We start from the raw sequence: 56896 nt of genomic DNA, 5'->3' as shown, positions 1-56896 counted from the left end.
CGTACGACGCGCGACCGGGGTTGCTCGCCGAGGAGGTCACGGCATCCGGCGCATGTGTGCAGAGCATCGGTCCGGGCGCGGCGATCGGTGGCGCCGACCCCGACGGGGCGGTGGGTCCGACGTCCTCCGACACGCTGCCGACCAGCGTCGCCTGCCCCGTGGTGCTCGTCGACGGCGGAGCGCTGCCGACCACCGGGCCGGAGCGGGCGGATGCCGTGGCGCGCCTCGACGCTCTCGTCGCCCAGGTCGTCGGCGCGGCCCCCGGGGCGGACGTCGTCGTCGCCGGGCTCGGTGACGGCGACTCCAGCGTGCGTCCGAGGGCGGTCGTCGCGAGCGGCCCCTCGTTCGAGGCGGGCCTGCTGACCTCGGGCTCGACGCGGCAGCCCGGCCTCATCCAGCTCCAGGACCTCACGGCCACGGCCCTGACGCGGATCGGGGTCGAGGGTGCGCCGATCAGCGGGCGGGCCGTGTCGGTGGAGCCGGGTGCATCGTCGGCCTCCGAACGAGTCGATGGCCTCGTCGGGTTCGAGACACGGGCCGCGACCCTGCGGTCGGTGAGCCCCCAGGTGACCGGTTGGCTCGCGGTGGGTTTCGCGCTCTGGGCCGCGCTGGGCGCGCTGTGGTGGTGGCGTCGAGGGGCCTCGCATGAGCTGCCCCGGGCGCTGGTCACCGCCGGTGTCGCCGTGGCCGCCGTGCCCATCTCGACGTTCGCCGCGAACCTCGTGCCCTGGTGGCAGATGCCGGCCCCGGCCGTGGCGTTCGTCGCGATCCTCGGGGCGGTGACCGCGCTGGTGGTGGCGGTCGCGCTGGGAGTCGAGCGACGGCATCCGCTCGGTGCGCTGCGCACCGTGGCGCTGTTCACGGTGGTGGTGCTCGCCGGTGACGTGATCCTCGGGTCGCGGCTGCAACTCGGGTCGGTCTTCGGGCAGAACCCGACCGTCGGTGGGCGGTTCTACGGTTTCGGGAACACGAGCTTCGCCCTCTACGGGCTGGCCGCGCTCGTGCTCGTCGCGTGGGTCGCCGGTGCGCGGTGGCGCTCGCGCCAGGTCGCGGTGGGGCTGGGGTTCGGGCTGCTTGTCGTGCTCCTTGCGATCGAGGGGCTGCCGTCGCTCGGTGCCGACTTCGGTGGGCCACCGGGGCTGCTGCTCGGTGGGCTCGTGGTCATCGCCGGTGCCGCCGGCGTGCGGCTGACGGTGCGCCGGTCGGTGGTGGCGGTCGCCGCCGCTGGGCTGCTCGTCGCGGCGATGTCCTGGCTCGACTGGCGGCGCCCGCCGGCGTCGCGCACCCACCTGGGCGAGTTCGTCGACACGGTGATCTCGGGGGAGGCCGGCTCGGTGCTCGGGCGCAAGCTCGCGCAGAACCTCACCAACCTCGGGTCCCCGCCGCTGCTGGCCATCTCGATCGCGACCGTGGTGCTCGTCGTGGTGGCGTGGCGCACGGGTTGGCGCCCGGTGGATGCCGGGGTGCCGGTGCTGCGCGGGGCCCTCGTGCTCGCCGTGGTCGGGTTCGCGGTCAACGACTCGGGCCTGGTGATCCCGGCCTTCGTCGCGCTCGTCCTCGCTCCGCTGCTCGTCGCGGCTGGCCGTGCCCTGGCCGGTGTGGCGCGCTGACCACCCGCCCGGGTCATGGACCGGGCCGCGTGCCTGTGCCACGCTCGGAGCATGTCGAACATGATGCCGGGGTCGGCGCCGTGGAGGCCGACGAGCTTCGGGTCGCCCATCGCCATGGTGGCGCTCTCGCTCGCCTTCCTCGCCCTGGGGTGGTGGGCCAACGAGCAGGCCAAGGTGGTTCGCGCCACCGACGTGTGGGCGTACAACGCGCTCGCGGCGATGGCGCTCCTCGTCGGGGTCCTGTTCCTCCCCTTCGCCGGCGCCGGCTTCTACCGGGTCATCCACAACCGGCGTGCGCTCAAGCGCTGACCGGCGGCGGGGTCCGTCAGTGGGCTGACGCGGCGGGCTCGACGAGTTCGACGAGTTCGACGAGGATGCCACCTGCATCCTTGGGGTGGATGAAGTTGACCCGGCTGTTGCTGGTGCCGCGCCGGGGCGCGTCGTAGAGCAGGCGAAGCCCACGCTCGCGCAGGGTGGCGCTCACGGCATCCAGGTCGGTGACGCGGTAGGCCAGCTGCTGGATGCCGGGGCCGCTGCGGTCGAGGAACTTCGCGATCGTCGAGGCGGGGGTGAGTGGAGCCAGGAGCTGGATGCAGGAACCGGAGTCGCCGACGGCCATCATCGCCTCGCGCACGCCCTGCTCCTCGTTGGTCTCCTCGTGCAGCATCCGCATGCCGTAGGTCGAGGTGTAGAAGGCGATGGCCTCGTCGAGGTCGGGCACGGCCACGCCGACGTGGTCGATCGCGGTGAACAGGTCGGTGGGCAGCGCAGTCATGGCCCTCAGCGTAGGAAGTGCGGATGCCGTGCGCGCACCTGTCGTGGCGAGCATCACGACGGATGGCTGGGCCTTCCTCCCGTCGCAGATCCCTACTCCGGATGTGCGTCCTTGCAGCAGCGCAGATCGGGAGTAAGGACGCACATCCGGAGAAAGGCCCCGCGGTCCAGCCGCTGCGCCGATCGAGGGCTTCCGTCGGGGTACCGGACACGTCAAGTGACCTTGACTTTCGCTCCGATGTTGGTAAAGATTGCTTTACGTCAAGCACGCTTTACTTGGAGGGGATTGCCATGCGGGTCACGATGCGATCGATGGTCCAGAGTTGGTGGCGGTCAGCGGTGCTCGGGCTGGCTCTGGCCCTGCTGTTCGGAGCGCTGATGGCCAGCCGCAACCCAGACGATCCGGCGTCCGTCGTCGTGGTGGTTGCGGCGTTCACCACCTGGCCCGTCGTCGCCGTCGCGCTCCAGGTGCTGTGGTTCGACCGAGCCGCCACCGGGCGCGACATCGCCCAGGGTGAACTCGGGGTCGAGCACGCATGGTTCCAGGAAGCAGCCGCCACCGCCTTCGCGACGATGATCGGCGGGCTCCTCTTCCTCGAGGGCGTGGGCGACGCGCTGAACGTGTCGTGGATGGCGCCGGTGGGCCTTGCCCATGCGCTCGTGCTCGGGCTCGGCACGTTCGCGGGGTCCTACCTGTGGCTGCGATTCGGAAGGCGCTGACCGTGGAGAACAAGCTGGCCGAGCTGCGAGCCCAGCACCAGCTGTCGCAGGCAGCCCTGGCCGAGCTGCTCGGGGTCTCGCGGCAGACCGTGATCTCGATCGAGCGGGGGCGGTTCGACCCGTCACTGCCACTGGCGTTCACGATCGCCCGCCACTTCGGAACCACGATCGAGGACATCTTCCACCCGTAGTCCGCCGACCCCGTATCCCGTGCCCCCCGTGACCCCCCGTGGTGAGGGTCACGGCACGCGGGGGTCGGCACGGCATCCGCCCGTCGCTAGAGTCGAGCACGATCCCCGACCTGTTCGACACCCCGACACCGGAGGCCCCCGCATGTCCACTGACCCGACCGTCATCGTCGCCGGCGCCCGCACCCCCATGGGGCGGATGAGCGGCTCGCTCAAGGGCTTCAGCGGCTCCGACCTCGGCGGCTTCGCCATCAAGGGCGCCCTCGACAAGGCGGGCGTCGACCCGCAGGACGTCGACTACGTGATCATGGGCCAGGTCCTCTACGCCGGTGAGGGGCAGATCCCCGCGCGCCAGGCGGCGGTCAAGGCCGGCATCCCCATGAACGTCCCGGCGCTGAGCATCAACAAGGTCTGCCTCTCCGGCATCGACGCCATCGCGCTCGCCGACCAGCTCATCCGCGCGGGCGAGTTCGAGATCATCGTCGCCGGCGGCCAGGAGTCGATGACCAACGCGCCGCACCTGCTCGAGAAGAGCCGCGACGGGTTCAAGTACGGCAACGTCACGCTGCGCGACCACATGGACCACGACGCCCTCTCCGACGTGTTCACCGCGCAGGGCATGGGTGGCCTGACCGAGTCGGCCAACCACGGCGAGCGGGCCGTCACCCGCGAGGAGCAGGACGAGTTCGCGGCGCGCAGTCACCAGCTCGCCGCCCGCGCCTGGAAGGACGGCGTCTTCGACGACGAGGTCGTCACCGTGCAGATCCCGCAGCGCAAGGGCGACCCGATCGAGTTCCGCGCCGACGAGGGCATCCGCGCCGACACCACCGCCCAGTCGCTCGCCGGCCTGCGCCCGGCCTTCGCCAAGGACGGCACCATCACCGCCGGCTCCGCCTCCCAGATCTCCGACGGGGCTGCCGCGGTCGTCGTCATGCGCAAGTCCAAGGCCGAGGAGCTGGGCCTGACGTGGCTGGCCGAGATCGGCGCCCACGGCGTCGTCGCCGGCCCGGACTCGACGCTGCAGAGCCAGCCCGCCGAGGCCATCAAGGCGGCCTGCGCCAAGGAGGACATCACGCCCGCCGACCTCGACCTCGTGGAGATCAACGAGGCCTTCGCCGCCGTCGGCATCGTGTCCGCCAGGGAGCTCGGCGTCGCCCAGGAGCAGGTGAACCCCAACGGTGGAGCCATCGCCCTCGGCCACCCCCTCGGCATGTCCGGCGCACGCATCACCCTGCACCTCGCCCTGGAGCTGAAGCGGCGTGGTGGCGGGGTCGGCGCCGCGGCCCTGTGCGGCGGCGGCGGTCAGGGCGACGCCCTCATCGTCCGCGTGCCCGCGCAGGCCTGAGCAGGACCGACACCCCGATCACGCCACGTCCCGTCGACGTCCCCTCCCTCGTCGCGCAGGCGAGGCAGGGGCGTGCGCGTGCCGTCGCCCGGCTGATCTCCCTCGTCGAGGACGGCCACCCGGCGCTGCGTGAGGTCATGCGCGCGCTGGCGTCGGATGCCGGTCGCGCCCACGTCATCGGCGTCACCGGGTCGCCGGGCGTCGGCAAGTCGACGACCACCAACGCGCTCGTGACCCGCTACCGCGAGCGGGGCGCCCGGGTCGGGGTGCTCGCCGTCGACCCGTCGTCACCGTTCTCGGGCGGGGCGCTGCTCGGTGACCGGATCCGGATGTCCGAGCACGCCGCCGACCCCGAGGTGTTCATCCGCTCGATGGCCTCCCGGGGTCACCTCGGCGGCCTGTCGTGGGCCGCTCCGCAGGCGCTGCGCGTGTTGGATGCCGCGGGGTGCGACGTCGTGCTCCTCGAGACCGTCGGGGTCGGGCAGTCCGAGGTCGAGGTGGCCGCGACCGCGGACACGACACTCGTCCTCGTCGCACCCGGAATGGGGGACGGCATCCAGGCCGCCAAGGCCGGCATCCTCGAGGTCGCCGACGTCCTCGTCGTCAACAAGGGGGACCGCGAGGGAGCCGACCGGGCCGTGCGGGACCTGCGCCACGCGGTGGACCTCGGCGACCGCTCGGAGCCGGGGTCGTGGCGGGCCCCCGTCGTGCGGGCCGTCGCCACCACCGGCGACGGGGTCGACGACGTCGTCGCCGCCATCGAGGAGCACCGCGCCTGGCTCGGCAGTGACGGGCTCACCGCGCGCCGGGTGCGCCGGGCCTCCCACGAGATCGAAGGGCTGGCCCTGGCGACGCTGCGGGCCAGAGTCGGGGGGTTGTCCGGCGAAACCCGCCTCGACGTGCTCGCGGGTGAGGTCGTCGCGGGCCGCAGCGACCCGTACGCCGCGGCCGATGCGCTGGTGCGCTCCCTCACGTGAGATCGGCCGGCGTCCGGCAGGATGTCGGGGTGTCCCGCACGTCCCTCAGCGATCCTGACCCCGCTCCCGGCCCCGCGCCCGACTTCGCCACGAAGCCGACGTTGCGCGGCCAGCACGTGACGTTGCGGCCGATGACGGGCGAGGACGCCGAGGCGATGGCGCAGATCCTCTCCGACCCGAAGGTGCGTCTGCTGACCGGCAGCGTCGAGACCACCGCGCAGGCGCACGAGCCCTGGCCCCTCGACGACACGCTCGTGCAGTGGTACTCCTCGCGCCCCGACCAGGACGACCGCCTCGACCTGGCCATCGAGGACGAGGCAGGGACCCTCGTCGGGGAGGTGGTGCTCAACGACTACGACCCGCAGGAACGTACGTGCAACCTGCGCGTCCTCATCGGGCCCGCCGGGCGTGACCGGGGGCTCGGAACCGAAGCCGTCGCGCTCACGACGAGCTACGGCATCCGAGACCTCGGCCTCACCCGCATCACCCTCGAGGTGCTCGACACCAACCCGCGCGGCCGCCGCGTCTACGAGAAGGTCGGATACCGGCCCAGCGGCCACCGGGACCAGGCTGCCGTGCTCGACGGGCAGGACATCGGCGCCCTCGACATGTCGGTCGACGCCGACACCTGGCCCGGGTACCCGGCGTGAGGAACGGGCTGCGGCAGACGTGGGCCGCGGTGCGCCACCGGCGCAGCCAGTCGCTCGTGCTCGTCGTCGTCTCGGCCCTGGTGACGACCTGCGCCGTCTTCGCCCCGCTGTTCGTGCGCACCCTCGAGCAGGGGTTGCTCCAGGCGGGGCTCCAGCAGCGTGACGTCGCCGACACCACCGTCGTCGTGCGGGCGGCGCGCACCGCGCAGGACCCCGCCCTCAGCCCCGACGACCTGCGCGCGGTCATGCCCGAGGAGGCCACCCGGTGGTTCGACGACGGCGTCGGCATGACGACGGCCGACACCAGGGTCACGCCCCGTGACGGGATGCAGACCTCGCCCCTGCGCCTCGTGGCCCGCCAGGGCAGCTGCGAGCACGTCGAGATCGTGTCGGGCTCGTGCCCGACGGCACCCGGCGACGTCCTCGTCTCCGCGGCCGACGCGACCGCGTGGGGGTGGGCCGAGGGTTCGACCTTCGAGGTCGCCGACCCGTCCGCGGTCCCCGCAACCCCATCGGATGCCGTGGCACCGGTCGCGCTGGAGGTCACCGGGGTCTACCGCGTCGTCCCGGACCCCACCTACTGGCTGCGGACGGTGGTCGACGGCAAGTCCGGCTTCCTCATCGCCGAGGGAACCAACACCGTCGCGGCGATCGACGACTTCCTCACTGCTCAGGCCACCTTCGACACCGGCTGGTCGCAGGCCTCGACGTCGGTGGAGTTCCCGCTCGACCGGGACACCGTGACGCTGGCGACGGTGCCGCAGATCGGCGACTCCCTGCAGGGGCTGGAGCGGGCGAGCGGGAACGTCACGGTGACCTCCCCGGTGCCCGACATCGTCGACGCCGTCGTCGCCGGCCGCTCGATCGTGCGCACCCTGGTGCCGTTGCTGCTCGCCCAGCTCGCCCTGCTCGCGGTCACGGTGCTCGCGCTCATGGCCCATGCCGCCGTCGAGCAGCGCCGACCCGAGATCGCCCTTGCGCGGTTGCGCGGGCGCAGTCGTGACGGGGGCGGGCGCGTCGTCATGGGTGAGCTGGCGCTGACGGTGGCGCTGGGTGCCCCGCTCGGGGTCGCGTCGGCCCTTGCGGTCGGTGACCTGCTGCGCCGCACCGTCATGCCACCCGGGGTTCCCTTCGAGCTGCGCTGGCCGGTCGCGGTGGCTGCGGTCGTCGCCGTGCTGGGGTCGCTGCTCACGGTGTACGTCGTGTCCCGCCCGGTCCTTCGCGAGCCCATCGGGGCGCTGTTGCGCCGCGTCCCACCGCAGGCCAGCCGGGGCCCGGGGATGCTCGACGTCGTCGTCATCGTCGTCGCCGCTCTCGGGGTGGCGGCGGTGCTGACCGGCGACGTCGACGGACCCACGGCGCTGCTCGTCCCCATGCTGCTCGCGCTGGCCGTCGGCCTGCTCGGGGCCGCCGCCCTGCGCCGCCTCGCCTCCCGGGTTGCGGAGCGGGCCCTCGCCCGGGGTCGCCTGTCCGCCGGCCTCGCGGCCCTGTCCCTGGCGCGCCGGCCGGCCCTGCGCAACGTCCTCGTCGTCGTCACGGCGGCCGTGGCTCTCGCGACCTTCGCGGCGAACGCCGTGGTCGTCGGGGCGCACAACCGTGCCGCCCGGGCCGAGCTCGAGAACGGCGCCCCGGCAGTCATCACGACCGACGCCACCTCACCCGCCGCACTGGCGGCCGCGGTCGACGGGCTCGAGCCGCGCTACCGGTCGCTCGCCACCCCCGTGGTCGTCATCCGTCCCCGGGACCCCTCGGCCGTACCGACCCTGCTCGCCCGCCCCGCCGAGCTCGCACGCATCGGTTTCGCCCTGCCCACCGCGAGCCTGCCCGCCCTGACGCCCGAGGTGGCGCCGAGCATCCAGCTCACCGACGGCGTCATCACCGGCACGCTCACCTGGGCCCTCGAGGACTTCCGAACCGGCGACGAACCGGTCGGCAAGGCACCGATGTCACCCACCGGCATCCCCGGTGGTGACCTGTCGATCGACCCCACACCGGTGCAGATCGGCATCACCGTGTCGACGCCCGACGGTGAGCTCCTCGACCGTGACCTCGCGCAGGTGCCGCAGTCCTCGGCAGGGACGTCGGCGGTCCGTGCCCCCGTGCTGTGCCCGCAGGGATGCCGTCTGGCCGGGTTGTGGGTGCGCGGCACCGATCCGTGGGCCGAGCGGGTCGCCGGGCGGGTCACGCTCTCCGGTCTCAGCCTCGGTGGCGAGCCCCTCGAGCTCGGCGGCGCGCAGCGGTGGCTGCCGGCCCAGGGTGACCCGGGGGAGGGCACCCAGGCGTTGTCCGGCTCGGGCACCGACCTCGTCATCGACGTCGAGACCACCGGGCGCCGGGTGTTCTCGCCCGTCGCGGACGTGCCGAGCCCGGCCCCCGTGGTGCTCGCCGGCACCCCTCCTGCCGATGCCACCGACGACGGCTTCACCCTCATCGGCCTCGGTGGTCGGCCCATTGCCTCGCAGGCGGTTGCGACGGTCGACGCCCTCCCGGGGGTGACCTCGCGGGGTGCGCTCGCCGACCTCGACGCGCAGCTGCGGGTCGGTGGGGCGGCCCCGCCGGGGTCGCTGCTCCAGGTGTGGCTGGCCACCCAGGACCCCGACGAGCTGCGCGCCGTCGAGCGCTCGCTGGCCGCCGCCGGCCTGCTCGTGAGCCCGCCCACGACCGTGGAGCAGGCGCAGGCCCGCTACGACGCCTCGGCCACCGGGTGGGGCCTGCTGCTCGCGGTGTTCACGGGGCTGATGTCCCTGCTCGTGGCCGCCCTGGTCGTCGCGCTCGTGGCCGTGGCGTCGTGGAGGGGGGTGGCCCGCGACCTCGCCGGTCTCATCGTGGCTGGCACCCCTCGGGCGGTCCTGCGCGCCGCGGTGCGTCGGGAGCACCTCGTGACCGTGGTCGCGGGGGTGGCGCTCGGGACGGCGTGCGCAGTCGCGGGATCGCTGCTGGCGATGCCGCTCGTGCCGTTGTTCGACCGGCCCGCCCCGGTGCCGGTGCCGGACCTCACCCCGGTCTGGTGGGTCATCGCCGCGACTGCGCTGATGGCTCTCGCGGTCATCGGCGGGGTGGCCGTGGTCGCCGCCCGGGCGGTCCTGGCCCGTGCGCTCCCCGAGCGACTGCGGGAGTCACTGTGAGCGGCCTGCGCGTGGTGACGCGCGGCCTCGTGCACATCTACCACGCCGACGGGCACGACGTGGCTGCGCTGTCCGGCATCGACCTCGTCGTGGGGGCGGGGGAGCGGGTGGCGCTCCTCGGCCCGTCCGGTGCTGGGAAGTCGACGTTGCTCACCCTGTTCGGCGGCCTGCTGCGCCCGAGCGCCGGGCGCCTGCTCGTCGGCGACCGCGAGCTCAGCCAGCTCTCCGAGGCCGACCTCGACGAGGTGCGCGGCACCGAGATCGCGATGGTCCTCCAGGGAGCGGCACGCAACCTGCTGCCCTACCTCTGCGCGCGAGACAACGTCGCGTTCGCCCAGGGGGCAGCGCGCCAGCGCGGCCGTCAGGTTCCCAGCCCCGACGAGGTTCTCGACCTCGTCGGGTTCCCCACGGCATCCGCCGACGTCCCGCTCGCCACGTTGACCCCCGGCGCGCTGCAGCTGCTCGCCGTGGCGGTCGCGGTCTCGTGCCGACCGGGGTTGTTGCTCGGCGACGAGCCGACGAGCCAGCTCGACCACGGGGCGCGTGACGTCGTGCTCGAGGCGTTGGCGCAGGTCAACCGCCAGTGGGGCACCACCGTGATCGTCGTGACGCACGACCCCGACGTCGCCGCAGCGATGCCGCGCACGATCACCATCCGCGACGGCCGGGTCGGTGCCGAGGGCCGCGAGGGTGAGGAGTTCGCCGTCGTCTCGGCCGATGGCTCGGTGCCGCTGCCGCCGCACGCCTTGGCCGCCATCCCGCCGGGGTCGCTCGTGCGCCTGCACGAGGAGGACGGCCGCTGGGTGCTCGTCGTCGAGGAGGAGAGTCCATGACCGTGCCCGATCACGTCGCGCGCCCGGGCGCCGCGCCCGCCGTCGCGTGCACCGGACTGGTCGTGCGGTTCGGAGCCACCACGGCACTCGACGGGGTTGACCTCGTGGTGCGCCCCGGTGAGCTCGTCGCCGTCACCGGCCACTCCGGGGCGGGCAAGAGCACCCTGCTCTCGGTCGTGGCCGGCATCGTCACGCCGGATGCCGGGGAGGTGCTCGTGGATGGCCGCCGCGTGGGTGGGGTGGTCGCGGCGGGGGTGGCCGAGGCTGTCGCGGCCGGGGTGGCGCTCATCCCTCAGGGCAACGGGCTGGCCGCGATGCTGACGGCACGCGAGAACGTGCTGGTCCCGCTGCTCGCCCGTGGGGTGGCTGCCGCGCACGCGCCTGCTCGGGCGGACGCCGCGTTGGATGCCGTCGGGCTGGGTGAGGTGTTCTCGCACCTCGTCGAGGAGCTGTCCGGCGGACAGCAGCAGCGCGTCGCCGTGGCGCGGGCGCTGGCCCTGGACTGCCGCGTGCTGCTGGCCGACGAGCCGACCTCCGAGCTCGACCACACCAACCGCGAGGTCGTGCTGCGCCTGCTGCGCGCGCGGGCTTCGCAGGGGGCGGCGGTCGTCATGGCCACACACGACCCGGAGGCGGCGGCTGCGGCCGACCGGGTGGTGCACCTCGACGACGGCGTCCTCACCACCCCCTGACCCGGCATCCGCCGAGCCTTCTCGCCCGATGCCACAAGGTTCAGGTTCGCACCAGAACGGTTGTGGTGCGAAGGTGAAGGTCCTGGCACCGGGCGAGAAAGGTGATGCCGGGGTCAGGCCGGGGGAGGGTCGCCCGCCTCGGGCAGGGGAATGGCAGTCGGCACCCCGGCCGTGATGCGGCTGCCGTCGGTGCGGGTGCCGCCGGTCGGCGGGCGCTTGGGCAGCAGACCGGGGATCTGCGGGCCGTGCCCGTCGAGGGGCACCTCGAGCGTGCTCCCCGGCTCCACGACGTCCCGGATGCCGGCCACGCTCACCGGCACGGGCTGCTCGCCCTCGACCGAGCGCAGGCGCAGCCCGGTGGGGGTGAGGTCGACGACGAGTCGGGTGCCCCGCCACGTCAGCCGGTAGGTGAGCGAGCGCCAGTCGGCGGGCAGGCGGGGGTCGAAGGAGAGCTGGCCCTCGTGGTCGCGCATGCCGCCGAAGCCGTTGACCAGCGCGCACCACACCCCGCCGGTGGAGGCGATGTGCAGCCCGTCGACGGTGTTGGCGTGGGCGTTGGCCAGGTCGACGTACAGGGCGTCGACGAAGTAGGCGTGGGCGACCTCGTGGTAGCCGACCTCGGCTGCCACGACGGACTGCACCACGGCCGACAACGTCGAGTCGCCGGTGGTGATCGGGTCGTAGTACTCGAAGTCGCGGCGCTTCTCGTCGGCGGTGAAGCGGTTGCCCTGGAGGAACAGGGCGAGCACGACGTCAGCCTGCTTGAGCACCTGGAAGCGGTAGATCACCAGCGGGTGGTAGTGCAGCAGCAGTGGCCGAAGCTCGTCCGGGGTCTGGCTGAGGTCCCACACCTCGCGGTCGAGGAAGAAGTCGTCCTGGGGGTGGATCTGCAGGCCCTCGTCGAACGGGATGTGCATGCCCGCCGCGCAGGCCGCCCACTCGGTGACCTCGTCCTCGGTGACCTTGAGGCGATGAGCCAGGCGGGCGTACTCGTCGGCGTGGTGCTCCTGCGCCCAGCGCACCCACGACACCGCCTGCTCGAGGTTGTAGCGGGCCATGACGTTGGTGAACAGGTTGTTGTTGACCACGGTCGTGTACTCGTCGGGCCCGGTCACGCCGTGGATGTGGAACGAGCGTTCCCCGTTGCTGCGCCAGAAGCCGAGGTCGGCGTAGAGCCGAGCGGTCTCGACGAGGATGGCCAGGCCGTGCCGCACGAGCAGTTCCTCGTCACCGGTGGCGCTGACGTACTGCACGAGGGCGTGCGCGACGTCGGCGTCGATGTGCACCTGGGCGGTGCCGGCGGCGTAGTAGGCCGAGGCCTCCTCACCGTTGATGGTGCGCCAGGGGAAGAGCGCCCCGCGCTGGCTCATCTCCGCGGCCCGCTCGCGGGCGGCGGGCAGCATCCGGCTGCGGAAGAGCATCAGGTTTCGCGCCAGCTCGGGCCGGGTGTACGTCAGGAACGGGGCGACGTACACCTCGGTGTCCCAGAAGTAGTGCCCCTCGTACCCCGAGCCGCTGACCCCCTTGGCCGCGACCCCGAGGCCGTCGGCCCGGGCGCTGGCCTGGGCCAAGGTGAACAGGTTGAAGCGGATGGCCTGCTGCACGGCATCCGAGGTGTCCTCTCCGGTGTCGACCTCGACGTCGGCGGACGCCCAGAAGGCGTCGAACCAGTCACGCTGCTCGGCCAGCCAGTCTTCGTTGTCGACCCGGGCCGCCCGGTCCAGGGTGCGTCGGCACCGGTCGGACAGCTCACGAACGGGCAGGCCGCGCGAGGTGTGGTACGCCACGGTCTTCTCGATGCGCAGCGTGCTGCCCTCGCGCGCGTCGACGCGAAACACCATCTTCGTCAGGTCCGGTTCGTCGCTCATGACGACCTCGTACGGGTCCGGCGTCGACACGACGTGATCGGCAGCCACGGCGACGGTCATCCGGGAGTTGGCGCACTGGTAGCCCAGCATCATCCGGTCGTCCTTGGCCATCTGCAGGCGTGGCTCGAGCACCCGACCCTCGAAGGCCGCCGCCTTGCGCGGGTCGGCCAGCCCTGTGCCGGCGGCCGCCTGCCCGTGGTACTCGTCGACCCCGTCCTGGCGGTTGAGCAGCTGCGAGGACACGACGACCGGGGCGTCGCCGGAGAGCATGCTCACCTCGAAGGTGAGCAGGACGAGGTGGCGCTGGGTCATCGACACCATGCGCGTGGAGACGACCTCGACCCGCTTGCCCGACGGGGTGCGCCACACCAGGTAGCGGCGCAGCACGCCGTCGCGGAAGTCCAGCGACCGCTCGTAGCTCTCGAGGTCGGCCGTGCCGATCACCAGCGGCTCGTCGTCGACGTAGAGCTTCATGAGCTTCGCGTCGGGGGCGTTGACGAGGGTCTGCCCCGTGCGGGCGAACCCGTAGGCCGCCTCCGCGTGCCGGATCGGCCAGGTCTCGTGGAAGCCGTTGATGTAGGTCCCGTGCTCGTGGGCGTGGCGACCCTCCTCGGGGTTGCCACGCATGCCGATGTAGCCGTTGGCCACGGTGAACAACGTCTCGGTGACGCCGAGGTCGGTGCGGTCGGGGTCGCACTCCACGAGCCGCCACGGGTCGGCGGGGAAGCGGCTGCGGTCCAGCGGATCCGTCGAGGTCTGCGCGGTGCTCATGCCGGGTCGACGAGTTCGGCGAGGTCCGCGACGACGAGGTGCGCACCGGCATCCGTCAAGGTCTGGGTGCCCGCACCGCGGTCCACGCCGATGACGAGGCCGAACTCACCGGCCGCTCCAGCGCGAACGCCCGACACGGCATCCTCGACGACGACCGAACGCGCCGGCGTGGTGCCGCACGCCGTGGCCGCGTGCACGAACGTGTCGGGAGCAGGCTTGCCCGGCAGGCCGAGCTCGGTGGCGACCCGGCCGTCGACGACGGTGACGAAGCGCCCGGCCAGGCCAGCGGCCTCGAGCACCGCCGGGGCGTTCGCCGACGACGAGACGACCGCGAGCGGCATCCCGAGGTCACGCAAGTGGTCCAGCAGCGCGACCGAGCCGGGGTACGGGGAGACGCCGTCGCGCTCCAGCACGGCGTTGAACGCGTCGTTCTTGCGGTTGCCGAGCCCGCAGACCGTGTCGAGGTCAGGGGCGTCGCTCGGGTCTCCCTCGGGCAGGTCGATGCCGCGTGCCGTGAGCAGGTCGCGCACGCCGTCGTAGCGCGGCTTGCCGTCGACGTGAGCGAAGTAGTCGTCGTCGGTGTAGGCCGAGGTGTCGGCGGCGGGGCCGTGCCATGAGGAGAGGAAGGCGTTGAACATCTCGGCCCAGGCCCGCATGTGCACCTCCGCCGTGGGGGTGAGGACCCCGTCGAGGTCGAAGAGGACCGAGTCGTGGTCGGTCCAGGTCACCGGGTTCATACCGCTCATGAGGGGCAACGCTAGGGACTGCGAGAGCGCTTGCGCAATCCGTGGGTGCCGCCTTCCCGAGAGTCGGTCCGGTGCGCCGCTGGGCTACCGTGCTCGGTGTGAGCCAGCCGGTGCGTCTGCCCTTCGACCCGATCGCTCGGGCGAGCCAGCTGTGGCGCGACCGCTGGGGCCGGGAGTCGCACGCCTCGTCGATGGCCACGGCGACGTCGATCATGCGCGTCCAGCAGCTGCTCCTCGCCCAGTTCGACGCCATCGCGGGGCGCCACGGGTTGACGTTCGCGCGGTACGAAGCGCTGGTGCTGCTCACCTTCAGCCGCGACGAGCGCCTCTCGATGTCCCGCATCGGGGAACGGCTCATGGTGCACCCGACGAGTGCGACGAACATCGTGCAGCGCCTCGTGGCCCAGGGGTTCGTCGAGCGGGTGCCCAACCCCGCCGACCGTCGTGGTGCGTTCGCGGTCATCACGGATGCCGGTCGCGCGGCGATGGAGGCCGTGACCCGTGATCTGGAGGCGGCCGACTTCGGGCTCGCGATGCTCGACGCCGAGCAGCACGAAGTGATGTTCGGGTTGCTGCGTGAGGTCCGCGTGGGGGCAGGCGACTTCGACGGCTGACCCCCGTGGGATTTGTCGGGAGGGTGGGGCGTTTGTCATGGTGGAGGGACGCCGTCACGCGATTTCCGCGCCGGTGACCCCCTTGTCAACCCGAAGGATCCCATCCCCATGACCACGATCGTGAAGAGCGTCGTCGGTGCACTGCTGGCCGTTCTCGGCCTGGTGCTCACCGTCATCGGCGCGTGGTTCGCGACCCAGCTGGGGTCCTCGGGCACCGCGCAGTTCACCGCCCGACCGGCGACGACCGACCCGGTGATCCTCCGGCCCTCGGTGCTCAACCGCGTCGACTCCGACGTCGTCGTGACCGCCACCCCCGCCGAGGGCGCCACCGTCTGGATGGCCCTGGCCAACCCCTCGGACGCCGCTGACGTGCTCGGCGACGCACGCGTCGTGTCGGCCACGGGCGTCGGGGTTCGGGACTGGGTGCTGCAGACCCGCCCCGTGGGGTCCGGCGAGGCTCCCACCCTGGGCCTTGCCGACCTGTGGCGCCAGCAGGACTCCGCGCAGGGGCCGGTCACCCTGACGGTCAAGCAGGAGCAGGCGCCCGAGGCGCTCGTCATCGCCACCGAGGGCGGGCCGCTCGAGACCGTGACCTTCACGGTCACGAACAAGACGTGGTTCGTCGAGGCCGTCGTCGCCGTCCTGGCCGGCCTGTTCCTCGTCGTGGCCGGAGTGGCGTTGGCCTGGCCCACCCGCCGAGTTGCCGAACAAGCGACCACCGAGGAGGTCACCCGATGACCCGCCGCACGACATCCGCCATCGCCGCCGCCACCATGGTCAGCGCCCTGCTCCTCACCGGCTGCGGCACCCAGGACGCCCTCGTGGGTCTGCGCCCGGCGCCCGCTGAGAAGTCCGTCTCCGCACCGCTCGGCGACGAAGGTGCCGCCGACATCGCCGCCCGGGTCCTCGCGCAGGCAGAGGCCCCCGTGGAGGGTGACGCCAAGAAGGCGGCCGCAGCCCGCGCGGCCTTCCTCGCCGGTGACGCCCTGACCGTGGCCAACGCGAAGGCGGCCCGTGCCGGGGCTCCCGCGGCCACCCCTGACCTCGCGGTCGCCCCGAAGCCGACGATCGTCGCACAGTCGCAGGGTCGTGCCTGGCCCCGGGCCATCGTCGCGTCGACCCTCGACGAGGCGACGAACACCCAGATGCTGCACGTCCTGGTCTCCGAGAAGCCCGACCAGCCGTTCAAGATCGCCTCGAGCGTGCCGATGTTCGCCGGTGCCTCACTTCCCGCGGTGGCTCCCGAGAACGCCGGCTCCCCGATGGTGAAGGTCACCGACGGCGAGGGGCTCCCGGCCACGCCGGAGGCGCTCGTCACGGCCTACGCGGCTGCCCTGGCCTTCCCCAAGCCCAAGGCGACGAAGGCCGTCTCGGTCGACAACCCCTTCGCGAACTCGCTGAAGACCACCGCCGCGGCCCAGGCCAAGGCACTCGGCAAGCTCGGCACCCTGACCCAGGTGCACACCCCCGAGCTGAAGAACGCCGTGTCCTTCCGCCTCGCCGACGGTGGAGTCGTCACCTTCGGTCTCATGAAGCGCACGGACACCCTCGCCGTGACCAAGGCCGCCAAGGAACTCGTGCTGCCTGCCGAGTACGCCAAGCTGACCGGCAAGAAGAAGGTGACGAAGTCGCTCACCCTGAACAACCTCGAGACCTTCGTCATGGTCATCCCCCCGACGGGGCAGGCGTCGGTTATCGGCGGGGCCGAGCTGCTCGTGTCCGGCAAGGGCCTGTGACCGCGCACCCCCGCGCGTTTGAGAGAATCTGCACATGAGTGAGACCACCCCGCCCGCGGGCACCCGCGGCGCCGTCGACCTGTCCTCCGTTGCCGGCCTGACGGCGCCCTCCGCAGCCACGGCAGGCAGCGGGATGCCGGCCGGCCCGGTTCCCGGCCAGCCGCCGGCAGCGCGCCCCGCGGTTCCCGGGGGGCTGGTCGTCGAGGTCACGGCGAACAACCTTCAGGAGGCGCTGAACCGCACGCTGCAGGTGCCCGGCGTCCTGGTGCTGTGGGGCTCGGCCTACTCCGCGACCCGTGAACTGCTCGACACGGTCGTCTCGGTCGCGGCATCCCTCGAGGGGCGCGTCCTCGTGCTCAGCGCCGACCTGTCGGCGTCTCCCGAGCTGCTCCAGGTCTTCCAGCCGCTGCTCGTCCAGGCGTTCGGGCAGCCGAGCGTGCCCGCCACCTTCGGTCTGCTCCAGGGGCAGCCGGTGCCGCTCTTCCCCGGCATCCAGCCCGAGGCCGAGGTGCGTGCGGTCATCGACCAGCTGCTCCAGGCCGCCGTGCAGAACGGCATCGCCGGTCGGGTCGAGCTCGAGCCGGTCGAGGGTGCCGAGGACGACGCACTGCCGCCGCTGCACGAGGCTGCGTTCCAGGCCATCGAGCGTGGTGACTTCGCCGGCGCAGCCGCCGCGTACGAGCAGGCGCTCGCCGAGAACCCCAAGGACCACGACGCCGAGCTCGGCCTGGCCCAGGTGGGTCTGATGCAGCGCACGGCCGGAGTCGACCTCACGGCGGCCAGGGCCGCAGCAGCTGCCGACCCGGCCGACGTCGACGCCGCGTGCGTCGTCGCCGACCTCGACGTGTTCGGGGGCCACGTCGAGGATGCCTTCGCCCGGTTGCTCGACCTCGTGCGGACCAGCGACGGTGCTGACCGCGACAAGGCCCGCACGCACCTGCTCGAGCTGTTCGCGGTCGTCGGCAACCACGACGAGCGGGTTCGCAAGGGGCGCACCGCCCTGATGAGTGCCCTCTTCTGATCCTGGTGGCACCGACCCTCATCGACGACCACCTCCGGTTCCGGCTCGACGACATCGACCCGGCCATCACGGCCGTCGTCCTCCAATGCGAGCGAGCCGTTCCCGGCCCGCGCGAGTTCACCCGGGACGACGCGGGCTGGGCCCTCGACCTGCCCGTGACGAGCCTGCAACGTCTCGAGTACCGCTTCGCCGTCGGCCGTGGTGACGACATCGACGTCGTGCTCGACCCGGCCAACCCGCTGACCGTGGGCACCGCGTTCGGGGACCGTTCGGTGGTCGAGCTGCCGGGCTACGCGCCGCCGTGGTGGCTGTCGGCGCCTGCCGTCCCCGGACGGTTGGATCCGCACACCCTCACCGGTGAGACCACCCACGAGGTGCCCGTCACCGTCTGGATCCCGCAGGACCTGCCCGACACCGAGCCGGCACCGCTGCTGCTCGTCCACGACGGCCCCGAGTACGACCAGCTCGCGTCGATCACCACCTACAGCGCAGCCCTCATCGCGACGGGGGTGCTGCCACCCCACCGCGTCGCCCTCGCGGCCCCGGTGATCCGTGACGCCTGGTACTCGGGATCACCCCAGTACCTGCGCACGATCGCGGCCACCGGTCTCGACGGGTTGGGCGAACGGTATGCTGTGCGGGGGCCGGTCGCGGTCGCCGGCGCGAGTCTCGGCGGGCTCACCGCGGTGCTGCTCGGGCTCCTGGCGGCGCCGCGGGTCGGCGGGGTGTACTCGCAGTCCGGGTCGTTCTTCCAGGTGCGCCATGACCTCGACGAGAGCGGCTACCCCTTCTTCGGCCGGATCTCACGTCTCGTGCAGAGCGTGCTCGACATGCGCGAGACCCAGCACCCCTTGGTCATCGGCATGTCGTGCGGGGCCATCGAGGAGAACATGGCCAACAACCGCGACATGGCTGCGGCCCTGCGCCGGGCCGGCCACACGGTTGAGCTGACCGAGGTCGCCGACCTGCACAACTACACGGCCTGGCGCGATGCCCTCGATCCCGGCCTGACCCACGTGCTGCGCACCGTCTGGGGCGAGAGCGACTGATCCTCTCGCGGGCAGTGCTTGCGAGAGGGGGTGGCGACCGGCAGGGTGTGCGCATGGAGACGAGCGCCGTGCGGTTGCAGGTTCCCGGGCACGACGCCGACCTCGAGGTGGTCCGCTACGGAGCGTGGGGGCGGCCGGTGCTGCTCTTCCCGTCCGAGGGTGGATCGGCCCGTGACGCGCAGGGCAACGGCATGCTGGATGCCGTGCGCCCCCTCATCGAGGCCGGTCGCGTCAGCCTGTTCTGCGTCGACTCGATGGACGGGTGGACGTGGTCGGCCAATGACCAGCCGACCGAGGAGCGGGCCCGCCGCGCGCAGACCTACACGGCGTGGCTGTCGCAGCAGGTGCTGCCGTGGATCCAGGACCAGGTCGGTGGGGGACAGGAGGTCATCACCGTCGGCGTCTCGTTGGGCGCCTACCACGCGGTGCACCTGACCTTTCAGCGCGCAGACGTCGCACCGATGGCCATCGGCCTCTCCGGCAACTACGACCCGACGAGCTGGAACGGCTGGGGTGAGCTCGGCGACGCGACGTACTTCGCCAACCCCACGGCCTACGTCGCGAACATGGACGGTGACCACCTCGACTGGATCAGGTCGCGGGTCTCCGTGCTGCTCGTCGTCGGCGAAGGCCCCTTCGAGGTCTCGCCCACCCGGTCGCTACCCGCCACCCGCGAGTTCGCGGACCTGCTGGCGCGCAAGGGGATCCGCCACGAGCTCGACGTGTGGGGCCACGACAGCGCGCACGACTGGCCGTGGTGGCAGCGCCAGCTCGCTCATCACCTCCAGCGTTTCGTGTGACGTGACCACCGCGTCCGCCCGCGGGACCGCCGTGGTGCGCCACGGCATCCGACCAGCAGTTCCACCCGAGGAGTAGGAGACCACTCATGGCCACACGAAACGACCACCTCGTCGGCTTGCTGCTCGGTGCCGAGGAAGACTGGCCGACCGCGTTCGAGGCGCTCGCCCGGCGCCTCGGGGTGCTGAAGGCGCCCGGCGGTGGTGAACACACGGTCACCACGGAGCGGCTGACGATCGAGCCGTTCAACCTGCGTGACAAGGCCCGCCAGGAGCTGGTGATCGACCGGCTGGCCCACTGGTACTACCACCCCCGGGAGTGGCTGAAGAAGGTCGCGCTCATGGACGACGTGTACCTGCTCAACAGCCCGTTCACGTTCCAGTCGATGGAGAAGCACTCGGCCTACTGCGCGCTCATCCGGCTCGGCATGCACGTGCCGGAGACCGTGCTCGTGCCCTACAAGCACCCCGTGGACAACGCCCGGTGGGCCTACACGTCGTCGCGCTACAACCAGTCCTTCGACCTCGACGAGGTGGCGGAGCCGCTCGGGTACCCCCTGTTCATGAAGCCGTTCGACGGTGGGGGCTGGCGCGGTGTCTCGCAGATCAAGGACCGCGCCGACCTGCACCGCTCCTACGACGACTCCGGCGAGATGCTCATGCACCTACAGGCTTCGGTGCCCGACTACGAGCACTTCGCGCGCTCGCTGACCATCGGCCCCGAGACCATGGTCATGAAGTTTCGCCCCGACGAGCCGATGCACGAGCGGTATGCCGTCGCCCACGACTTCCTCTCCCCGGAGGTCGGGCGCGAGACCCGGACGATCTCGCAGACGGTCAACGCGTTCTTCCGCTGGGAGTTCAACTCCTGCGAGATGCTCGTCAAGGACGGCATGGTCTACCCGATCGACTACGCGAACGCGTGCCCGGACGTCGCGGTGACCTCGCTTCACTACTACTTCCCGTGGGCCATGAAGGCCCTGCTGCGCTGGTCGACATTCTGCGTGGTCACCGGGCGGGTGGCCAAGACCCAGGTCGACACCGGGCCGTGGTTCGAGATCGCCGACGACGAGGCCCTCGACTACCAGGCCAAGCTCGAGGCGTACCAGGCGCTCGCGGACGATCACTTCGAGACCGAGCGCTACGCCGAGTTCTGTGACAGCACGCTGGCGCACGTCGACGACATGGTGCTGGAGTGGATCGACGGGCCGGACTTCCGTTCGCTGCTTCAGTCGACGATCCAGCAGACGTACCCGCCGCACGAGTGGGAGCGGTTCGAGGGCCACTTCGGTGGGCTGCTCGGGATGTGGGTGTCCGACGAGCGGCGGATCCGCGGGTCAGGAGCCGAGGGCTGACGAGACGACGTCCTTGGCCTCGGCCTGCACCTGGGCCAGGTGCTCGGGGCCACGGAAGGACTCGGCGTAGATCTTGTACACGTCCTCGGTGCCGCTCGGTCGGGCAGCGAACCACGCCGACTCGGTGACGACCTTGAGGCCGCCGATCGCCGCACCGTTGCCGGGGGCCGCGGTCAGCTTGGCCGTGATCGGCTCACCCGCGAGGGTCTGCGCGCTGACGTCGTCGGGTGACAGCGCGCCGAGCTTGGCCTTCTGCTCACGGTTGGCAGCGGCATCGATCCGCGCGTACGCCGGCTCGCCGTGCCGGGCGGTCAGGGCCCGGTAGTGCTCGCTGGGGCTCTTGTCCGTGGTGGCCTGGATCTCGGAGGCGAGCAGGGCCAGCAGGATGCCGTCCTTGTCGGTGGTCCACACCGACCCGTCATGGCGCAGGAACGACGCCCCGGCCGACTCCTCGCCCCCGAACGGCCCCGACCCGTCGAGCAGCCCGGGCACGAACCACTTGAACCCGACCGGCACCTCGACGAGCCGCCGCCCGAGGTCGGCCGCCACGCGGTCGATCATCGAGCTGGACACGAGCGTCTTGCCGATGAAGCCGTCGGCCCGCCACTGCGGCCGGGCCCCGCCGTAGAGGTACTGGATCGCGACGGCGAGGTAGTGGTTGGGGTTCATCAACCCGGCATCCGGGGTGACGATGCCGTGACGGTCCGAGTCGGCGTCGTTGCCCGTGGCGATGTCGTAGGAGTCGCGCTGAGCAATGAGGCTGGCCATCGCCGAGGGGGAGGAGCAGTCCATCCGGATCTTGCCGTCCCAGTCCAGCGTCATGAAGCGCCACGTCGCGTCGACGAGCGGGTTGACGACGGTGAGGTCGAGCCCGTGGCGCTCACCGATTGCGCCCCAGTAGTCGACCGCCGCACCACCGAGGGGGTCGGCGCCGATGCGGATGCCGGCGTCGCGGATCGCGGCCATGTCCAGGACGTTGGGCAGGTCGTCGACGTAGGCGCCGAGGAAGTCGTAGGTGCCGACGGCGGCACGGGCGCGCGTGAACGGCACCCGCTTGACCCCGGCGAGGCCGCCGCGGATCAGCTCGTTGGCGCGGGCCGCGATCACCTTCGTGGCGTCGGAGTCGGCAGGTCCACCGTGGGGCGGGTTGTACTTGAAGCCGCCGTCGGCCGGGGGGTTGTGCGAGGGCGTGACGACGATGCCGTCCGCGAGGCCCACGCCGGCCGGCATCCCGTCGACGCCGGTGATCTTGCCGCGGTTGGCGGTCAGGATCGCGTGCGAGACCGCAGGGGTCGGGGTGTAGCGGTCGTCGGCGTCGACCAGCACGGTGACGTCGTTGGCGACGAGCACCTCGAGCGCGGTGGCCCACGCCGGCTCGGACAGGCCGTGCGTGTCGCGCCCGATGAACAGCGGGCCGTCGAAGCCCTGGTCGCGGCGGTACTCGCAGATGGCCTGCGTCGTCGCGAGGATGTGCGCCTCGTTGAACGAGGTGCGCAGGCTCGACCCGCGGTGTCCCGAGGTGCCGAACGCGACCTGCTCGTCGACGTTGTCAGGGTCTGGCTCGCGCGTGTAGTACGCCGTGACGAGCGCGGCGACGTCGACGAGATCAGAGGGCTGGGCGAGCTGTCCGGCACGGGGCGCGTTCATGCTGGTGATCCTGTCAGAGGTGTCTACGAGATCACACCCCGTGGGGCAGTCTTCCGCCGTTCCGGTCATACCCACAGGGGTATCGTCGACGTATGTCCACCACCACGAAGCATCTCGTGGTCCTGGGAGCGGGCACGGCCGGAACGATGGTCGTCAACAAGCTCCGCAAGCGGCTCCCGGCCACCGAATGGTCCATCACCGTCGTCGACAAGGACGACATCCACGACTACCAGCCGGGGTACCTGTTCATCCCCTTCCGGATGAACACGCCGGGCCAGGTCCGCAAGAGCAAGCGCCCCTACCTGAACGACGACGTCGAGGTCGTCATGGCCGAGGTCGAACGCGTCGATGCCCCCGCCTCGACCGTGCACCTCGTCGGTGGGCGCACCCTGCCCTACGACCAGCTCGTCATCGCCAGCGGCACGACCCCGCGCCCCGACCAGACCCCCGGCATGCTCGGCGAGCAGTGGCACCGCGAGGTCGGTGAGTTCTACACCTTCGACGGTGCGGTCGCGCTGCGGGCACAACTCGACGCGTTCACGGGTGGCCGCCTGGTCATGCACATCACCGAGCTGCCCATCAAGTGCCCGGTGGCGCCCCTGGAGTTCGTCTTCCTCGCGGATGACTACCTCAAGGGCAAGGGAGTGCGAGAGGCCACCGAGATCGTCTTCGTGACGCCCTTGGACGGCGCGTTCACCAAGCCGATGGCCAGCAAGCGGCTCGGCACGCTGCTCACCGACAAGAACATCACCGTCGAGACCGACTTCATGATCGAGAGCGTCGACCAGGACGCCAAGGTCATCCGGTCCTACGACGAGCGCGAGGTGCCCTACGACCAGCTCGTCACCGTCCCACTGAACATGGGCGCGGACTTCGTCGCGGCATCCGGACTCGGCGACGAGCTCAACTACGTTCCCGTCGACAAGCACACCTGCCGCTCGACCCAGTACGACAACATCTGGGCCCTGGGCGACGCGAGCAACATCCCGACGTCGAAGGCGGGGTCGGTGGCGCACTTCTCCGTCGACGTCTTCGTCGAGAACTTCGAGGATGCCGTCGCGGGCCGCCCGCTCTCACACTCCTTCGACGGGCACGCCAACTGCTTCATCGAATCCGGTGGGGGCAAGGCGCTGCTCCTCGACTTCAACTACGAGACCGAACCCATGGGCGGCACCTTCCCACTGCCCAAGGTCGGCCCGATGAGGCTGCTCAAGGAGAGCCGCGCCAACCACCTCGGCAAGCTCGCCTTCCGGCACGTCTACTGGAACGCCCTGCTGCCCGGTCGACCCCTCGGCCTGCCGGCCGACATGCAGACCGCCGGCAAGGTCCCGGTCTGACCCCCCTCGAGATCCACACGAAAGGACATCACCGTCATGAGCACCACGACGATCGCCGGCCACGAGGTCGAGGTCAACGAGGAGGGGTTCCTCACCAGACCCGACCAGTGGAGCGAAGACCTGGCCCCCGAGCTCGCCGCCCTCATCGGCCTCGACCTCACCGACAAGCACTGGGAGCTCATCCGCTTCCTGCGCACCGACCACGCCGCGATGGGTGAGACGCCCACGCTGCGTCGCGTGTCCACCCAGACCGGGACCCCGGTCAAGGAGCTGTTCGGCCTCTTCCCGGGCAAGCCCGCGAAGAAGATGGCCTACGTCTCCGGCCTGCCCAAGCCGAAGGGATGTGTCTGAGCCATGACTTCCACCCCGGCCAACGCCCCGGTCGTCCCGTCGTTCGACGCTCCCGAGAGCACCGGTCGCAAGCTCGCGATCATCTGCTCCAAGGGCAACCTCGACATGGCCTACCCCGGCCTGATCCTGGCCAACGCCGCTGTCGGCGAGGGCATCGAGACCCACCTGTTCTTCACCTTCTGGGGCTTCGACATCATCAACAAGGCCACGATGGGCGACCTGCAGTTCTCCTTCGTCGGCAACACCGCGATGCACCCCCCGGGTCACAGCGGCATGGGCGTGCACCACATGCTCGGTGCGCTGCCCGGGGCGACCAAGGCCGCGACGAAGATGATGAAGAAGCAGATCGCCGACCTCGACGTGCCCGAGGTGCCGGAGTTCCTCGAGATCCTCACCGCCTCCGGTGCCCGGATGTGGGCGTGCCGGATGTCGGCTGACATGAACCACCTGACCGAAGACGACCTCTACGACGGGGTCGAGGCGATCATCTCGGCGAGCGACTTCATGGAGCTCACCGAGGGGGCCCAGCTGCTGTTCATCTGACCCACTGCCCTGGGGCAGCGAACAGCGCGGGCCGGGCCCGGCGGGAGAAATCTCCCGCCGGGCCTGAACGTCACGCGGTGGGTGCGGCCTCTGAGGCGTCAGCGGCGACCTCGGACTCGATGACCTCGACGGCTGGTGCGAGGTAGATCGTCGAGAGCCGGGCGACCCGCACCGTGACGGAGAACGGCTGGTCGTGCCACGGCACGTGCTCGGCCTCGACGATCGTGCCGGCGGTGCTCGGGCTGCTGTGCTCGTCGTACCCGCTCGTGTCGAGCACGACCTCCCAGCGACCGTCGCGAGGCACACCGATGCGCACCCACGCCTTGTCCTCGCCGCCGTAGTTGACCACCGTCGCGACGACGTCGCCGCCCTGGTCGGCGCGCTCGAAGCGCAGGTAGGACAGCAGGTTTCCGGTGTTGTCGTCGGCGTCGAGCCACCGGAACCCCGCCGGCTCGGAGTCCAGCGCCCACAGGGCCGGGTGGCCACGGTAGAGGGCGTTGAGCTCCTTGACGAGGGCGTGCACCCGGTAGTGCGCGGCGTGGTCGAGCAGCCACCAGTCCAGCGATCGGCCGTCGGCCCACTCGCCGGGCTGTGCGAACTCGCTGCCCATGAAGAGCAGCACCTTGCCGGGGTGCGACCACATGTACGCGAGGAACGCCCGCACCGTCGCCAGCTGCTCGTCGCGCGAGCCCGGGATCTTGGTGAGCAGGGAGCCCTTGCCGTGCACGACCTCGTCGTGGCTGATCGGCAGGAGGTAGTTCTCGCTGAAGGCGTACATCAGCGAGAAGGTCAGCAGGTTGTGGTGGTACTGCCGGTTGATCGGCTCTTCCTTGAGGTAGCGAAGGGTGTCGTTCATCCACCCCATGTTCCACTTCAGGCCGAAGCCGAGACCGCCCTGCGAGGTCTCCTTCGTGACCCCCGGCCACGAGGTCGACTCCTCGGCGATGGTGACGATGCCGGGCACCCGCCGGTAGGCCGTCGCGTTGGCCTCCTGGAGCAGGCCGATCGCCTCGAGGTTCTCGCGCCCGCCGTGCACGTTGGGGATCCACTCGCCGTCCTTGCGCGAGTAGTCGAGGTAGAGCATCGAGGCCACGGCGTCGACGCGCAGCCCGTCGATGTGGAACTCCTCCAGCCAGTAGATGGCGTTGGCGACGAGGAAGTTGCGCACCTCGAGGCGCCCGAAGTCGAAGACGTGGGTGCCCCAGTCGGGCTGGTCACCGCGACGCGGGTCCGGGTGCTCGTAGAGGGCCAGGCCGTCGAAGCGGGCCAGGGCGAACGCGTCACGCGGGAAGTGCCCCGGCACCCAGTCGAGGATGACGCCGATGCCGGCCTGGTGCAGCGTGTCGACGAGGTAGCGGAAGTCGTCGGGGGTGCCGAACCGGGCGGTCGGGGCGTAGTAGCCGGTGACCTGGTAGCCCCAGGACGGGCCGTACGGGTGCTCCATGACCGGGAGCAGCTCGACGTGCGTGAAGCCGAGGTCCTTGACGTAGTTGACGAGGTGCTCGGCCATGTCGCGGTAGGACAGCCCCTGCCGCCACGAGCCCAGGTGCACCTCGTAGGTGCTCATCGGCCCGGTGTGCGGGTTGCTCTGCGCGCGCTGCTCCATCCACTGCGCGTCACCCCACTCGTGCCCGGAGGCGTCGACGACCGACCCGGTGTTCGGCGGGCACTCGGTGCGGCGGGCCATGGGGTCGGCCTTGGTGCGCACGACGTCGTCGGCGCCGCGGATCTCGTACTTGTAGATGTTGCCGGCCCCGACGTCGGGAACGAAGAGCTCCCAGACCCCGGACCCGCCGAGCATGCGCATCGGGTGGATGCGCCCGTCCCAGTCGTTGAAGTCACCGATGACGCGCACGGCCTTGGCCCGCGGGGCCCAGACGGCGAACGCGACGCCCTTGACCGGCCCCATCGGGCCGTCGTACTCGTGCAGCCGCGAGCCGAGCACGGTCCACAGCAGCTCGTGGCGACCCTCGTTGACCAGGTGCAGGTCGACCTCGCCCAGGGTCGGCGCGAAGCGGTACGGGTCGTCCTGGACGTGTTCGATGCCATCGGCCCAGGCCACCGCGAGGCGGTAGTCCATCGTGCGCTCCGCATCGGCCCGCACCGCAGTCCACACACCTTCGGCCTCGTGGGCGAGGTCGAGGGTCACGCCGTCCTCGAAGCGCACCTGCACCGACTGGGCGAGGGGTTTGAGGACCCTGATCCGCAGGCCGCCGGGCTCGAGGTGCTGCCCCAGCAGGTCGTGTGGCTGCTGGTGTCGGCCCTGGACGAGCGCGGTGATGGCGCCGCCGACCTCGGGGCTGGGTGTGGGGTTCACGTCGGCTCTCCTTGACTGGTGGGATCCTGCGAGAAGTGTGCCGTGAGGCGGCGGACGGCGGCGAGGGGGATCTCAACCCAGCCCGGGCGGTTGCGCGCCTCGTAGACGACCTCGTACATCGCCTTGTCCAGCTCGAACGCCGCGAGCAACGCGTCGAGGTCGCGCGGGTCGGAGCCCGACCCGTCGGCGTAGCCGTCGAGGAACGCCTGCTGGGCCGCGGTCACCCACGCGCGGGCGGACTCACCCCGGGTGAGCTCCAGGGTGCCGCCGACGTAGTCGAAGCTGCGCAGCATCCCCGCGACGTCGCGGGCGCACTGGTCCGGCAGCGACCGCTCCGCCAGGGGTCGAAGCGGCTCGCCCTCGAAGTCGAGCAGCACCCAGCCGCGCTCGGGCGAGTGCAGCACCTGGCCGAGGTGGTAGTCGCCGTGGATGCGTTGCAGCGGGGGCCACTGACCTCGGGCAGCGGCACGCAGCACCGACTCGATGGGTCCGCGCACGTCCTCCAGCGCCGGCACCGCCTCGGCCGCGGCCTCGAACCGGCCGCGCATCTCGTCGAGGATCGCCGTGGTCTGCTCGGCCCTCGTCGGCTCGCTGCCGAGCACCTCGGCCAGCGTGCGGTGCACCTGCGCCGTCGCCTCGCCGAGGGCGCGCGCCGGCCCCGCGAAGTCGGTGCCGGCCTCCGCAGCGCGTAGCGCCACCCGCCAGGCGTCCTCGACGCCGGGCAGGAACTCCTGCGCGAAGGTCAGGTGACCGGATGCCGGGTGGTCGCCGTCGGCGCCCGGGTGCGGCCACTGCCCGTGCACGGACCCGACCACGGCGGGAACGCGACGCGACCCGGCATCCACGAGGGCGCCCTGGAGCACGACGTCGGGGTTGTCGCCGGGGGAGAGCATCCGGAAGACCTTGACGATGAGCGGCGTGTGCTGGCCGCCCGGCAGGTCGCAGTCGAGGATGACTGAGGTGTTGGACTGCTCGCCGCTGAGCACCCGCGATGCCCGCACCCGCACCTCGTGGGGCCAGCTGGACTGCGGGACGCCGACGACGGTGTCGAGGACGGTGTCCGAGGCCTTGGAGGACTGGGCCTTCACCCGACCCTGCACGAGCTCGAGGAGCTGAGCGGCGTACACCGGGTCGTGGGGGGCGTCGTAGACCCAGCGGTGGCCCAGTGCCGTGTGCTCCATGGTGCCGACGAGGGCGTGGTCGGCGCTGCCGAGCGGCTCGCCCCGATACGTCAGCGGCACCTGGTAGACCACCGGCTCGGAGCCGGACTCGTCGGCGACGATGAGCGTCTCGACGCCGACCTCACCGGCGGGGTCGTCCAGGCGCCACGCCGCCAGCAGGCGCAGACGGGGCTGCTGACCCTTGGCGGCGTACCAGCGCTGCTCACCCATCCACCCCGAGACGAGCTCGAGCTTGCTCGGCCGCAGCGACGCGGTCGTGATGATCTCAGCCACGGGTGTCACCCCTCCGCGGGTCCAGGGCGAGCCAGAAGAAGTCGCGCGAGCCCAGGGTGATCGTCACGGTGCCGTCGTCGGCGATGTCGGGGAAGCCGCCACCGCCGAAGAGGTCGCGGGTCTCCCAGCCACGCAGCTCCTCGGGGACGGTGACGGTCGTGGCCTGGGGGCGCGAGGAGAGGTTGTTCACGCACAGCACCGCCATCGCCGAGCGGTCCTCCTTGTCCCGCTCGGACCGGTCGACCCGCACGAAGGACAGCACGCGGTCGTTGACCGACTCGCAGATCTCGAAGTCACCGATCCCGAACACCGGGTGCTCGCGGCGCACGGCGAGCATGCCGCGCACCCAGTGCAGCAGCGAGGAGCCGGTGGCCATCTGCGCTTCGACGTTCGTGTGGTTGTGGTGGTACACCAGCGACGTGATCACCGGGAGGTAGAGCTTTCCGGGGTCCGCCGTGGAGAAGCCCGCGTTGCGATCGGGAGTCCACTGCATCGGGGTGCGGACGGCATCCCGGTCCTCCAACCAGATGTTGTCGCCCATGCCGATCTCGTCGCCGTAGTACAGGCACGGAGAGCCCGGCAGCGACAGCAGGAGGGCGTGGATGAGCTCGATCTCGGGCCGGGAGTTGTCGAGCAGGGGGGCGAGGCGGCGACGGATGCCCACGTTGGCGCGCATCCGCGGGTCCGGGGCGTACCAGCCGTACATCGCCGCGCGCTGCTCGGGCGTGACCATCTCCAGCGTCAGCTCGTCGTGGTTGCGCAGGAACGTGCCCCACTGCGCGCCCGCCGGGATCGGCGGCGTGTCCGCGAGCACCTCGATGATCGGCGTCGCCCGCTCCTCGCGCAGCGAGTAGTAGAGCATCGGCATCACCGGGAAGTGGAAGCACATCTGGCACTCCGGCGCCTCCTCGGTGCCGAAGTAGTCGACGACGTCGGCGGGGGGCTGGTTGGCCTCGGCGAGCAGCACCCTGCCCGGGTACTCCTTGTCGACCATCGCGCGCAGCTGGACGAGGAAGGCGTGGGTCTTCGGGTGGTTCTCACCGTTGTGGCCCTCCTCCTCGTAGAGGTACGGCACGGCATCCAACCGGAAGCCGTCGATGCCGAGGTCCATCCAGAACCGCACGACCTCGAACATCGCCTCGTGCACGGCCGGGTTCTCGAAGTTCAGGTCGGGCTGGTGGCTGAAGAAGCGGTGCCAGAAGAACTGGCGGCGGATCGGGTCGAACGTCCAGTTCGAGGTCTCGGTGTCGACGAAGATGATGCGCGCATCGGTGTACTTGTCGTCGGTGTCGGACCACACGTAGAAGTCGCCGTACGGCCCGTCGGGGTCACTGCGGGAGGCCTGGAACCACGGGTGCTGGTCGCTCGTGTGGTTCATGACGAAGTCGGTGATGATCCGGATGCCGCGGGCGTGGGCCTGGTTGATCAGCTCGCGGAACTCGGGCAGCGTGCCGAACTCGGGCAGCACCTGGGTGTAGTCGGAGATGTCGTAGCCGCCGTCGCGCAACGGGCTGGCGTAGAACGGCGGCAGCCACAGGCAGTCGACCCCGAGCCACTGCAGGTAGTCGAGCTTGCCGATGATGCCCTGGAAGTCACCCGTGCCGGACCCGGTGGTGTCGTGGAAGGCCCGCGTGAGCACCTCGTAGAAGACCGCGGTCCGGAACCACTGGGGGTCGTGCCGCAGCCCGCCGGTGGCGGATGCGCTGGTCGGGAAGGCGGTCAACGAATCTCCTGCGAGGTCAGCGACGGTGGCGCGGGTAGTGGGCGTCCACGCGAGCGGCCGATCGGTCGATCGCCGGGTCGGTCGATCGCGTGGGTGTCCGACCCGAGTGTTCCACGTCGCGGGGTGCTGGCGCCTTCCCCGTGAACAGGTCTGCGAAAACGCTTCGATCCCGGTACCGTGGGTCGGCGCGGCAGCAGGCTGACGACACCGTTTCCTGCTCTCGTGCTGGCTCCGCTCAACGTCGAGGTCCGTGCCACCCACCCAGCCCGCTGCTCTCAGCTTCGCACCCGAGGATCCCGCTGTGACCGACGCACTGAACGCCCCGCTCGCCCCGCTCGCCCCTGTCGAGCCCGCCGCCGACGAGGCGTCCGCGACGACGGACGAGGCCGCCACCGTGGCCCCGGCCGGCGGCGACGCCTACCGGCACGAGACCGGCCCCACCTCCGAGCCGACGAGCCCGCTGGCCCGCGGCCCGGTCATCTCCCCGCCGCACACCGTCGAGGGCTTCGTCAAGGCGTTCCTGCACGAGCTGAACTTCGGTCAGGGGGTGCCGCTCGCGACGTCGTCGCAGACCGACCAGTACCTCGCGCTCGCGCGCACCGTGCGCTCCTACCTCATGGCCCGCTGGCTCGAGACCGCGCGCAAGCGGCGCGCGTCGCAGCCGCAGAAGATGGTCGGTTACCTCTCGGCCGAGTACCTGCTCGGCCGCCAGCTCGACAACGCGCTCTCCGCGACCGAGCTGCGCGAGGTCGCGACCGACGCCATGAAGGCGTGCGGCATCGACATCGAGGACCTGCGCGCGCAGGAGGTCGAGCCGGGTCTGGGCAACGGCGGCCTGGGCCGCCTCGCGGCCTGCTTCATCGACTCGCTGGCGACGCTCGGGGCACCGAGCATCGCCTACGGCATTCGGTACGAGTTCGGCATCTTCCGCCAGACGTTCGTCGACGGGCGTCAGGTCGAGCAGCCCGACGCCTGGCTGAGCAGCGGCGACCCGTGGGGCGTGCCGCACCCCGAGCTCGAGGTCCCGGTGAACTTCGGCGGGCACACCGAGCGGTACGTCGGCGAGGACGGCCGTGAGCGCAGCCGCTGGGTGCCGGGCTGGGGCGTCATCGGGCTGCGATACAACTACATGGTCCCCGGCTACCACAACGGCGTCGTCAACACACTGCGCCTCTGGCGTGCGCGGGCGACCAATGCCTTCGACCTGCACATCTTCAACGCCGGCGACTACGCCGAGGCCGTGCGTGCGCAGACCTTCGCCGAGAACATCTCCAAGGTGCTCTACCCCGAGGACTCCACACCGCAGGGCAAGGAGCTGCGCCTTCAGCAGCAGTACTTCTTCGTGGCCTGCTCGATCAAGGACTTCCTCACCCACACGATGCCCAAGGGCTTCGACGTGCGCGAGCTGCCCGAACGGATCATCTTCCAGCTCAACGACACCCACCCGGTCATCGCCATCCCCGAGCTGATGCGCATCCTCGTCGACGAGCACGACCTCGAGTGGGACCAGGCCTGGGGCATCACGAAGCAGTGCTTCGCCTACACCTGCCACACCCTGCTGCCCGAGGCCCTCGAGGTGTGGCCGGTCAGCCTCATGGAGCGGCTGCTCCCGCGGCACATGGAGATCATCTACCGCATCAACGAGGAGTTCCTCGACGACCTGCGCGAGGCCTACCCGGGTGACGAGCTTCGGGTGCGGCGCATGTCGATCATCGCCGACCACCCCGAGCGCTCGGTGCGCATGGCCCACCTGGCCACGGTCGGCTCGGTCAAGGTCAACGGCGTCGCGGCGCTGCACTCGCAGCTGCTCAAGGACAAGGTCCTCAACGACTTCTCGGAGCTGTGGCCCGACCGCTTCACCAACGTCACGAACGGGGTCACCCCGCGCCGGTTCATCCGCCAGAGCAACCCGGCCCTCACCGGGCTCATCACAGAGACCATCGGCAAGGGATGGGTCTCCGACCTCGACCGGCTGGCCGAGCTTCAGGCCTACAGCGACGACCCGGAGTTCCGCGAGAAGTTCCGTGCCGTCAAGGCCGCGAACAAGGAACGGATCACCGACGTCCTCGCCAAGCGCGACGGCATCCAGCTCCCGCAGGGTCACATGCTCGACGTCATGGTCAAGCGCCTGCACGAGTACAAGCGCCAGTCGCTGAAGATGCTGCACATCGTGACGCTCTACGACCGTCTCATCTCCGGCGAGGTCGACCCGGCGAGCGTCACGCCGCGCACGGTGGTGTTCGGCGCCAAGGCGGCCCCGGGCTACCACATGGCCAAGGAGACGATCTTCCTGATCAACTCCATCGCCAAGACCGTCAACGCCGACCCGCGCGTTCAGGGGCGCCTGTTCGTCGCGTTCCCGCCGAACTACAACGTCACCCTCGCCGAGAAGCTCATCCCCGCGGCTGACCTGTCCGAGCAGATCTCGCTCGCCGGCAAGGAGGCCTCGGGTACGGGCAACATGAAGTTCGCGCTCAACGGTGCCCTGACGATCGGCACCGACGACGGCGCCAACGTCGAGATCCGCGAGCTCGTCGGCGACGAGAACTTCTTCCTGTTCGGCATGGACGAGCCGGCGGTCGCCGAACTGCAGGCGCGCGGTTACCGCCCCGGCGACTACTACGAGTCCGACGCGAACCTCAAGCGCGCGATCGACCTCATCGCGAGCGGTCACTTCACCGACGGGAACCGGGATGCCGTGAGCGCGTTCGTCGGCGACCTGCTCTCCAACGACCGCTTCCTGGCCCTGGCGGACTACGCGTCCTACCTCGAGGCGCAGGACCGCGTCGAGGCGGCCTACGCAGACCAGGAGGAGTGGTCGCGCAAGGCCATCCTCAACGTGGCCCGGACCGGCTTCTTCTCCTCGGACCGCTCGATGCGCGACTACATCGACCGCATCTGGCACATCAAGACCAACGCCTGACGCTGGGGCCACGGCTGGCAGGCGCCAGTTTCGGTCCCTCCAGCCAGTCGAGAGTAAGCGAATCGCCGCCACCCGAGGACGGGTGGCGGCGATTCGCTTACTCTCGACTGCTGCCCCGCGGAGGACAGGAGCCGAGCGGGGCTCAACTGCGGCGGACGTGGATGACGTGCACCGGCGTGGTCTCCGGGCCCAGGCGCACGAAGGGGTGCTCACCCCAGGTGAACTGCTCGTCGGTCAGCAGGTCGTGGGCGACGAACTCGTCCCCCCACGACAGGCCCAGCGCCGGCAGGTCCAGGTGGGCGTGGGTGCCGCGCGTGGAGTGCGGGTCGAGGTTGGCGGCCACGAGGATGACGTCCTCGCCGCCGTCGGCGTAGACCCGCCGCTTGCTGAACACCAGGACGTTCTCGTCGTCGGCGCTGTGGAAGGTGATGTTGCGCAGCCAGTGCAGGGCGCCGTGGTTGGCCCGGATGGTGTTGATCTGGGTGAGCAGCCCGGCCAGCGACTGACCCTCCTTGGGGCCACCCACCTCGTAGTCGGCCCAGCGGCGGTCCTTGTACTCGTACTTCTCGTTGTCGATCTGCTCCTCGGCGCCGGGGCGGGCGACGTGCTCCATGAGCTCGTAGCCGGCGTAGATGCCGTAGGTCGGCACGAGCGTCGCCGCGAGCACCGCCCGCACCACCCACGCCGCGCGGCCACCGAACTGCATGTAGGGCGTGAGGATGTCGTGCGTGGTGGGCCAGAACGAGGGCCGCATGTACGCGGCGGCGTCACCGGCGAGCTCGGTGACGTACTCACGAAGCTCCCACGGGGTGTTGCGCCACGCGTAGTAGGTGTAGCTCTGCTGGAAGCCGATCTTGCCCAGGGTGTGCATCATCGCCGGCTTGGTGAAGGCCTCGGCGAGCCAGATGACCTCCGGGTGGTCCTTCGCGACGTCGGCGATGATCCACTGCCAGAACTCCACCGGCTTGGTGTGCGGGTTGTCGACGCGGAAGATCTTCACCCCGTGGTCGATCCACACCTGGACGACCCGGCGCACCTCGGCGTAGATGCCGGCGGGATCGTTGTCGAAGTTGACCGGGTAGATGTCCTGGTACTTCTTCGGCGGGTTCTCGGCGAACGCGATGGTGCCGTCGGCCCGGGTGGTGAACCACTGCGGGTGTTCGGTCACCCACGGGTGGTCGGGGGAGCACTGCAGTGCGAGGTCCATCGCGACCTCGAGCCCGAGCCCCTCGGCGCGGGCGACGAAGGCGTCGAAGTCGGCGAAGGTGCCGAGGTCGGGGTGGATCGCGTCGTGGCCGCCGTCCTTCGAACCGATGGCATACGGCACCCCCGGGTCCTCCGGGCGGGCGTCGAGAGTGTTGTTCGGGCCCTTCTTCGCCGCCTGGCCGATCGGGTGGATCGGGGTGAGGTAGATGACGTCGAAGCCCATCGCGGCGACGGCGGGCAGCCGCTCGGCCGCGGTGCGCAACGTGCCGGTGGTCCAGCGGTGCTCCTTCTCGTCGTACGTCGCACCCTCGCTGCGCGGGAAGAACTCGTACCAGGCCCCGGACAGCGCCAGTTGGCGCTCCACGAGCAGCGGCAGGTCGGCCGACGGGCTGACGAAGTCGCGCAGCGGGCTCGCGGCCAGGACGTCGGCAACCGCCGGTCCGGTGCCCGCACGCAGGCGCACGGCGGCGGATGCCGTAGTGTCCCGTAGACCTCGGATGCCGTCGGCGAGCGCGGCCTTGGCGGCCTTGTCGCGCTTGACCTCCGTGCGGGCGCGCTCGAGCACCCGGGCGCCCTCCTCGAGCATCAGCTCGGTGTCGACGTCGGCCTGCACCTTGATCGTCGCGTCGTGCACCCAGGTGCCGTACGGGTCGGACCAGCCCTCGACCCGGTAGGACCACCACCCGGTGCGGTCAGCGGCGACGACCGCCGACCACGCGTTCAGGCCGGGGTTGGTGCACTCCATCGGCTGGACGTGCTCCACGCCGTCGGGGTCGGTCAGCACCAGCGAGGCGTTGACCGCGTCGTGGCCCTCACGAAGGACGGTCGCGGTGACGGTGAACTCCTCGCCGACCACCGACTTCGCGGGGCGGGCGCCGTGGTCGACGCACGGGGCGACGTCGAGGACGGGGATTCGGCCGATCGGGTGCTGGGGGGCGCTGGTGCGCGGGGGAGCGGTCACGTCAGCAACCTACCGGCCCCATAGGGTTGAGCGCATGAGTCGTTTCGTGTGGGCTGCCTGGGGTCTGCTGGTCGTCGTCCTTGACCTCCCGCTTTTCGGCTGGGACGTCCTGCCCGACATCGTCGGGTACCTGTGGCTCGTCGTCGGTCTCGGCGGCGCGACCCACATGGCCTTCGTCAGGGCGCGGGCCGCGGCGGCGGCCGGTGTGCCGGTTGCCCTCGTCACGGGGACACCGCTGTTCGTCGGCCAGGACGGCATCATCTGGGGCGCCGTCTTCATCGAGATCCTGCTGACGGTGCTGATCCTGCACCAGCTCGCCACCGCCATCAGCGACCTCGCCCCCGACGGCGACCAGGACGCGCGACGGTGGGCACGCGGCATCCGGATCGGGGCGCCCGCCGCGGGCCTGATCCGGCTCATCGGTCTCGTCGGGCTCGCGACGTCGCTCGGTGCGCTGTACGCGCTCGGGTACCTCGGGCTCGTCGCCGTCGGCATCGTCACGGTCGTGCTGATGCACCGCGTCAACCGGGCCGGATGGCTCGACCTCGCACCACCGGACCCGGCCTGACCCCTTCCCGGAACCGGTCGAGAGTAGACGAATCGCCGCCACCCCCAGGGGGATGACGGCGATTCGCCTACTCTCGACCGGGGCCGGAAGGTGCCTCAGCGCAGGAATGGGATGGTGCGGTCGAGCAGGCCCCGCGACTTCAGCTCGGCGCGCAGCGGGATCTCGTCGTCGATCCAGCCGCTCTGCTTGATGCCCCAGAACGACGCGTGGTCGGGGCCGTAGCCGAGCAGCTGCTGGTGCAGCGGCGACAGACCCTTGAACCACTCGGACGACTGGTCGGCCACGGCCTCGTCGAGCGGGCGGATCCAGCGGTAGGTGTAGCCGATGAACATCAGCTTGCGGATGCGCTCGCTCTTGTTCATCGAGCGGCTGTGCCACAGGCGGCGGTCGAAGATGAACGCGTCACCGGGGTTGAGCAGCACCTCGACTGCGCCCTCGGGCTCGATGATCGGGTCGCCCTCCTTCTCGGGGCGCCCGGCGAGCGTGTTGTTCTTGTGGCTGCCGGGGATGACCTTGGTGTTGCCGTAGCCCGGCTCGGACAGGTCGGTCAGGGCGTAGCAGATCTTCGTCATGAACATCGGACGCACGTCCATGTCGATGTCGGAGTTCTGCCGGTAGCCGTCCTGGTGCCAGTTCCAGAAGGGCGGCTCGTCCTTCGGGGGTTGACGTCGATGTGGTTGTGGTGGGTGTAGATGTTCCAGCCCATCGTCCCCCAGATGTACGGGAAGGTCTGCGGCCAGGTCAGCAGCTCGACGAAGCGCGGGTCCTTGTGCATCCACCCCATGACGTGGATGGAGCGGTCGGGGCGCAGCTCGCCCGCGGCCTCCTCCTCGCCGTAGATGCGGTCGACGGCATCCTCGAAGTAGGCGCGGTCCTCCTCGGGGAGCGCGTTCGGGATGACGACGAACCCGTCGCGGTCGTACTGCTCGCGGATCGCCGGGTCGAGGGGCTCGAAACCGGTGGGTGCGGAGACGGTTGCGGTCATGCGGTGATGCTCCCAACTGGTGCCGACGGTTGCGGGGGCACCATCCCGCGGCAGCCCCTCGCGACGGTCGCAACTCTCGCTGTCGTCACGGCGGGCGCCTGCTTGCCCCCAGCCTAAGCCGAGGGCGTCAGCACACGTCGGATGCCAGCCTCAACTGACGTCGGATGCCGCGTACACGCGAAGGCTCGTGGCGCCGACCGTGACCGGCCTGGGAACCACGGGGTCGCCGCCGTCGCGCGGTCGCGACCACGTGCTGTCCCACAGCAGGCGGTAGGTCGTGACCCCGGGCGCCTCGGGCAGTGTCACCTCGACGTCCTCGACACCGCCGTTGACGACGAGCAGCGCAGAGTCCCAGCCCATCCAGGCACCTGCGACGTACAGCTGCACCAGGCGGCTGCCCTGGGTCCACCGGTCGCCCATCGGGGTGCCGTCAGCGGCGTACCACTCCATGTCGCGAGTGCCGTCGTCGTGCACCTGCCGCCCGAGCGCCCACACCCGCTGGCGCAGCACCGGAAGGGCCTGGCGCACCCGGATCAGGTGGCTGGTCGTGTCGAGGAGGTCCTGCTGCCACGGCTCGAGGTCCCAGTTGACCCACGAGGTGCCGTTGTCCTGGCAGTAGGGGTTGTTGTTGCCCCCCTGCGAGCGGCCGAGCTCGTCACCCGCGTTGATCATGGGGACGCCGGTCGACAGCAGCAGCGTGCCCATGAGGTTGCGGATCGCGAGGGTTCGGGCGGCGAGCACCTGTGGGTCGTCGCTCGGCCCCTCGGTGCCGTGGTTCCACGAGCCGTTGTTGTCGCTGCCGTCGCGGTTGTCCTCGCCGTTGGCCTCGTTGTGCTTGGTGTCGTACGTCACGAGGTCGGCGGTGGTGAAGCCGTCGTGGGCGGCGACGAAGTTGATGGATGCCGTCGGGCCACGGTCGCGGTGACCGAACAGGTCGCGTGAACCCGCCAACCTCGTGGCGAGGTCCTGGAGCCCGTGCCCGGGACGGTGGTGGCGCTGGGACCGGACGTCGCCCACCCAGAAGCGGCGGACGGCATCCCGGTAGCGGTCGTTCCACTCCATGAACGGCGGCGGGAACTGGCCGGTGCGCCAGCCGTGCATCCCGACGTCCCACGGTTCGGCGATGAGCTTGACGGCCGAGAGCACGGGGTCGGTGCGCAGGGCCACGAGGAAGGGGTGGTCGGGGTCGAAGTCGTCCCCGCGACCGCGACCGAGCGCCACGGCGAGGTCGAAGCGGAAGCCGTCGACGTGGTACTCCTGCACCCAGTAGCGCAGCGAGTCCAGCACCATGCGGCAGACCACCGGGTGGCGCAGGTCGAGCGTGTTGCCACACCCCGTGACGTCGATGTCGCGGCCCCGCTCGTCGAGGCGGTAGTAGGCGCGCTGGTCCAGCCCCCGCCACGACAGCATGGCCCCCGTGCGGTCCTGCTCGGCGGTGTGGTTGTAGACGACGTCGAGGATGACCTCGATGCCCTCACGGTGGAGCAGCTTGACCATGCCCTTCAGCTCGTCGACCGCACCCTGGGGGTCCTTCGCCGCCGCGTAGGCGCCATGGGGCGCGAAGAAGCCGAGGGTGTTGTAGCCCCAGTGGTTGGTCAGCCCGCGGCGCACCAGGTGCGGCTCGTGGGTGAACGCGTGCACGGGCAACAGCTCGACGGCCGTCACGCCGAGTCTCTTCAGGTGGGACACCGAGGCGGGGTGGGCCAGCCCGGCATACGTGCCCCGCAGCTCGGGGGGCACACCGGGGTGCAGCGCGGTCTGGTTGCGGACGTGGGCCTCGTAGATGACGCTCTCGCTGCGCGAGCGGTTCGGCGCAACGTCCCCCTCCCAGTCGAAGCGGTCGTCGACGACGACGCCGCGCGGCATGTGACCGCGGCTGTCGAGGTCGGAGATGAGCTCGCCGTCGCCGCGCCAGCGGGCGTCGACCACGTGGCCGTAGACCTCCGCACCCCAGCGGACCTTTCCCTCGATCGCCTTCGCGTACGGGTCGAGGAGCAGCTTGGCCGGGTTGTGCCGCAGGCCCTGGTCCGGGCTCCACGCTCCGTGCACCCGAACGTTGTAGCGCTGCCCGGCGGTGATGCCGGGGACGAAGGCGAACCACCAGCCGTGTGCCCGCTCCAGCAGGGGGATGCGGCGCTCGCTGGTGCCGACCTTGTCGCCGGCGTCGAACAGGCACAGCTCGACGGCGTCGGCGTGACCGGCATAGACCGCGACGTCGGCGCCGCCCTCGACCAGCGTCACGCCGGGCCGAGGGGCGAGGTCGCGGGTCATGGGGCCGGGCGGGATGGTGGTGGGGTGCGACCAGGGCGACATGGAGGGGAGCCTAATGAGTCGTTACGGTGGACCCATGACCGATCCCACGTCGCTGCCCAACTTCCCGCCGCCCGCCGACGAGCACCCCCTGCGCGGTCGGGTCCTCGACATCCTCGTCGACCTGGGCCTGGCGCCCAACCTCGACACCGACGGCGACGTCGCCTTCACCGTCAACGAGCAGCAGCTGTTCATCCGCTGCACCGAGGGTGAGGTCGAGATCATGCGCGTCTTCGGCCAGTGGCAGATCCAGGAGGAGATGCTCGGCGACCGCCTGAAGCTGCACGAGACGTGCAACGAGCTCAACCTCAACATGAACTGCCTCAAGAGCGGCGTGGCCGGCTCCACCCTCGTCGTCACCAGCGAGCACCTCGCCACCCCGGGTGCCGACGTCTCCTCGCTCATCCAGGTCTCGATCCAGGTCATCCTCTCCGGGGTGCACATCTGGCACCAGCGCCTGCTCGGCATCGACCCCAACGCACCCGAGACGGATGCCGGGAGCCCGTCGTGACCGACCTCGTCCGCCTCGAGGTCGAGGACGGCATCGGCACGATCCGTCTGGACCGAGCGCCGATGAACGCGCTCAACGCCGAGATCCAGCACGGGCTCATCGCCGCGTGCCGTGAGGCAGCTCAGCGCAAGGACGTCGCCGCGGTCATCGTGTGGGGCGGCGAGAAGGTGTTCGCCGCCGGTGCGGACATCAAGGAGATGGAGACCATGTCGTACACCGACATGGTCGACCACTCGGCCCTGCTCCAGGACTTCACCCGGTCGCTGGCCCAGCTTCCCAAGCCCACCGTGGCCGCCATCACGGGGTACGCGCTGGGCGGCGGGTGCGAGGTGGCGCTCGCGTGCGACTTCCGCATCGCCGCCGACGACGCCGTGCTCGGGCAGCCCGAGGTCTCGCTCGGGATCATCCCCGGTGCCGGCGGCACCCAGCGCCTGGCCCGGCTCGTCGGCCCGTCGCGTGCCAAGGACCTCGTCTTCTCCGGCCGGTTCGTCAAGGCGCCCGAAGCGCTGGCGATCGGCCTCGTCGACTCCGTGGTCCCGGCATCCGAGGTCTACGAGAGCGCGCGGAGCATGATGGCGCGCTACGTCGGCGGCCCCGCGTACGCCCTGCGCGCCGCCAAGGAGGCCATCGACCGCGGGCTCGAGGTCGACCTCGACAGCGGCCTGGAGATCGAGCGGATGCTGTTCTCCGCGCTGTTCGCGACCAAGGACCGGGCGATCGGCATGCGCCACTTCGTCGAGAAGGGCCGCGGCCCGGCCCCCTTCGAGGGCGCCTGACCGGTCGGCGGCTGCCTCGGCGAGTCAGGCGCCGAGGGCGTCGTGGAGCGCGGTTCGCCGGGCGGTGACGGCGGCCACGTGCTCGTCGCGCACACTGCCCTCGAGGTCGTCGAGCAGTGCCACGATTCGCCGGGGCACCTGGAGCGAGTCCTTGCCGTAGTGGGCGATCTCGTCGAGCGAGAGGTCGAGCAGCCGGGTGAAGGTCGTCGGCGCGTCGACCACGCGCACCGTGCCCGAGGCGTCGACGAGGTGGGGCGAGCGGTCGGCCCGGGCGCCCGCGACCCGCAGGATCCGGTGGAGCTCGTCGAGCACCTGGACCGCCGTGGTGGGGTCGTTGATGCCGGGGGAGAGGGCTCGTTCGGCGATGTCGACCAGTTGGCGCACACCGAACTCGGGGTCCTGCGGCATCGAGCGTTCCTTGCCCAGCCCGAAGGACCCCCGCACCTGCTCGATGACGTCATCACCCGCGAGGGCCCCGTGCACGACCGCGAGCACCTGACCCTGGTGGCGGACCTCGCCGACCCGCGTCCGCAGCTCGACGACGACCCCAGCCCGTTCCGCGGTCTCCACGAGGTCGGTGTAGCGCACGCGCTGCAGGACGCCATGGCCCGAGCCCGTCGACACGGTGACCGTGGGGCCCGTCGCCTGGGACCAGGACGGCGACCCGGCCGAGGTGTCGCCCCACTCGTCATCCCCCTGCTGCAGGGTCTGGACGGTCTGGTTCGCGATCCGGTCGATGACCTGGGACACCTGGATCGACACGGTGATGTGGTGGATGAAGGCGAAGAACAACGCCACGCTGGCCAGCACGAGCAGGAAGGCCACCGTCACCGAGAGCTGGGGAACGAACGGGGTGGCACCGCCACGCACGTCGCGCAGCACGATGAGAGCGAACACGAAGGACGACGTGAAGACGCCCAGGGTCACCTGGGTGATGCGGCTGCCGAGGAAGCTGCCGAGCAGGCGCGGGGTGAACTGGCTGCTCGCCAGCTGCATGACGACCATGGTGATCGAGAAGACGAGCCCGGTGACCGAGATCATCGCGCTCGCGATGGTGCTCAGTAGGCTTCGAGCGGACTCGGCGCCGCCGCCGAAGAGATAGGGCAGGTCGTCGGTGAGCGCCTCGTCGATGCGGGGCAGGACCAGGCCCGCCACGACCGCAAGGGCGCAGATCGTCGACGGCAGCACCCAGAAGGGGCCCCAGAGTCGCTCCCACCAGCCGATCGTCTCGGGGTCGCCGACCGGCCCGACCGTGCGTCGGACCGTGCCTGCGCGCTCGCCTCTGGTCACCTGCGCGATCCTGCCACCGAAGCTGGCCAGAACACACGGGAGCGGACCGCTCGGACGCCGGGGTGGCGGGCATCACGCTGAGGCGATGGTGAACAAGCGCTCACCGCCTGAGAGAATCGACGCCACGCCCGAGCCGAGCGCGCGGGCTCCTGTCACCTGTTGACGCCAGCCCATCGGCTGACCCAAGCCCCCAGTAAGAGATGAGGACGAGGCACGCATGAACATCGTCGTCTGCGTCAAGCACGTGCCGGACGCACAGTCCGAGCGCACCTTCCGTGAATCCGACAGCACCATTGACCGCGAAGGCGTCGACGGCCTGCTCTCCGAGCTCGACGAGTACGCCGTCGAAGAGGCCCTCAAGCTGGTCGAGGCCGCCGGCGAGGGTGAGGTCACCGTGCTGACGGTGGGCCCCGCCGGAGCCGCCGACGCGATCAAGAAGGCGCTGCAGATGGGGGCCCACGCGGGCATCCACGTCAGTGACGACGCCATCCACGGCTCCGACGCGGCCGCCACCTCGCTGGTGCTCGCCGAGGCCGTGAAGAAGGCCACCGGTGGTTCCCCCGAGCTCGTGCTGACCGGCATGGCCTCCACCGACGGGGTCATGGGCGTCGTTCCGGCGATGCTCGCCGAGCGCCTCGGCCTGCCCCAGGTCACCTTCGCCTCCGAGCTCACCATCGCCGACGGCACGGTGACCATCCGGCGCGACGGCGACACGGCATCCGAGACGATCGTCGCGAGCCTGCCGGCCCTGGTCTCGGTCACCGACCAGATCAACGAGCCGCGCTACCCCTCGTTCAAGGGGATCATGGCGGCCAAGAAGAAGCCCGTGGAGCAGTGGGGCCTGGCCGACCTCGGCATCGACCCCTCGCTCGTCGGTCTGGATGCCGCGTGGACGACCGTCGTGTCGTTCGCCAAGCGTCCGCCGCGCGCCCAGGGCCAGATCGTCACCGACGGTGGCGACGGCGGCACCCAGCTGGCGGAGTTCCTCGCCGGCCAGAAGTTCCTCTGACCCGGCCGACGACCAGACAAGGTAGGACACCCCCATGGCTGAAGTACTCGTTCTCGTCGACCACGCCGACGGCCGCCTGCGCAAGGCGACCGCTGAGCTGCTGACGATCGCCCGCCGCCTCGGCGAGCCCTCCGCCGTCCACATCGGCCCCGGCGCCGACCGCGCCCAGGTCACGCTCGCCAAGTACGGCGCGCACAAGGTGTACGTCGTCGACGACGCCGACGCCGCGGGCTTCCTCGTGGCACCGCAGGCCGAGATCCTCGCGGCGCTCGTGGAGAAGGTCACCCCGGCGGCCGTCATCATCCCGAGCAACGCAGCCGGCAAGGAGATCGCCGCGCGTCTGGCGATCAAGACGTCGTCCGGCCTCATCACCGACGCCGTCGACGTGCGCGCGGGGGCTGACGGCATCGAGACGACCCAGTCCGTGCTCGCGGGCTCGTACACCGTCACCGCCAAGGTCACCACCGGCACGCCGATCATCGCCGTGAAGCCGAACTCGGTTCCGCTGGAGGCCTCCCCGGCCCCCGGTGTCGTCGAGGCGTTCGCAGTCACGGTCAGCGACGCCGCCAAGGCCGCGCGCGTCACCGACAGCCAGCCCAAGAAGGCCACCGGCCGTCCCGAGCTCACCGAGGCCGCCATCGTGGTTTCCGGTGGCCGCGGCACCGGCGGTGACTTCTCGCCCGTCGAGGAGTTCGCCGACAGCCTCGGCGCTGCCGTCGGTGCGAGCCGGGCAGCCGTCGACGCCGGCTGGTACCCGCACGCCCACCAGGTCGGCCAGACCGGCAAGCAGGTCTCGCCGCAGCTCTACGTCGCCGCCGGCATCTCGGGTGCGATCCAGCACCGCGCCGGCATGCAGACGTCGAAGACGATCATCGCCATCAACAAGGACGAGGAGGCGCCGATCTTCGAGCTCGTCGACTTCGGCGTCGTCGGCGACCTGTTCTCGGTGCTGCCCCAGGCCACGGCCGAGGTCAAGAAGCGCAAGGGCTGACACCACGAAACCACCGCTCACGAGGCGGTCTGCCGCGCGAGCGGACGATGAAGGGGCGACCGAATCGGTCGCCCCTTCGGCGTTCCCGGATGGCGGGGCCTTGCTCCCGTCGCAGATCGGTACTCCGGATGTGCGCCCTTGCAGCAGCGCGCACCAGGAGCAAGAGCGCACATCGGGAGCAGGAGCGCGCAAGGGGAGCAAGGATCTGCGTCGGCGGCGCCACCCGGCGCCGGGGGGTGTTCGCCGGAGCGGATTCCGAGGCGCTGCGCATCGCCTGATGCCGCCGCCGCCGATGCCGTGCGGTCAGGGAGTTCGCTGCCGGGCGCGAAACGTAGAATCGCCCGTTGTGAGCCACTACCTCGACCATGCGGCGACGACACCCATGCTGCCCGCCGCGGTCGACGCCCTGCTCGAGGTCTCGCGCCAGGTGGGCAACCCGTCGTCGCTGCACACCTCCGGTCGGGCCGCCAGGGCCGTCGTCGAGGAGGCCCGCGAGCGCATCGGGGCGGCCCTCGGAGCCCGGCCGTCGGAGGTGGTCTTCACCTCGGGGGGCACCGAGGCCGACAACCTCGCCGTCAAGGGCACGTGGCTGGCCCGCCGGGCGCAGGACCCTTCAGTCAACGGCGTCGTGACCAGCGCCATCGAGCACCACGCGGTGCTCGACCCCGTCGAGTACCTCGAGGGCTCCCGCGGGGTCGCCGTGACCTGGCTGGAACCCGACCGCTGCGGCCACCTCGCCCCCGACACCCTGCGCGAGGCCCTGGCGCCGGGCGGCGTGGCCGTCGCGAGCGTGATGTGGGCCAACAACGAGGTCGGCACCATCCAGCCGGTGGCCGAGCTCGCCGCGGTCGCCCGCGAGCACGGGGTGCCCTTCCACACCGACGCCGTGCAGGCGATCGCCCACCTGCCCGTCCGCTTCGACGACAGCGGCGCCGACCTGATGACCGTCAGCGCCCACAAGCTCGGCGGGCCCGTCGGGGTCGGGGCCCTGCTGGCGCGGCGTGACGCCCCGCTCGTGCCCATCGCCCACGGTGGTGGGCAGGAGCGGCAGGTGCGCAGCGGCACCCTGGACGCGGCCGGCATCCACTCGTTCGCCGTGGCCCTGGAGGAGACCGTCGCCCACCGCGACGTCGAGGCCAAGCGCGTGCTCGCGCTGCGGGACCGGCTCATCGAGGGGGCGCTCGGGCTGGGCCTGGGCATCACCGTGAGCGGCTGCTGGAAGGCCGGCGACGCGACCAAGCGCCTGCCGGGGAATGCCCACGTGCTCGTCCCCGGGTGCGAGGGCGACAGCCTGCTCTATCTCCTGGACGCGGCCGGGGTCGAGTGCAGCACGGGGTCCGCCTGCCAGGCCGGGGTGCCGCAGCCGAGCCACGTGCTGCTCGCCATGGGGCACACCGAGTCGCAGGCGCGCGGGGCGCTGCGCCTGTCGCTGGGTCACACCTCGACCGAGGCCGACGTCGACGCGTTCCTCGCTGCCCTGCCGGGTGTCGTCGAGCGGGCTCGACGGGCGAGCGGGCTGCTCTGATGAGGGTCGTCGCCGCGATGTCGGGCGGGGTCGACTCGGCCGTCGCCGCCTCACGCATGATCGAGGCCGGCCACGAGGTCGTCGGCGTGCACCTGGCGCTCTCGCGCTCGGCCGCGACGCTGCGCGAGTCCGCCCGCGGGTGCTGCACCATCGAGGATGCCGGGGACGCGCGTCGCGTCGCGGACCGGCTCGGTATCCCGTTCTACGTCTGGGACCTCGCGAGCCGCTTCGAGCGCGACGTCGTCGAGGACTTCGCCGCCGAGTACGCGGCCGGGCGCACGCCCAACCCCTGCCTGCGCTGCAACGAGCGGATCAAGTTCGCCGGGTTGCTCGACAAGGCGGTGGCCCTGGGGTTCGACGCCGTCGCGACGGGGCACTACGCCCAGATCGTCGACGGGCCGGCGGGCCGCGAGCTGCACCGGGCGGTCGACGCCGCGAAGGACCAGTCGTACGTGCTCGGGGTGCTGGACGCCGACCAGCTCGCACGCTCGTTCTTCCCACTCGGTGACTCCACGAAGACCCAGGTGCGGGCCGAGGCTGCCGAGCGTGGTTTCGCGGTGGCCAGGAAGCCGGACAGCCACGACATCTGCTTCATCCCGGACGGTGACACCCGCGGGTGGCTGAACCGGCGGCTGGGGGAGCGGCCGGGTGAGCTCGTCGACGCGGTCACGGGTGCCGTCGTCGGGTCACACACCGGGGCGCACGGCTTCACCGTGGGGCAACGTCGAGGGCTCGGCATCGACCGGTCGGCGCTCGACGGCGACCCGCGCTACGTCGTCGAGATCGACGCCCCGAGCAACCGGGTCGTCATCGGCACGGCCGACCTGCTCGGGGTCGACCTCATCGTCGGTGACCACGTGCGCTGGTGCGGCCCTGCCCCCAGCGGGCGGGTCTCGCTCGGCGCCCAGGTGCGGGCGCACGGCGAGGAGGTGCCAGCCACGGCCGAGGTGGTTCCCGGTCCGTCGCCCACCGTTCGGGTGGTGCTCGAGCGCCGCGTGCGCGGTGTCGCGCCGGGGCAGTCCGTCGTGCTCTACGAGGGCACCCGGGTCGTCGGGTCGGCGACCATCAGCGAGACCGGGCGCGCCTGACCACCCAGCCCCACGGCATCCGCCATCGTTGTCGGGGGGGTGTGGCTGCGGGCGCGTGGTCGGCACGCAGCACGTCGGAGCGCACGCAGTAATTGGTGCGCGATCGGAACCTCTGCGTGCGCGCTCAGATGCAGGGCGATATCACGAGCGGAATAGTTGATACGTCAACTAGCGTTGTGGGAAGTACCCTCCGAAACCGGGGAGCCCAGAAGCGCAAGGAGCTGATCACCATGCCAGCCGTGACCGTCGAGAACATCCTCACCCTGCCCCGCGTGACGGAACCCGTGCCGGATGCCGTGACGCGCCCCGTGCGCTCGGTCACCACCGCGCCGAGCGGCTTCGAGGGCGAGGGGTTCCCCGTGCGGCGAGCCTTCGCCGGCGTTGACCTGGCGGCGCTCGACCCGTTCATCCACATGGACCAGATGGGTGAGGTCGAGTACGCCCCGGGCGAGCCCAAGGGCACGGCCTGGCACCCGCACCGCGGCTTCGAGACCGTCACCTACATCATCGACGGCACCTTCGAGCACCGGGACAGCCACGGTGGCGGTGGCACCATCACCAATGGCGACACCCAGTGGATGACGGCGGGCTCGGGCCTGCTGCACATCGAGGTGCCGCCCGAGTCGCTCGTGCTGTCCGGCGGGCTGTTCCACGGCCTCCAGCTGTGGGTCAACCTGCCCGGGTCGATGAAGATGTCGAACCCGCGCTACCAGGACATCCGCGGCGGCGAGGTGGCCCTGCTGTCCACGCATGACGGTGGCGGCCTCGTGCGCGTCATCGCCGGTGAGGTCGACGGCCACCAGGGCCCCGGCATCACCCACACCCCGATCTCGATCGTGCACGCCACCATCGAGGGCGGCGGCCAGCTGCGCCTGCCCTGGAACCCGCAGTTCAACGCGCTCGTGTACGTGCTCAACGGCCTCGGCACGGTCGGCCCCGACCGGCGCCCGATCCGCCAGGGTCAACTCGTCGTGCTCGGTGCCGGCGACGTCATCGAGGTCGGCGCGAACGAGCAGCAGGAGAGTCGCAGCCCCAGCCTGGACCTCTACATCATGGGTGGCCGCCCGATCCGTGAGCCCGTCGCGGCCTACGGCCCGTTCGTCATGAACACCCGCGCCGAACTGGTGCAGGCGTTCGAGGACTTCCAGGCGGGCAAGCTCGGCACCATCCCCGGGCACAGCTTCGGCTGAGCAGGCGTCAGCCGGGGCGACGGCCGAGCAGGATGACCGTCGCCACCCCCGAGGCGCGCTCGCCGATGCGCTGCGTCGCGAGCGAGCGCTCCTCGGATGGCAGGGCGACGAGATCCATCGCGTCGAGCCACACCTGGCTGCGCCATGACTGTGCGAGCGTGCCGAAGGCCCACTCGTCGAGCGGACCCATCAGGGCGTCGAGCATCTCGGCCAGGGGTGACCACTGGGCGACGACCTCGCGCTGCACCTCGTCAGTGGTCTCGTCGATGATCGTGTTGACCAGTTCGTGGTCTTCGTGACGCTGGTGGCGCCGTTCGTCGTCGAGGGCGTCCCAGTCGTCGAGCACGTCGACCAGGGCGAAGGCCAGGTCGTGGTTGATGTGGGCGTTGATGCCGAGCATGAGCGCCTGGAGCGGGTGGCAGTCAGGGTCCGAGCAGGCGTCGAGGGCGCCGCGCCACACCGCGGGGCACACCTGTTCGGGCACCTGGGCGACGGTCGCGTCGACGCCGTCCGGGGTCGTCGTGACGGTCGTGACCGTGGTCAGGGTGAAGTCGCCCGACCGGCCGTACGCCTCCACGGCGTCGAAGTAGTAGTCGGCGAACCGGTCGAGCAGACGCGTCACCCACACCCCGTCGTGGAAGGCGCCGTTGAGCACCCGCTCGCGCACCCGTCTCGTCATCACGAGGTAGCACTCGGAGAACACGGCCCGACGGTCCCCGGACGCAGTCCAGACCTGAGTCAGTGACTCCAGCCTCTGCTCGGCGGTCGCCGGGTCGCCCATGCCTGAACAGCGTAGGCGCGACCCGGCCCTCGTCACGGGAAAACGAAGCAGCCCGCGGTGGGTGGGGCCGTACCTGGAGTGACCTATTGGTCGATGTGGGGACGGGGTGTGGTGGGTGGGGCCGTACCTGGAGTGACCTATTGGTCGATGTGGGGACGCAGGGTGTCGGCCACCGCGCGGATCGCGGCACCGGCCTGGGTCTCCGCCAGCCCCGCGTAGCAGAGCACCAGCCCCCGCACCGGCGTCGCGACGGCATACGCCGACAACGGGCTCGCCGCCACACCGGCCGCGTCGAGCCGGGTCACGACGTCGAGGTCGTCGACGTCGTCGGGCAGGCGCAGCACGACGTGCAGGCCGGCCTCGACCCCGTCCAGCACCACGAACGGAAGGTGTTCGGATGCCGCCGCCACCAGTGCCGCTCGCCGCGCGGCATACGTGCGGGTCACCCGGGCGTGGTGGGTGGCGAGCGACCCGGAGGCGATGAACTCCGCCAGCGCCAACCCGGTGGCCTCGTTGACGACCAGGCCCCGGCTCTCCAGCTCGACCCTCAGGCGTTCGCGCAGTCGACGCGGTGCGGCGATCCACGCGACCCGCAGGGACGGTGCGATGAGCTTCGACGCCGTGCCGATGTAGACGACGTGGTCCGCGGCGCCCGGCATCGACCGCAGCGCGGGAAGCGGCGAGACGTCGTAGCGGAACTCCCCGTCGTAGTCGTCCTCGAGCACGAGGGAGTCGGTGCGCCGCGCCCAGTCCAGCAACAGCGCGCGCCGGGTGACCGGCATCCGTGCGCCGAGGGGGTACTGGTGCGACGGGGTGACGTAGACGGCCCGGGCGCCGCGCGGCAGGTGCGCGGGGTCGAGTCCGTCGCCGTCGACCGACACCGCCGCGACGCGGGCACCCTCGGCCTCGAACGCGGTCCACGCCTCGACGTAGCCCGGGTCCTCGAGGGCCACGGTGGACCCGACGAGGCCCAGCGCCACGGGCAGGGCCCGCAGCGACGCCCCGACGCCGGGCACGATCAGCAGGTCGTCGGGGGCCACCGCGACGCCACGGCTGCGCCGCAGGTGGTCGGCGAGCACCCGGCGCAGGCGCTCGTGACTCGGCCCGGCGCCGGCGTCGTTGCCGGGCACGGCGGTGCCCGCGGCCCGCCAGGCGCGGCGCCAGGCGGCGGCGTCGAGCAGCGTGGTGTCCGGGCGTCCGGGGCGCAGGTCCCAGCGGGGTGCGGTGGTCGTGACCGCTCGGATGCCGGCCGCCTCGCCTCCCGCGGCGGGCACGTGGCTGAGTGCCCCGGCCGCGGCGGCCCGGTCGGCGCCCGGGGCGACCACCGCTCCCGAGCCGGCCCGGCTGAGAACGAAACCGGCGGCCGCCAGCTCGTCGTAGGCCGCGACGACCGGGCCGCGCGAGAGGGAGAGGTCGGCCGCGAGGGCTCGGGTAGAGGGCAGGGGGTCGCCGGGGCGGAGGCGGCCGGAGCGCAGTTCGCCGACCACGGCGTCGGCGATGCGGTGGCGCAGGGGAGCGGGGCCGTCGGCCACCGTGATCGCGAGGTCGACCCGTCGGGGGGTGCGCGGCATCCTCGAACCATAGTGGTCCTGTGATTTCGGTGCCTACTGGATCTCGGCATGGGCCACTTTGCCTTGATGGGATGGTGCGACGGTGCCCCTGTCGGGGTGCGGAGAGAGGATGAGGCAGTGAGTGGGCTCCAGATGCGACCCGGGTGCGAGTGCTGCGACGTCGACCTGCCTGCGGGCGAGGTCGGTGCCGTCGTGTGCTCGTTCGAGTGCACGTTCTGCTCGGGGTGCGCAGAGCACCTCGAGCGCGCCTGCCCGAACTGCGGGGGTGCCCTGATGCCGCGCCCGACGAGGGTCGGTGACGCACTGGCCCGCCACCCGGCATCGACGCAGCGAGTGGTGTCCGCCGGCGAGTGCCCCGGCCCGGGGTATGCCGGGCGCGCCAGCGTGGGTGCCGGTGCCGGCGCCGGTGATGCTGCAGGTGCCTCGCCGCAGCGGCTGCGGCGCCTCGCCGACCGGGCGCGCTCGGAGCGCACCGAGCTCGACGCCCTGCTCGACGAGGTGCTCACGGGCACGCTCTCCACCGTCGTCGACGGCCGCCCCTGGGTCGTGCCGATGCTCTTCGCCCGCGACGGTGACCGGGTGCTGTTGCACGGGTCGACGGGCGCGGGTGCGCTGCGGCACGTCGCGGCCGGGGCCCCGGCGGTCTTCAGCGTCATGGTCGTCGACGGGCTCGTCGTCGCACACACCACCTTCGACTCCTCGGCCAACTACCGCTCCGCGGTCATCCACGGGGTGCTGACCCCGCTCACGGGCGAGGACCGCGAGACCTCCCTGGACCGCATCTCCGAGCGCCTCGTTCCCGGTCGAACGTCCGAGGTGCGTCCGATGCTGCCCAAGGAGGTCGCGGCCACCCTGGCGATGGAGCTGCCCATCACCGACGGCCAGTGGGTGCTCAAGGCCCGCTCGGGGGGTGCGTCAGCCCCTGACGAGGAGACCGACGCGTGGTCGGGCGTCGTCCCGTTGCGCGTCGTCGCCGGCGACCCCGAGCCCGCCCCGTGGTCGGTGGAGGCCGCGACCCCGGTCCCGGCATCCGTCACGGCCTTCGTCGAGCGGGTGGGCCGATGACCGCGCCCGTGCGGGCCACCGGCATCGGGTCGTGGCCCGGCACCTCGGTGCGTGAGGCCGTGCGCACCGTGCGCGACCTGCTGGTCACCGGTGACGGCGACGGGCTGCCGCACCTGCCCGAGACCCCGGCCCGCGGCCCCGGTGCCGACATCATCGGGCGGGCTGCCGGCCTGCTCGTCGACCTGCCCGTGGACCTGCAACCCAGTGGCTGGCGACTCGTCGCCCGCCCGGGTCGCGACTCCGGCCGCACCGCAGCCCTGCACCGCGAGGACCTCGACGAGCTGGCCGAGGCCTACGACGGCTACGTCGGCCCGCTCAAGGTCCAGGTTGCCGGCCCGTGGACCCTCGTGGCGTCGCTGCGCCTGAACCGTGGCGAGCGGGTGGTCTCGGATGCCGGGGCGGTGGGTGACGTGACCGCGTCGCTGAGCGACGGCATCCAGAACTACGTCGCCGACGTGCGCCGCCTTGTCCCCGGTGCCGACGTCGTCCTCCAGGTCGACGAGCCGTCCCTGCCGGCCGTGCTCGAGGGGTCGCTGCCGACCTCGTCGGGGTACGGGCGGGTGCGGGCGGTCGAGCCGCACGACGTCATGCGCCGCCTCGAGCAGGTGCTTGCAGCCCACGACGGCGACACGGTCGTGCACTGCTGCCACCACGCCGCGCCGCTGCCGCTACTGCGGGCCGCCGGTGCCGGGGCGGTCGCCCTCGACGTCACGGCCGCCACGCCGGCGCGCTGGGAGTCGATCGCGGCGACGCTCGAGGCCGGCACCGGGCTGTACGCCGGGTGCCTGCCGACCGACGGCTCTGGCACCGACCACGGCGCGCGGGCGCTGGTCCTCGAGGGCTTCGAGCGGGCCGGCCTGGCGGCCACGACGCTCACGGGGCTCGTGGTCTCACCGGCCTGCGGCCTGGCCGGACTCACACCGCATGGGGCCCAGGCCGTTGTGCGCGCGGCGCTCGACACGGCGCGCCGACTCAGCGAGGAGGTACCGGCATGAGGGCGCAGCCGCGTGTTCCCTGGCAGGTCAAGTACCTGGCGCTCGTGCTCATCTGGGGGTCGAGCTTCCTGCTCATGAAGGTCGGCCTCGAGGCCCTGACGGCCGTGCAGATCTCCGGCCTGCGGATCCTGTCCGGGGCCGTGGTCCTGCTCGCCCTGCTCTTCGCGCGCGGAGGACGGTTGCCGACCGGGGCCCGGGTGTGGGGCCACCTGCTCGTGTGCGGGTTCTTCCTCGGGGCCCTGCCGTTCACGCTCTTCGCCCTCTCCGAGACGCGGATCAGCTCGGCGCTGGCCGGCATCGGCAACGCGGCGACCCCCATCGCGACGGTGCTCGCCACCATGGCGATCCTGCCGGGGGAGCGGGCCACCGGGCGGAGACTGGTCGCCGTCGGCGTCGGCTTCCTCGGCGTCATCACGATCATGCAGCCGTGGACGGCCACCGACCGGCCCGATCTCGTCGGGTTCTCGATGGCCCTCATCGGTGGCGCGAGCTACGGCATCGGGTGGACGTACAACCGGCGCTTCCTCAGCGGGGTCGACCTCGGCGGGCTCTCGCAGCCGGCGGCGACCCTGACGAGCGGGCTCGTGCTCATGGTGCCGTTCGTCATCACGTGGGCGCTGCTTCAGCCAGAGGGACTGGCGGCGATCTGGGCCTACGACACCGCAGGTGCGGGCGACCTGCCCTGGTTGCCGCTGCTGTGCGTGCTCGTGCTCGGCGTCGTCGGCACCGGGTTCGCCTACATGCTCCAGTTCGACGTCGTGCGTGGCGCCGGGCCCGTGATCGGCTCGACGATCACCTACCTGATCCCCGTGGTGTCGGTGCTGCTCGGCGTGCTCGTGCTCGGGGAGCACCTCGGGCCCTGGCAGATCGTGGGGTTCGTGATCGTTCTCGGCGCCGCGTTCGTCATCAACCAGAAACCCGCAGCCCGACCGGCCACCGACGCCACGGCATCCGACGTGGTCGAGGAGCAGTCGCCCGCCCGCGCCTGAGGTTTATCGGGTCGCCCGATAAACCTCGACTCACCCGGACAACGCTTGTCCAGGAGAGTCGAGGTTTGCCGGGTCAGGTGTGGCCACCCGCCGACTCACTCGGCGGGTGCGTGCACCTCGCGGCGCAGGATCTTGCCGGTCGGGCCCTTGGGAAGTTCGGAGACGACCCACACCGTGCGCGGGTACTTGTACGCCGCGATGCGCTCCTTGGCGAAGTCGATGATGTCCTGCGGGGTCGCCGTCGAACCCTCGCGCAGGGCCACCGCCGCACCGACCTGCTCGCCGTAGAGCTCGTCGGGGATGCCCACGACCGCCACCTCGAGCACGTCGGGGTGCTCGTAGAGGCACTCCTCGACCTCCCGGGGGTACACGTTCATGCCGCCGCGCAGGATCATGTCCTTCTTGCGGTCGACGATCGTGAAGTAGCCCTGCGAGTCCATCGTCGCGAGGTCTCCGGTGCGGAACCAGCCGTCGGGGATGGCCTCGGCGGTGGCCTCCGGCTTGTTCCAGTAGCCCTTCATGACGTTGTCGCCGCGGATGGCGATCTCACCGACCTCGCCGACGGGCACCTCGGTGCCGTCGAGGTCGACGCACTTCATCTCGCAGCCGGGGATGGCCACGCCGATCGTACCGGGCTTGCGCTCCATCGTCGGCATGTTGAACGACGCGACGGGCGAGGTCTCGGACAGGCCGTAGCCCTCGAGGATGATGCAGCCGAACTTCTGCTCGAACGAGCGCATCACCTCCAGCGGCATCGCGGAGCCGCCGGACGCACACGTGCGCAGCGACGACGCGTCCATGCCGTCGGATGCCGGGTGGTTCAGGATCGCGGCGTACATCGTCGGCACGCCCTGCATGATCGTCACCCGCTCCTTCTCGATCACCTCGATGGCCGCGGCGGGGTCGAAGCGCGGGATGAGTGCGAGCGAGGCCCCGGCGATGGTGGCGGCGTTGAGCCCGACGACGAGGCCGAAGACGTGGAACAGCGGCAGGCACCCCATGACGACGTCGTCGGCTGTCATCTGCTGGATGACCTGGGCCGAGCGCATCGCGTTGAGGTGGATGTTGGAGTGCGTCAGCTCGGCACCCTTGGGGCGGCCGGTCGTACCCGAGGTGTAGAGGATGATCGCGGTGTCGTCGTCGGCGCGCTCGTGCGGCTCGGTGATCGGTTCGCCGCCCTCGAAGGAGCCGGCCACCGGGCCCATCGGGCCGCACTCGATGATCTGCGTGCCGCTGTTCTGGGCGCCCTTGGTGGCCTCGGGCACGAAGTCGGGCCACACGAAGGCGATCTTCGCGCCGGAGTCGGTGAAGAAGTAGTCGATCTCGCCGGCCTTGAGCAGCGGGTTCATCGGCACGACGATGCCCCCGGCCAGCAGGATGCCCCAGTAGACGACCGGGAAGGCCGGGACGTTGGGGAGGATGATCGCGACCCGGTCGCCGGGCTGGATGCCGTTGGCGCGCAGCGTCCCGGCCACGGCCGCGGCCATGCCGTGCAGCTGGGCGTACGTCACGCCCTGGCCGTTGATCCGCAGCGCATCCTGCTCGGCGTTGGTCGCTGCGGTGCTGGTGAGGTTGGTCGCGAGGTTGGTCATCGGGGCTCCTGGGCTCGGCGGCTCTGTCGGGCTGGCCCATCGTCGCACGCGATCTAAGGTGGGGCGATGGCGAGCTGGCAGATGCGTGCGGTGGCCCTCTACGTGCGCGCGACCCGCAAGAAGAGGTACGCCACCCGCGAGGCCGGCCTGGCGTTCCTGCACGCCGCCAAGGGACCGTCCGACCCGCCCGCGAGGACCCTCGGTGACGCTCGCCTGAGGACCCACCAGGTACGGGGCCGCGACGTCCACGTGGTGCGTGGACCCGGCCACACGGCATCCGGTGCAGGGGTGGTCGTCTACCTCCACGGGGGTGCCTACACCAACGAGATCGTCGACCAGCAGTGGGCGTTCGCTGCTGCACTGGCGGCGCGCACGGGCATCGAGGTGCACGTGCCGATCTACGGGCTCGCGCCGCACCACACGGCATCCGAGGCAGTTGCCTTCGTCGCCGAGGTCGTCGAAGGTCTTGTCGCGCAGGGCCGTTCGGTCGTGCTGCTCGGCGACTCGGCCGGTGGTGGGCTGGCCCTCGTCGCAGCCCAGCAGGCCCCGCCGGCCGTGCAGCAGCAGGTGGCCGGGCTGCTGCTCATCGCCCCGTGGATCGACCTCACGATGGCCAACCCCGCCGTGGATGCCGTCGAGCCCACGGACCCGTGGCTCACCCGGGCGGGGCTGGCGCCGATCGCGCAGGCGTGGGCCGGTGACCTCGCTCTCGACGACCCCCTCGTGAGCCCCCTGTTCGGCGACCTCACCGCCCTGCCACCGGTCGAGGTCTGGGTCGGGACCCGCGACATCACCCTGCCCGACTGCCGGGAGCTGGAACGGCGGATGCCGGTCGGCTCGGCCTTCGTGCTCCACGTCGAGGAGGGTGCGATCCACGACTACCCGCTGCTGCCGACCCCGGAGGGTCGCGCCGCCAGCGAAGAGATCGGCGAGCGCGTCACCGCGCTGCTCACGGCATCCGGCTGACCCTGCGGCCGATCGGTCAGATGACGCCGAGCAGCACCATCGCGTCGGCGACCCTCGTGTAGGCCGCGAGGTTGGCGCCCATGACGTAGTTGCCCGGATCGCCGTACTGCTCGGCCGTCTCGACGCACTGCGCGTGGATGGAGGTCATGATCGCCTCGAGCCGTTCCTCGGTGGCCTCGAAGGTCCACGAGTCGCGGCTGGCGTTCTGCTGCATCTCGAGAGCGCTCGTCGCGACGCCGCCGGCGTTCGACGCCTTGCCCGGGGCATAGGGGGTGCCGGCTTCCTGGAGCAGCGCGACCGCCTCCGGGGTGGTGGGCATGTTCGCACCCTCGGCGACGAGTTCGACGCCGTTGGCCAGCAGCGCGCGCACGCCGCTCTCCGGGAGCTCGTTCTGGGTGGCACACGGCAGGGCCACCTGGCAGGGCACGTCCCAGATGGACCCACCGACGACGTGCCGGGCGGAGCCTGCGCGGGCCGTCGCGTAGTCCGACAGCCGGCCGCGCTGGACCTCCTTGACCTCCTTGAGCAGGTCGAGGTCGATGCCGGCCTCGTCGACGACGTAGCCGTCGCTGTCCGAGCAGGCGACGACGGTGCCGCCGAGCTGCGTGACCTTCTCGATCGCGTAGATGGCCACGTTGCCCGAGCCGGAGACGACGACGCGCTTGCCGTCGAAGGACTGACCGGCCGTCGCGAGCATCTCCCGGGCGAAGTACACCGTGCCGTACCCCGTGGCCTCGGTGCGCACCTGGGAGCCGCCCACGGAGATGCCCTTGCCGGTGAGCACTCCCGACTCGTAGCGGTTGGTGATGCGCTTGTACTGCCCGAACAGGTAGCCGATCTCGCGCCCACCGACACCGATGTCGCCCGCAGGCACGTCGGTGTACTCACCGATGTGCCGGTAGAGCTCGGTCATGAACGACTGGCAGAAGCGCATGATCTCGGTGTCGGAGCGCCCCTTGGGGTCGAAGTCCGACCCGCCCTTGCCGCCGCCGATCGGCATGCCGGTCAGGGCGTTCTTGTAGACCTGCTCGAAGCCGAGGAACTTGATGATCGACAGGTTGACGCTCGGGTGGAAGCGCAGCCCGCCCTTGTAGGGGCCCAGGGCCGAGTTGAACTCGACCCGGAAGCCGCGGTTGATCTGCACCCGTCCCTGGTCGTCGAGCCACGGCACGCGGAAGATGATCTGGCGCTCGGGTTCGCACATGCGCGAGAGCACCGACCACTGGGCGTACTCGGGGCGGGTTCCGATCATGGGGGTCAGGCTCGCCATGACCTCGAAGACTGCTTGGTGGAACTCGGTCTCACCCGGATTGCGTGCGAGGACCATCTCGAAGTGCGGCTGGACCCGGGGGTGGAGTTTC

49 protein-coding genes (2 of these 49 cut by a window edge) are annotated in these 56896 nt (G+C 71.2%); 33 read left to right on the top strand and 16 right to left on the bottom strand.

The window, feature by feature from the left end; all coding sequences use genetic code 11:
* Positions 1-1610, top strand: the 3' portion of a protein-coding gene (locus tag C8E84_RS06215; RefSeq protein ID WP_159900403.1) for a hypothetical protein. 370 nt of this gene lie to the left of the window's left edge; only the last 1610 of its 1980 coding nucleotides appear in the window; its start codon lies off the left edge, out of view; it ends in the stop codon at positions 1608-1610.
* A gap of 51 nt (positions 1611-1661) precedes the next feature.
* Entirely contained in the window at positions 1662-1919 is a 258-nt protein-coding gene (locus C8E84_RS06210) for a hypothetical protein (RefSeq protein WP_159900401.1), read from the top strand.
* 16 nt (positions 1920-1935) lie between these two features.
* Here C8E84_RS06210 and mce read toward each other — a convergent pair whose 3' ends face one another.
* Positions 1936-2385 carry a methylmalonyl-CoA epimerase gene (gene mce, locus C8E84_RS06205; RefSeq protein WP_159900399.1) on the bottom strand — a complete coding sequence of 150 codons (450 nt, stop codon included), beginning with the start codon at positions 2383-2385 and terminating at the stop codon, positions 1936-1938.
* A gap of 290 nt (positions 2386-2675) precedes the next feature.
* On the opposite strand from mce, the gene C8E84_RS06200 reads away from it, so the two are divergent.
* The 8 genes from C8E84_RS06200 (at position 2676) to C8E84_RS06165 (ending at position 10914) form a co-directional block, all read left to right on the top strand.
* Positions 2676-3104 carry a hypothetical protein gene (locus tag C8E84_RS06200; protein ID WP_159900397.1) on the top strand — a complete coding sequence of 143 codons (429 nt, stop codon included), beginning with the start codon at positions 2676-2678 and terminating at the stop codon, positions 3102-3104.
* Positions 3105-3106: 2 nt separating this feature from the next.
* Positions 3107-3295, top strand: coding sequence for a helix-turn-helix transcriptional regulator (locus tag C8E84_RS06195; protein WP_159900395.1), 189 nt, complete (start codon positions 3107-3109; stop codon positions 3293-3295).
* A gap of 142 nt (positions 3296-3437) precedes the next feature.
* Positions 3438-4637 carry an acetyl-CoA C-acetyltransferase gene (locus C8E84_RS06190; RefSeq protein WP_159900393.1) on the top strand — a complete coding sequence of 400 codons (1200 nt, stop codon included), beginning with the start codon at positions 3438-3440 and terminating at the stop codon, positions 4635-4637.
* 17 nt (positions 4638-4654) lie between these two features.
* Positions 4655-5614 (top strand): methylmalonyl Co-A mutase-associated GTPase MeaB, encoded by a 960-nt coding sequence (meaB, locus tag C8E84_RS06185; protein ID WP_159904564.1) that lies wholly within the window; start codon positions 4655-4657, stop codon positions 5612-5614.
* 29 nt (positions 5615-5643) lie between these two features.
* Positions 5644-6264 (top strand): GNAT family N-acetyltransferase, encoded by a 621-nt coding sequence (locus C8E84_RS06180; RefSeq protein ID WP_211675417.1) that lies wholly within the window; start codon positions 5644-5646, stop codon positions 6262-6264.
* A complete protein-coding gene (locus C8E84_RS06175; RefSeq protein WP_159900391.1) occupies positions 6261-9389 on the top strand; it encodes an FtsX-like permease family protein in 3129 nt (1042 codons plus the stop codon). The genes C8E84_RS06180 and C8E84_RS06175 overlap by 4 nt, the downstream gene beginning before the upstream one ends.
* Complete coding sequence (locus C8E84_RS06170; RefSeq protein WP_159900390.1) at positions 9386-10222, top strand: ABC transporter ATP-binding protein; 837 nt, start codon at positions 9386-9388, stop codon at positions 10220-10222. Before C8E84_RS06175 ends, C8E84_RS06170 begins: the two co-directional genes overlap by 4 nt.
* On the top strand, positions 10219-10914 hold the full coding sequence (locus C8E84_RS06165; RefSeq protein WP_159900388.1) for an ABC transporter ATP-binding protein: 696 nt from the start codon (positions 10219-10221) through the stop codon (positions 10912-10914). The genes C8E84_RS06170 and C8E84_RS06165 overlap by 4 nt, the downstream gene beginning before the upstream one ends.
* Positions 10915-11027: 113 nt before the next feature.
* On the opposite strand, the gene C8E84_RS06160 is transcribed toward C8E84_RS06165, so the two are convergent.
* Both C8E84_RS06160 and C8E84_RS06155 read right to left on the bottom strand, forming a co-directional pair.
* The gene (locus C8E84_RS06160; RefSeq protein ID WP_159900386.1) at positions 11028-13553 is read right to left on the bottom strand and encodes a glycoside hydrolase family 65 protein; all 2526 of its coding nucleotides are present in this window, start codon (positions 13551-13553) and stop codon (positions 11028-11030) included.
* The gene (locus C8E84_RS06155) at positions 13550-14299 is read right to left on the bottom strand and encodes an HAD family hydrolase (protein WP_159900384.1); all 750 of its coding nucleotides are present in this window, start codon (positions 14297-14299) and stop codon (positions 13550-13552) included. Before C8E84_RS06155 ends, C8E84_RS06160 begins: the two co-directional genes overlap by 4 nt.
* Positions 14300-14397: 98 nt before the next feature.
* On the opposite strand from C8E84_RS06155, the gene C8E84_RS06150 reads away from it, so the two are divergent.
* The 7 genes from C8E84_RS06150 (at position 14398) to C8E84_RS06120 (ending at position 20871) form a co-directional block, all read left to right on the top strand.
* Entirely contained in the window at positions 14398-14913 is a 516-nt protein-coding gene (locus tag C8E84_RS06150) for a MarR family winged helix-turn-helix transcriptional regulator (RefSeq protein WP_159900382.1), read from the top strand.
* Between the two features lie 108 nt (positions 14914-15021).
* Positions 15022-15651, top strand: a complete 630-nt coding sequence (locus C8E84_RS06145; RefSeq protein ID WP_159900380.1) for a hypothetical protein — start codon at positions 15022-15024, stop codon at positions 15649-15651.
* Positions 15648-16649 (top strand): DUF8094 domain-containing protein, encoded by a 1002-nt coding sequence (locus C8E84_RS06140; protein WP_159900378.1) that lies wholly within the window; start codon positions 15648-15650, stop codon positions 16647-16649. The genes C8E84_RS06145 and C8E84_RS06140 overlap by 4 nt, the downstream gene beginning before the upstream one ends.
* A gap of 34 nt (positions 16650-16683) precedes the next feature.
* The gene (locus tag C8E84_RS06135) at positions 16684-17670 is read left to right on the top strand and encodes a co-chaperone YbbN (RefSeq protein WP_159900376.1); all 987 of its coding nucleotides are present in this window, start codon (positions 16684-16686) and stop codon (positions 17668-17670) included.
* 5 nt (positions 17671-17675) lie between these two features.
* A complete protein-coding gene (locus C8E84_RS06130; RefSeq protein ID WP_159900374.1) occupies positions 17676-18719 on the top strand; it encodes an alpha/beta hydrolase in 1044 nt (347 codons plus the stop codon).
* A gap of 53 nt (positions 18720-18772) precedes the next feature.
* The gene (locus C8E84_RS06125) at positions 18773-19519 is read left to right on the top strand and encodes an esterase family protein (protein ID WP_159900372.1); all 747 of its coding nucleotides are present in this window, start codon (positions 18773-18775) and stop codon (positions 19517-19519) included.
* Between the two features lie 86 nt (positions 19520-19605).
* On the top strand, positions 19606-20871 hold the full coding sequence (locus C8E84_RS06120; RefSeq protein ID WP_159900370.1) for an ATP-grasp domain-containing protein: 1266 nt from the start codon (positions 19606-19608) through the stop codon (positions 20869-20871).
* On the opposite strand, the gene pgm is transcribed toward C8E84_RS06120, so the two are convergent.
* Positions 20854-22518, bottom strand: coding sequence for a phosphoglucomutase (alpha-D-glucose-1,6-bisphosphate-dependent) (gene pgm / locus C8E84_RS06115; RefSeq protein ID WP_159900369.1), 1665 nt, complete (start codon positions 22516-22518; stop codon positions 20854-20856). The two genes, C8E84_RS06120 and pgm, sit on opposite strands and share 18 nt — an antisense overlap.
* 92 nt (positions 22519-22610) lie before the next feature.
* Between pgm and sqr the strand changes: the two genes are divergently transcribed.
* From sqr to C8E84_RS06100, 3 genes are read left to right on the top strand one after another with little or no spacing between them, the layout of a single operon-like run.
* Entirely contained in the window at positions 22611-23855 is a 1245-nt protein-coding gene (gene sqr, locus C8E84_RS06110) for a type III sulfide quinone reductase, selenoprotein subtype (RefSeq protein ID WP_159900368.1), read from the top strand.
* 36 nt (positions 23856-23891) lie between these two features.
* Entirely contained in the window at positions 23892-24206 is a 315-nt protein-coding gene (locus C8E84_RS06105) for a TusE/DsrC/DsvC family sulfur relay protein (protein WP_159900367.1), read from the top strand.
* Positions 24207-24209: 3 nt separating this feature from the next.
* Positions 24210-24749, top strand: a complete 540-nt coding sequence (locus C8E84_RS06100; RefSeq protein WP_159900366.1) for a DsrE/DsrF/DrsH-like family protein — start codon at positions 24210-24212, stop codon at positions 24747-24749.
* A 70-nt stretch (positions 24750-24819) separates the two neighbouring features.
* Here C8E84_RS06100 and glgB read toward each other — a convergent pair whose 3' ends face one another.
* The 3 genes from glgB to treS are packed head-to-tail and all read right to left on the bottom strand — an operon-like array spanning position 24820 to position 30243.
* Positions 24820-27066 carry a 1,4-alpha-glucan branching protein GlgB gene (glgB, locus tag C8E84_RS06095; RefSeq protein WP_159900365.1) on the bottom strand — a complete coding sequence of 749 codons (2247 nt, stop codon included), beginning with the start codon at positions 27064-27066 and terminating at the stop codon, positions 24820-24822.
* On the bottom strand, positions 27063-28520 hold the full coding sequence (locus tag C8E84_RS06090) for a maltokinase N-terminal cap-like domain-containing protein (RefSeq protein WP_159900364.1): 1458 nt from the start codon (positions 28518-28520) through the stop codon (positions 27063-27065). The genes glgB and C8E84_RS06090 overlap by 4 nt, the downstream gene beginning before the upstream one ends.
* Positions 28513-30243, bottom strand: a complete 1731-nt coding sequence (gene treS / locus C8E84_RS06085; RefSeq protein WP_159900363.1) for a maltose alpha-D-glucosyltransferase — start codon at positions 30241-30243, stop codon at positions 28513-28515. The genes C8E84_RS06090 and treS overlap by 8 nt, the downstream gene beginning before the upstream one ends.
* 460 nt (positions 30244-30703) lie before the next feature.
* Between treS and C8E84_RS06080 the strand changes: the two genes are divergently transcribed.
* Positions 30704-33166: a glycogen/starch/alpha-glucan phosphorylase gene (locus C8E84_RS06080; protein WP_246197051.1), complete on the top strand. Its 2463-nt coding sequence runs from the start codon at positions 30704-30706 to the stop codon at positions 33164-33166.
* 142 nt (positions 33167-33308) lie between these two features.
* On the opposite strand, the gene C8E84_RS06075 is transcribed toward C8E84_RS06080, so the two are convergent.
* Positions 33309-35333 (bottom strand): alpha-1,4-glucan--maltose-1-phosphate maltosyltransferase, encoded by a 2025-nt coding sequence (locus tag C8E84_RS06075; RefSeq protein WP_159900362.1) that lies wholly within the window; start codon positions 35331-35333, stop codon positions 33309-33311.
* 34 nt (positions 35334-35367) lie between these two features.
* Here C8E84_RS06075 and C8E84_RS06070 point away from each other — a divergent pair, with 34 nt between their 5' ends.
* Positions 35368-35901, top strand: a complete 534-nt coding sequence (locus tag C8E84_RS06070; protein WP_159900361.1) for a hypothetical protein — start codon at positions 35368-35370, stop codon at positions 35899-35901.
* 95 nt (positions 35902-35996) lie between these two features.
* Here C8E84_RS06070 and C8E84_RS06065 read toward each other — a convergent pair whose 3' ends face one another.
* The 3 genes from C8E84_RS06065 to glgX all read right to left on the bottom strand — a co-directional run bounded on the left by C8E84_RS06065 (position 35997) and on the right by glgX (position 39199).
* The gene (locus tag C8E84_RS06065; protein ID WP_246196818.1) at positions 35997-36494 is read right to left on the bottom strand and encodes a phytanoyl-CoA dioxygenase family protein; all 498 of its coding nucleotides are present in this window, start codon (positions 36492-36494) and stop codon (positions 35997-35999) included.
* The gene (locus tag C8E84_RS18025) at positions 36470-36886 is read right to left on the bottom strand and encodes a phytanoyl-CoA dioxygenase family protein (protein ID WP_246196817.1); all 417 of its coding nucleotides are present in this window, start codon (positions 36884-36886) and stop codon (positions 36470-36472) included. Before C8E84_RS18025 ends, C8E84_RS06065 begins: the two co-directional genes overlap by 25 nt.
* A 150-nt stretch (positions 36887-37036) precedes the next feature.
* Positions 37037-39199: a glycogen debranching protein GlgX gene (gene glgX / locus C8E84_RS06060; protein WP_159900360.1), complete on the bottom strand. Its 2163-nt coding sequence runs from the start codon at positions 39197-39199 to the stop codon at positions 37037-37039.
* Between the two features lie 34 nt (positions 39200-39233).
* On the opposite strand from glgX, the gene C8E84_RS06055 reads away from it, so the two are divergent.
* Both C8E84_RS06055 and C8E84_RS06050 read left to right on the top strand, forming a co-directional pair.
* Positions 39234-39707, top strand: a complete 474-nt coding sequence (locus C8E84_RS06055) for a T3SS (YopN, CesT) and YbjN peptide-binding chaperone 1 (RefSeq protein WP_159900359.1) — start codon at positions 39234-39236, stop codon at positions 39705-39707.
* Positions 39704-40483, top strand: a complete 780-nt coding sequence (locus C8E84_RS06050; RefSeq protein WP_159900357.1) for an enoyl-CoA hydratase/isomerase family protein — start codon at positions 39704-39706, stop codon at positions 40481-40483. Before C8E84_RS06055 ends, C8E84_RS06050 begins: the two co-directional genes overlap by 4 nt.
* Positions 40484-40507: 24 nt before the next feature.
* Here C8E84_RS06050 and C8E84_RS06045 read toward each other — a convergent pair whose 3' ends face one another.
* A complete protein-coding gene (locus tag C8E84_RS06045) occupies positions 40508-41773 on the bottom strand; it encodes a DUF2254 domain-containing protein (protein WP_159900355.1) in 1266 nt (421 codons plus the stop codon).
* Between the two features lie 217 nt (positions 41774-41990).
* Here C8E84_RS06045 and C8E84_RS06040 point away from each other — a divergent pair, with 217 nt between their 5' ends.
* The 5 genes from C8E84_RS06040 to C8E84_RS06020 all read left to right on the top strand — a co-directional run bounded on the left by C8E84_RS06040 (position 41991) and on the right by C8E84_RS06020 (position 47576).
* Positions 41991-42782: an electron transfer flavoprotein subunit beta/FixA family protein gene (locus C8E84_RS06040; RefSeq protein ID WP_159900353.1), complete on the top strand. Its 792-nt coding sequence runs from the start codon at positions 41991-41993 to the stop codon at positions 42780-42782.
* Positions 42783-42816: 34 nt separating this feature from the next.
* Positions 42817-43773, top strand: coding sequence for an electron transfer flavoprotein subunit alpha/FixB family protein (locus C8E84_RS06035; RefSeq protein WP_159900351.1), 957 nt, complete (start codon positions 42817-42819; stop codon positions 43771-43773).
* Between the two features lie 346 nt (positions 43774-44119).
* Positions 44120-45298: a cysteine desulfurase family protein gene (locus tag C8E84_RS06030; protein ID WP_246196816.1), complete on the top strand. Its 1179-nt coding sequence runs from the start codon at positions 44120-44122 to the stop codon at positions 45296-45298.
* On the top strand, positions 45298-46386 hold the full coding sequence (mnmA, locus tag C8E84_RS06025) for a tRNA 2-thiouridine(34) synthase MnmA (RefSeq protein ID WP_159900349.1): 1089 nt from the start codon (positions 45298-45300) through the stop codon (positions 46384-46386). Before C8E84_RS06030 ends, mnmA begins: the two co-directional genes overlap by 1 nt.
* Before the next feature lie 230 nt (positions 46387-46616).
* Entirely contained in the window at positions 46617-47576 is a 960-nt protein-coding gene (locus tag C8E84_RS06020; protein ID WP_211675412.1) for a pirin family protein, read from the top strand.
* 7 nt (positions 47577-47583) lie between these two features.
* Here the strand turns inward: C8E84_RS06020 and C8E84_RS06015 are convergent, their stop codons facing one another.
* Both C8E84_RS06015 and pdxR read right to left on the bottom strand, forming a co-directional pair.
* Complete coding sequence (locus C8E84_RS06015; RefSeq protein WP_159900347.1) at positions 47584-48357, bottom strand: DUF5995 family protein; 774 nt, start codon at positions 48355-48357, stop codon at positions 47584-47586.
* Positions 48358-48494: 137 nt separating this feature from the next.
* The gene (gene pdxR, locus C8E84_RS06010; protein WP_159900345.1) at positions 48495-49928 is read right to left on the bottom strand and encodes a MocR-like pyridoxine biosynthesis transcription factor PdxR; all 1434 of its coding nucleotides are present in this window, start codon (positions 49926-49928) and stop codon (positions 48495-48497) included.
* Between the two features lie 117 nt (positions 49929-50045).
* On the opposite strand from pdxR, the gene C8E84_RS06005 reads away from it, so the two are divergent.
* Genes C8E84_RS06005 through C8E84_RS05995 form a run of 3 tightly spaced genes read left to right on the top strand, consistent with a single transcriptional unit; the run spans position 50046 to position 52977 of the window.
* Positions 50046-50993 carry a DUF1272 domain-containing protein gene (locus C8E84_RS06005; RefSeq protein ID WP_159900343.1) on the top strand — a complete coding sequence of 316 codons (948 nt, stop codon included), beginning with the start codon at positions 50046-50048 and terminating at the stop codon, positions 50991-50993.
* Positions 50990-51988 (top strand): uroporphyrinogen decarboxylase/cobalamine-independent methonine synthase family protein, encoded by a 999-nt coding sequence (locus tag C8E84_RS06000; protein ID WP_159900341.1) that lies wholly within the window; start codon positions 50990-50992, stop codon positions 51986-51988. Before C8E84_RS06005 ends, C8E84_RS06000 begins: the two co-directional genes overlap by 4 nt.
* Positions 51985-52977, top strand: coding sequence for a DMT family transporter (locus tag C8E84_RS05995; protein ID WP_159900339.1), 993 nt, complete (start codon positions 51985-51987; stop codon positions 52975-52977). The genes C8E84_RS06000 and C8E84_RS05995 overlap by 4 nt, the downstream gene beginning before the upstream one ends.
* A 95-nt stretch (positions 52978-53072) precedes the next feature.
* On the opposite strand, the gene C8E84_RS05990 is transcribed toward C8E84_RS05995, so the two are convergent.
* Positions 53073-54569: a long-chain-fatty-acid--CoA ligase gene (locus tag C8E84_RS05990; protein ID WP_159900337.1), complete on the bottom strand. Its 1497-nt coding sequence runs from the start codon at positions 54567-54569 to the stop codon at positions 53073-53075.
* Between the two features lie 66 nt (positions 54570-54635).
* Between C8E84_RS05990 and C8E84_RS05985 the strand changes: the two genes are divergently transcribed.
* Complete coding sequence (locus C8E84_RS05985; protein WP_159900335.1) at positions 54636-55535, top strand: alpha/beta fold hydrolase; 900 nt, start codon at positions 54636-54638, stop codon at positions 55533-55535.
* A gap of 16 nt (positions 55536-55551) precedes the next feature.
* Here the strand turns inward: C8E84_RS05985 and gdhA are convergent, their stop codons facing one another.
* A protein-coding gene (gdhA, locus tag C8E84_RS05980) for an NADP-specific glutamate dehydrogenase (RefSeq protein WP_159900333.1) crosses the window boundary here: on the bottom strand, positions 55552-56896 show its 3' portion. 8 nt of this gene lie beyond the right edge of the window; only the last 1345 of its 1353 coding nucleotides appear in the window; its start codon lies beyond the right edge, outside the window; its stop codon occupies positions 55552-55554.

This window comes from Ornithinibacter aureus, from assembly GCF_009858245.1.
GTDB classification, from domain to species: Bacteria; Actinomycetota; Actinomycetes; order Actinomycetales; family Dermatophilaceae; genus Fodinibacter; species Fodinibacter aureus.
Note: the sequence above shows the minus strand (reverse complement) of the source record. Positions and strands in the feature narration are given on the sequence as shown.

Excerpts from the sequence above, each read along its gene's own strand:
- C8E84_RS06210 (WP_159900401.1), top strand. The coding sequence starts at position 1,662 with ATGTCGAACATGATGCCGGGGTCGGCGCCGTGGAGGCCGACGAGCTTC.
- mce (WP_159900399.1), bottom strand. The coding sequence starts at position 2,385 with ATGACTGCGCTGCCCACCGACCTGTTCACCGCGATCGACCACGTCGGC.
- C8E84_RS06200 (WP_159900397.1), top strand. The coding sequence starts at position 2,676 with ATGCGGGTCACGATGCGATCGATGGTCCAGAGTTGGTGGCGGTCAGCG.
- C8E84_RS06190 (WP_159900393.1), top strand. The coding sequence starts at position 3,438 with ATGTCCACTGACCCGACCGTCATCGTCGCCGGCGCCCGCACCCCCATG.
- C8E84_RS06165 (WP_159900388.1), top strand. The coding sequence starts at position 10,219 with ATGACCGTGCCCGATCACGTCGCGCGCCCGGGCGCCGCGCCCGCCGTC.
- C8E84_RS06160 (WP_159900386.1), bottom strand. The coding sequence starts at position 13,553 with ATGAGCACCGCGCAGACCTCGACGGATCCGCTGGACCGCAGCCGCTTC.
- C8E84_RS06155 (WP_159900384.1), bottom strand. The coding sequence starts at position 14,299 with ATGAGCGGTATGAACCCGGTGACCTGGACCGACCACGACTCGGTCCTC.
- C8E84_RS06145 (WP_159900380.1), top strand. The coding sequence starts at position 15,022 with ATGACCACGATCGTGAAGAGCGTCGTCGGTGCACTGCTGGCCGTTCTC.
- C8E84_RS06140 (WP_159900378.1), top strand. The coding sequence starts at position 15,648 with ATGACCCGCCGCACGACATCCGCCATCGCCGCCGCCACCATGGTCAGC.
- C8E84_RS06135 (WP_159900376.1), top strand. The coding sequence starts at position 16,684 with ATGAGTGAGACCACCCCGCCCGCGGGCACCCGCGGCGCCGTCGACCTG.
- C8E84_RS06125 (WP_159900372.1), top strand. The coding sequence starts at position 18,773 with ATGGAGACGAGCGCCGTGCGGTTGCAGGTTCCCGGGCACGACGCCGAC.
- C8E84_RS06120 (WP_159900370.1), top strand. The coding sequence starts at position 19,606 with ATGGCCACACGAAACGACCACCTCGTCGGCTTGCTGCTCGGTGCCGAG.
- pgm (WP_159900369.1), bottom strand. The coding sequence starts at position 22,518 with ATGAACGCGCCCCGTGCCGGACAGCTCGCCCAGCCCTCTGATCTCGTC.
- sqr (WP_159900368.1), top strand. The coding sequence starts at position 22,611 with ATGTCCACCACCACGAAGCATCTCGTGGTCCTGGGAGCGGGCACGGCC.
- C8E84_RS06105 (WP_159900367.1), top strand. The coding sequence starts at position 23,892 with ATGAGCACCACGACGATCGCCGGCCACGAGGTCGAGGTCAACGAGGAG.
- C8E84_RS06100 (WP_159900366.1), top strand. The coding sequence starts at position 24,210 with ATGACTTCCACCCCGGCCAACGCCCCGGTCGTCCCGTCGTTCGACGCT.
- C8E84_RS06070 (WP_159900361.1), top strand. The coding sequence starts at position 35,368 with ATGAGTCGTTTCGTGTGGGCTGCCTGGGGTCTGCTGGTCGTCGTCCTT.
- C8E84_RS06065 (WP_246196818.1), bottom strand. The coding sequence starts at position 36,494 with ATGGACGTGCGTCCGATGTTCATGACGAAGATCTGCTACGCCCTGACC.
- C8E84_RS18025 (WP_246196817.1), bottom strand. The coding sequence starts at position 36,886 with ATGACCGCAACCGTCTCCGCACCCACCGGTTTCGAGCCCCTCGACCCG.
- glgX (WP_159900360.1), bottom strand. The coding sequence starts at position 39,199 with ATGTCGCCCTGGTCGCACCCCACCACCATCCCGCCCGGCCCCATGACC.
- C8E84_RS06055 (WP_159900359.1), top strand. The coding sequence starts at position 39,234 with ATGACCGATCCCACGTCGCTGCCCAACTTCCCGCCGCCCGCCGACGAG.
- C8E84_RS06040 (WP_159900353.1), top strand. The coding sequence starts at position 41,991 with ATGAACATCGTCGTCTGCGTCAAGCACGTGCCGGACGCACAGTCCGAG.
- C8E84_RS06035 (WP_159900351.1), top strand. The coding sequence starts at position 42,817 with ATGGCTGAAGTACTCGTTCTCGTCGACCACGCCGACGGCCGCCTGCGC.
- mnmA (WP_159900349.1), top strand. The coding sequence starts at position 45,298 with ATGAGGGTCGTCGCCGCGATGTCGGGCGGGGTCGACTCGGCCGTCGCC.
- C8E84_RS06020 (WP_211675412.1), top strand. The coding sequence starts at position 46,617 with ATGCCAGCCGTGACCGTCGAGAACATCCTCACCCTGCCCCGCGTGACG.
- C8E84_RS06015 (WP_159900347.1), bottom strand. The coding sequence starts at position 48,357 with ATGGGCGACCCGGCGACCGCCGAGCAGAGGCTGGAGTCACTGACTCAG.
- pdxR (WP_159900345.1), bottom strand. The coding sequence starts at position 49,928 with ATGCCGCGCACCCCCCGACGGGTCGACCTCGCGATCACGGTGGCCGAC.
- C8E84_RS06000 (WP_159900341.1), top strand. The coding sequence starts at position 50,990 with ATGACCGCGCCCGTGCGGGCCACCGGCATCGGGTCGTGGCCCGGCACC.
- C8E84_RS05995 (WP_159900339.1), top strand. The coding sequence starts at position 51,985 with ATGAGGGCGCAGCCGCGTGTTCCCTGGCAGGTCAAGTACCTGGCGCTC.
- C8E84_RS05990 (WP_159900337.1), bottom strand. The coding sequence starts at position 54,569 with ATGACCAACCTCGCGACCAACCTCACCAGCACCGCAGCGACCAACGCC.
- C8E84_RS05985 (WP_159900335.1), top strand. The coding sequence starts at position 54,636 with ATGGCGAGCTGGCAGATGCGTGCGGTGGCCCTCTACGTGCGCGCGACC.